The organism is Snodgrassella sp. CFCC 13594 (assembly GCF_001590725.1).
Lineage (GTDB): Bacteria > Pseudomonadota > Gammaproteobacteria > Burkholderiales > Neisseriaceae > Snodgrassella.
Map to the genome: position 1 here is coordinate 1 of NZ_LQXR01000014.1, position 57,671 is coordinate 57,671.

A 57,671-nucleotide genomic window follows, 5' to 3' on the forward strand; every position below is an offset into this window, starting at 1 on the left:
CCTCAGCATTGGCTGCCTGAAAGGGAAAAACATGGAATACGGATTTGTCTGTATGTTTATACACAAAAATAGCTTCACACACCAAAATGGCTGCGCCATAACTCCCAGATGAATCGGCCAATCATGATGCACAACAACAACATAAAACCATAGCGCAGCCAGCTGCTTCCCCCTTTAATTGCCAAACGGGCACCAATCAAACCACCACTAAAATTGGCAATGGCCAGTGGTATGGCCCATTGCCATACCACATAACCATGAGGAATAAAAAAAGTTAAAGCGGCCAAATTGGTGGTGAGGTTAATAATTTTAGACGAGGCAATAGCGGTCACAAAATCAAACGCGTAAAAGCGCACATAGATAAACGCCAACAAACTACCAGTACCAGGCCCAAAAACACCGTCATAAAAACCAATCAATGCCCCAAATAGCAAACCCAGCGCATTTTCCTTCTGAGTGAGCTTTTCCGTGCGTACCACCTGCCCTAGGTCTTTTTTACAAAAGGTATACACCACCATAACCAGCAAAATGATCAAAATAGCCGGTTTCATCCAAGCAGTGGGTATATAAGCCACCAATTTGGCGCCCACATAAGAAAACACAAACGCCAACACGGCAGCTGGCAACAACATTTTCCATGGTACGCGTATCCGACGCACAAATTGGATGGTGGCCATTAAAGTGCCATTCGCCGAGGCAAATTTGTTCACCCCCATGATCTGGGGGACACTGGTGTGGGCCGGCAGCGTATTAAATAACCCGGGTATTTGCAGCAATCCTCCACCACCAACCGCGGCATCCATCAAACCCGCAGCAAAGCCAATGGCCAAAAGCCACCAAATGTGTATGTCCATAAATCAACTATTAACGCATGGCGCGCGTTTTAATGCGTTCCAGCAGCTCCTTTTGATCTCGGGGTAAACCATCTACACAAAACGTCTGATACAACACACTGCGCACGCCGTCTAGTTGATTAAATGTGGTGCCGATTAAACGCCAATCACTTTTTTTGGGCTGAATCCAACGCTTATTAACATCATCGCCATAACCATAGATCTTCACCGTTCGATTGGGACAATACATTGCCTCAGTCGAAATATTGTTAAAACCCTGATCAGACTGTTGGTTCAAAATATAATGCACAGTTTTATCAGTATTGATGTAGATACTATTGACCATGAGTTTGGGCTTGCCTTTGTAGGTGTTGCTGATATACAAATCACGCCACTGCGCATCGGCATCGGGGTAAGCGGGTAATGAAACAGCAACCTCTTCCCACGCTTTATCCTTTTCCGATTCCACATAAAACTTATTGTATTCTGTGTACACATCACTGCGTTTGGCATAAACACCACTGCTGGCACATAAAGCCACAAGTAGCCATCCAATTCGACGCATGAGTCGACTCCTTTTTCTTTTGATTAGGGAACAAACAGGCTGCCTGAAACAGCTTCAGGCAGCCTGCAGGATGCTCAATTGAGTATCAACCGCGAAGGGCAGACAAGACCTCGTCTTTCACCACATCCACAGGCTTCGTACCGTCTACTTTAATATAACGCGGCGCATGAGATCCTGCCTGTTGGCTGTAAAAACCCACCAAAACTTCGGTTTGCTCATGGTATACGGCCAAACGCTTCTTCACCGTTTCTTCTTTATCATCATCTCGTTGCACCAAATCCTCACCAGTGACATCATCTTTACCAGGCACTTTAGGCGGATTGTATTTCAGATGGTAGGTGCGGCCTGAAGGCAAATGAGCCCGACGACCTGACATACGTTCCACAATCACGGCATCCGGCACATCAATTTCCACGACCGCATCCAAATGCACACCAGCAGCCACCATGCTTCAGCCTGCGCCAACGTGCGCGGGAAACCATCGAATAAAAAGCCTCGGGCACAATCTGCCTCAGCAATGCGCTCTTTAACCAAACCAATAATGATGTCATCACGAACCAAGCCACCAGCATCCATAATTTTTTTGGCTTCCAGCCCCAGCGGCGTCCCCGCTTTCACTGCAGCACGAAGCATGTCGCCGGTAGAAATTTGCGGAATGTGGAAGGCTTCGGTGATAAATTGTGCCTGAGTGCCTTTGCCTGCGCCCGGCGCGCCTAATAACAAAATATTCATTTTTACTCTTTCATGATGGCCTAAAATTAACGTTGCTACCCAAATATTCAATGAATGTAAAAGCGGCGATCCCCTGCATGGCTACATCCCGATACATATTGAACTAAAATTACACCGTGTGCGCCTGTAACCCTAACCACCGCCTCATTTTTTCAGCAGCGATCAGCCTTTAAACGCTGCGCGTACTCGCGCCAAGTCAAGCTCAGTGTCCACACCTGCAGCCGGAGCATGGTCAGTTAGATGCACAGCAATGCGCTCGCCCTGCCAAAGTACCCGTAATTGCTCCAATGATTCGGCCGTTTCCAGCGGTGAAATAGGCCATTGCGCATAACGCTGCAAAAAATCTACACGGTAGCCATAAATACCAATGTGGCGATATACAGGCAAATCTTTGGGCAAGACTTCAATACCGGCGCGCATGGTTTCACGCGGCCAGGGAATCGAAGCACGGCTAAAATACAGCGCATATTGCTGGGCATCAAGTACCACTTTGACACAGTTTGGATCCAGGAAATCAGCATAATCATGCAAAGGATGGGCTGCTGTCGCCATAGAAGTTGCACTGCAACATAATTTTGCAGCCACAGCATCAATCAATTCAGGGGCAATCAAAGGTTCATCACCCTGAACATTCACCACATAGTCGGCTTGGCCTAAACCCAATAATTGCGCCGCTTCTGCCAAGCGTGTGGTGCCGCTTTCATGATCACCCCGCGTCATCACCACAGACACACCATGGGCGGCGCAGGCTGCCTGAATAGTCGCATGATCGGTGGCCACCACTACCTGTTTGGCACCGCTCAAACGGGCACGTTCAGCCACCCTTACCACCATTGGTTTGCCGTGAATATCAGCTAAAGCCTTATTGGGCAAGCGACTGGATGACAACCGTGCGGGAATGAGCACCACAAAATCCGCACTCATGCAGCCCACTCTTCTTCGCTCAAAGGGCGTGCTTCATTCTCCAGCATAAAAGGAATACCGTCTTTAATGGGATAAGCCAATCGCGATTGCTTACACCATAGCTCCTGAGTATCCGCGTGGTATTCCAATGCTCCTTTACACACGGGGCACACCAAAATATCAAGGAATGATTTGTCCATATATTCTGCCCTTTAATTAAGTCGATTGTTGCCTGGGATAAGCTGTAAGCCATGCAGCGCCTCAAGTAACAATTCCGTTGACTTATCAGCCAGCGTGATTTGTTTGCGCTGGTTATCTAATTAATTCAATTGCTGATGCATCAGCTGTTTTAAACGTGATAACCAAATTTGACTGAACTGCTTCCGATCAATATTTAGCTAAACGCTCAGACACATGCATGACCACAAACCGATCATTCATACTCTCTTGCCCGCGCTGTTGCCCTCATGCAGGCGCAAAAGAAAGTAACAAAAGAAATTTTCGAGCCCGCACCCAACCACCATTTAAATAATTGAACACGGCAAACACAAACTTCATTGAAATCGGCATTGCTTAACAACACCGCTGCTCAATCTTGTCCAACAAAATAGGCGGTAAGCTTACCATAATTTTCAACACCCACACATGCGGCAAGTCTTGTCCAGCCAGTTTAACTGCATCTTTTTCTGTCACCAGCACCACATCAGCAGCAGGCAAATCGGCTGCCTGAATCTGTGCATGGTCGGGCAATACCTTGGTTTCCCCAAGCGGCCAACCCAAACTGCGTAGCGTGTTAAAAAAACGATCAGGTCGACCAATACCGGCAACCGCAGCCACGGTTTGGCCCTCGCAATCTTTGGGGCATAAAACCCGCTTGGGCGCATTGAGTGCATACACAACCTCTGGCTGAATTTGCGTGGCCGCACAATAAACCGTTTCAGGCAACCTAAATAGCTGTCGGGCGCGAGCCACTGCATCGTCATTACCTTGACTCAGCAACAATGCATCCACGCCAGCCAAACGCACCAACGGTTCACGCAAAGGCCCATTGGGCAAAACATCTATAGCACGACCTACATCGGCTGCAGGAAACACCACCAACTCCATTTCTCGCGCCAGCGCATAGTGCTGCAAACCATCATCACAAATGATCAACTGAATTTCTGGATGGGCTTGCAATAACAACATTCCAGCATCATAGCGCTTGCGCCCCACCGCAACGGGCACACCAGTCTGCCGCCACAACATCAAAGGCTCATCACCCACCTCTTCGGGCCGACTCCCCTCCTTTAGCAGCAAAGTGTCATGGCTTTGCCGCCCATACCCCCGGCTAATAATGCCCACGAGAATGCCGCGTGTGCGCAAGGCTTCTGCTAATGACGCCACCAGCGGCGTCTTCCCCACGCCACCCACATGTAGATTGCCTACCACCACCACGGGACAAGGTAAACGCTGTGTTTTTTGCCAGCCCCATCGATACCAGCCGCGGCGTAAGGCGGAAATGGTCTGGAACAAGCGAGACAATGGCCACAGCCCTATCGTTAGCCACCATTTCGGGTGCTGCCAGTGGGCTTCAATGCAAGTGCGAACAGAAAGCATGGGCATGCATCACTCTAAAAGATACCGATCAGAACTATAGCACGATGCCACATAGGCTGCCTGAATGCCACGATGGCCGTATAATGGCGCATTGATTGCGTATGGGCGTTTTAATGTCTGATTTTTTTGCACCAGAATCACTGTCGGTCTCCGAACTCAATGCCCTGGCGCGCCGCGTTTTGGAAGACAATTTGTTTGGCTTGTGGGTTGCCGGCGAAATCTCCAACCTAACCCGTGCGGCCAGTGGCCATTATTATTTCTCGCTGAAAGACGCAAAAGCACAGGTACGCTGCGTCCTTTTTAAAGGTGTAGCCGCTCACCTAAGCGCGCCTTTAAAAGAAGGCGACCACATTGAAGTATCGGGCAAAATCAGCATTTATGAAGCGCGAGGCGAATTTCAAATCACCGTTACCGCTGTGCGCCTCAAAGGATTGGGGGCCTTATACGAGGCGTATGAGCGTCTCAAACAGCAGCTACAAGCCGAAGGCGTGTTTGCACCGGAATGCAAAAAAAGCCTTCCCGCACACCCCAAAACTGTGGGCGTTATCACCAGTCTGGCCGCAGCAGCCTTGCGTGATGTGGTCAGCACCTTAAAACGCCGACACAGCGGCATCCGTGTCATTGTGTATCCCACCGCCGTGCAAGGTGCTGGCAGCGAACAACAAATAGCCCAAGCCATACGCACCGCCAATGCACGTGCCGAAGCCGATGTATTGATTGTGTGTCGCGGCGGCGGCAGTATCGAAGACTTGTGGTCATATAATGAAGAAGCCGTGGTGCGCGCGGTGGCCGAGAGCACTTTGCCTATAGTCAGCGGCGTGGGCCATGAAACGGATTTCACCCTCACCGATTTTGCGGCGGATGTGCGGGCACCCACGCCCACTGGTGCAGCAGAATTGGTGAGCCCTGACCAAGCGCTCATGCGGCGACAGATGCAGCAGCACCAAGCACGGCTGCAACAACTGATGCAGCAAAAATACTATGATGCCAGCCAAAAGTTGGATTGGCTGGCGCGCCAGCTGCGCCACCCCAAACAAAATTGGCAGGCCCAACAACAGCAATTAAATAGCTTAGCGCAACAGCTTAAAGCAGCCATGCGTCAACAGCATCGATTGGTGGTCCAACAAGTTATTCAGGCAGCCCAAACTGTGATGCGCTACCGTCCCCACTGTTTGCCTTTACAACAAAACCTACACCACCAACAACAGCAATTACAGCAATTGTGGCGACAACATTGGCAACAAGCGCAACACCACTTACATCAGCAAAGCGCACTTCTGGATGCAGTGTCCCCTCAACACATTTTGGCCAGGGGTTATAGTGTGGTCACCGACAGACATGGCCATCTTGTGCGTGATGCCAATGCTTTATCGGCGCAACAAACCATTCACATCCGTTTTGCCCAAGGCGAAGTCAATGCCAAAGTGCAAAAATCAACACATGATGCTGCCCAAGGCGATTTATTCGGCACCATTGGCACATAAATGCACCCACGCGTCACCCTAGTTCTCCAACCCAGACTTGCCCCACAGGCCTTCAGCCCTACAATCGCGCCTTTTTGATTGTCAAACGGCCGACAATGCGCCATAGAAAGGGAAGATAGCGGTGATGAAACAAGCTTCGATGTGGTTAAATTCGTTGATGATTTTGGTTTTGGCTGCCTGTGGCGCTGAGCCTCGGCAACAGGTGGCTACGCCAACAGCATCAACCCCAGCGGATGGCCTGGTCAAGACTGACCACTTGAATATTTACAATTGGTCAAACTACGTGGACGAAAGCACGGTACGCGAATTTGCTGACACACACCACATTAAAGTCAACTATGATTTATACGAAAACAATGAAACGCTAGAAGCCAAAATGCTCACCGGACAATCCGGCTATGATTTGGTGGTACCCGGCATTGCATTCTTGCCCCGTCAAATTCAAGCCGGTGCCTATCAAAAAATACACAAAGACCTGATTCCCAATTACCGCAATATCGATCCCCATTTACTCAAAATGATGCAGACAGCTGATCCTGGAAACGATTATGCGGTACCTTATTTCAGCGGCGTGAATACCTTGGCCATTACCGCCAAAGGCAAAGCTCTATTGGGCAATAAGCTGCCTGAAAATGCCTGGGATTTATTATTCAAACCAGAATACACCCATAAACTCAAATCTTGCGGCATTGTATTATGGGACACGCCCAGTGAAATGTTTCCCATTGTGCTGCATTATTTAGGTAAGGATCCTCAAGGCAACCATCCTGATGATTTAAAAGCGGCTGCTGCGATTTTGCAAAATATCCGCCCCGACATTACCCGTTTCAGCCCATCGGTCATTGATGAATTGGCACGTGGCGACGTTTGTCTGGCCGCGGGTAATGGTGGCGATCTCAACATGGCCAAAATGCGGGCCGAAGAAGTACACAATCACGTGGATGTGGATGTTCTCACCCCCAAAGGCATGGGATTCTGGATCGAATCGTGGCTCATCCCCGCAGATGCCAAAAATGTGCTCAATGCACACCAGTACATCAACTGGACACTGGACCCTAAAATAGCAGCACGCAACGCCAATGCCGTGACTTTTGCACCGGCCAGCCTCTCTGCACGCCAATTTATGGATCCAAAATTGGTGGCCGTCCGCTCTATTTTCCCCACGGAGGAAGACATGAAAAACGGCTTCGTTATGCCACAAATGAGCAATGACGCCAAAAAACGCAGCACCCGCTTATGGCAAAAAATCAAAACTGGCGGCTAAACAATAATGCGTCAATACATCTGCCCACTGTATTAACTGCATTAACGGATTTCAGGCAGCCTGCATGCGCTGACTTGCTCAGCGCTTGTGCCTGTGCTGTAATGCCATTTTGATTGAAGGACTATTCATGATTTCCAACCGCATTGTGTGGGCTTTAGCAGCCACCTCCGCCCTGGCATTAAGCGCCTGCAAACATGAAAACAATGGTTTTCAAAATGGACAGAGCAGCAATCCAGCGACCTCTTCCGCACCAATAAATGCATCTACCGATGGTGGTAGCGCAGCCGGAACCGCCTTTTTGGCGCAAAATAAAAATGCGCCGGGGGTAAAAACCACTGCCTCAGGCCTGCAATACAAAGTCAACAAAGAAGGTGCGGGCAAAAACCCAACCGTCAACGATGTGGTAACGGTAGAATATGAAGGCCGCCTGATTGACGGTTCAGTCTTTGACAGCACAGCACAGCACGGCGGACAACCTGCGACTTTTCCTCTAAATGGGGTGATTCCAGGATGGACCGAAGGCTTGCAGCTGATGAAAGAAGGCGGTGATTATACATTCTACATCCCAGCTAATTTAGCCTATGGCGACAATAGCCCAGCACCCTCTATCCCACCCGGCAGCACCTTGGTATTCGATGTTAAGTTAATCAAAGTGGGCCAATAGTTTCGTCTCTATCACCAAAAGCCAATGCGAAATGCATTGGCTTTTTGTTTTTTGGCTCCCCTACCAACTCGCTCAATGCCACGCAGGCATCATCGTTTGTAAAGTGGGCCAATAAAACAGACAAACAATCGCCGCTAAGGCCAAAACAATACCAGCAGCATTGATGGTGTGAATCTTCTCCTTGAAGACCCATCCACCGATCAATGTACCCAGCACAATCACGCCCAAATTCATACCCGCAAACACCAACGCAGGATTGCTGCTATAAGCTTGATGCGCGCGAATGTAAAATAAGATATTGGCAAAATTCAGGCAACCCAAAAGCAAACCGCTCAAAATACTGGCAGCCGTCCACTTCGTTCGTTTACATAAAAGCCAGGCAAAAATCAACACACCAGCCAACACAAACGACACCAGCAAGGTTGCCCCAAATACCTGCCCGCTTTTGGCCATCTGTTTAAATAAAATATCAATCAACCCATAGCCCAGCCACACCCCTAGCAGCAAAGCCGCCTGAGCCATCATACTGCCTTGGCTTCGGCCTTTCGAGGATTTTCCTTTAGCCATGATTGGCGCGTGATATAGCAAAGCCAGCAAAGCCACAAAAGCCAATACAATGCCCATGACTTTATTGGGTGTTAACGTTTCGTGAAACCACACAAACGCCGCCACAATCGGCAAAAATAACGACAATCGCTGGGCCGCATCAGCCTTCACAATACCCGCAGCGGCCACCGCCTTCCCCATTAACACAAACACACTGGGCAGCAATACCCCCAGTGCGGCAAACAGTGCCACATGCTGCCAATCAGTGGCCACCTGAATGATATTCGGGCGCAAAAAATACCACGCACACACAGCGGCTATCGGATAATTCACCGCAATGGCTTGTGCCAAATCCACATTATTACTGCGTGCCACTTTCAGCAGTACCGACACCGCCACACTACACACCACGCTGATCAATAAAAATAACATAACCACTCTTTAAAAAATAAAAAACTGCCGATTGGCATCCACAGGTTCCACCACCTGTGAATACAGACAAACAAGGCTGCCTGAAATATTCAGGCAGCCATTGCCACAATCACCCAATACACTGAAACCAAGCTGAGCACACTCAAAAATCAAAATCCATTTGCTCAGGCAATACCACCTCGCCATCACCTGTTTGTTGCTGCAACCAAACCAATTGCTGTAATTTTTTGCGCCGCATGACACACAAATGCCACACATGCTGTTTTTGTGTATCCGTCATTTTTAGCCAGTGCAAACGTTCTTCACGACTGCGCAAACAGCCTTTGCAATATCCTTTGCGATTGCTCTCACACACCCCGCGGCACGGGCTGGGAATGGCAAAAAATTCCAACTGTTCCATGGCGCACACCCTGAGTAATGACGATATTGTACGCAAACCCACCCGAATTGGTCAGCATCTCTGCCTTTTTTTCAGGCAACTTAATTGAAAAAAACCATGAGATGCGCATGAGACGGGTAGAAAAATGCTATAATTTATGGTTATTTCTATTTTTGATTCCGACACACCCATGAGCAAACAAATCCGCAACATTGCCATTATCGCCCACGTCGACCATGGTAAAACCACCTTAGTGGACCAATTACTGCGCCAATCTGGCACGTTCCGCGCCAATCAACACGTTGATGAACGCGTTATGGACAGCAATGATTTGGAAAAAGAACGTGGCATTACCATTCTGGCGAAAAACACCGCCATTGAATACGAAGGTTACCACATCAACATCGTCGATACGCCAGGACACGCCGATTTTGGCGGCGAGGTAGAACGCGTATTGGGCATGGTTGATTGTGTATTGCTGCTGGTAGATGCCCAAGAAGGCCCCATGCCACAAACCCGCTTTGTCACCAAGAAAGCCTTGGCTCTGGGTTTGAAACCAATTGTGGTGATCAACAAAATTGATAAGCCCAGTGCCCGTCCAAGCTGGGTGATTGACCAAACTTTTGAACTTTTCGATAAGCTTGGTGCTACCGATGAGCAGTTGGACTTCCCCATTGTTTATGCTTCTGGTTTGTCTGGTTTTGCCAAGCTCAACGAAGAAGACGAGTCTGAGGACATGCGCCCGCTCTTCGACACCATTTTGAAATACACACCCGAGCCTGCTGGCGATGCAGATAAACCCTTACAATTGCAAATCTCTCAGCTGGACTACGACAACTACACCGGTCGCTTGGGTATTGGCCGCATTTTAAATGGCCGCATCAAACCCGGCCAAGTGGTTGCGGTGATGAATGAAAACGAACAAGTTGGCCAAGGTCGTATCAACCAACTATTGGGTTTCAAAGGCTTGGACCGCGTTCCTTTGGATGAAGCAGAAGCTGGTGACATCGTAACCATCTCTGGTTTGGATAACATCGGCATCGGCGTTACCATTGCCGATAAAGATGAGCCTCATGGTCTGCCGATGCTGAGTGTGGATGAACCCACTTTAACCATGGATTTCATGGTCAACTCCAGCCCTTTGGCCGGCACAGAAGGCAAATTTGTGACGAGCCGCCAAATTCGCGAACGCTTGGAAAAAGAATTGCTGACCAATGTGGCTTTGCGCGTTGAAGACACGGCAGATGCAGATGTATTCCGCGTATCTGGTCGTGGTGAATTGCATTTAACCATCCTGATTGAAAACATGCGCCGGGAAGGCTATGAGTTGGCTGTGGGCAAACCTCGTGTGGTTTATCGTGAAATCGATGGTGAAAAATGCGAACCTTATGAAAATCTGAGTGTTGACGTAGATGATAATAGCCAAGGCGCAGTCATGGAAGAGTTGGGCCGCCGCCGTGGTGAATTAACCAATATGGAAAGTGATGGCAATGGCCGCACTCGCTTGGAATACCGAATTCCTGCCCGTGGCTTGATTGGCTTCCAAGGTGAATTTATGACCATGACTCGCGGTCAAGGCCTGATGAGCCATGTATTCGATGCCTATGGCCCCGTTAAGGCTGACATCCCAGGCCGTCGTAATGGCGTTTTGGTATCACAAGAGCAAGGCGATGCTGTGGCTTATGCACTGTGGAATTTGGAAGACCGAGGCCGTATGTTTGTGAGTCCAGGTGAGAAAATCTACGAAGGCATGGTCATTGGTATCCATAGCCGCGATAACGACTTGGTGGTCAATCCGCTCAAAGGCAAAAAATTGACCAATGTACGCGCATCCGGTACGGATGAAGCCGTCCGCCTCACGCCACCAATTAATTTATCCTTGGAAGGGGCGGTTGAGTTTATTGATGATGACGAGTTGGTGGAAATCACGCCCCAATCCTTGCGTATCCGCAAACGCTATCTCACCGAACAAGAACGTCGTAAGCATTTCAAAAAATTGGATTAATACGGTTTTTTCTTTTCAGGCAGCCTTAAGGCTGCCTTTTTTCTGCCTTTTATCAAGAATACAACCATCATGCCTCTTGGCTTTTCCAAAAAACACCCCATGTCTAATTGGCGATTTACCTTAAGGACAACATCATGAGTGCCATTCTCATTACTTTGGCTTTGATTCTGCTGGTTTTGGGCCTCTTGGGTACGATTTTACCCGCGTTGCCTGGTTTGCCATTGATGTTTGCGGGCGCATGGTTATTGGCGTATGTGGGTGATTACCAAGTGATGGGTACCACTACCTTGATTGCATTGGGGCTACTCACCATTATTGGCGTGGCCTTGGATTACATCGCGGGCATGTTGGGTGCAAAATTTTCTGGCGCCAGCAAGCAGGCTTTATGGGGAGCTTTGATTGGGGCTATTGTCGGGGTATTTTTTGGCTTACCAGGCATCTTATTTGGGCCACTAGCAGGTGCCGCAGCGGGTGAATTTATAGCGCGCAGAGATTTGCTAGCAGCAGGCAAAGTTGGCATAGCCACATTCATTGGCTTCATCATTGGTGTCGTGGCCAAAATCGGTTGTGCTTTGGCCATATTACTCACCATCATCGTGATGTATATTGCCAGCTTGTTTTAATTCAACCTAATTGATCTTAAACTGGTCTTCATCAACAATTCAATAGCACTTAAATCTTGGTAGCAATTTAAAATATCCCATCAAAGTGTCAAATAAACGATTAACTAGCTACGATAAAAAAATCAACTGCAATACCTAATTAAAACTTTTGAAGGTATTTTTTTCTTATATGTATAAAATTTTTTAGTAATATTTCTATTTTCATTCCCAATAAATAGTTTATTGACAATTAAATCCATACTTCCATCATTTTCTTGACCATGATCATCTGCTATAAACTCCTTCAAATCATCATCAATTGAAATTAATCCATTTTGATACCTATATTTAAAATAAGATGTTGAAATTAAATTATTTTTCTTAAATTTAAATTTATATTTTTCTTGACCTGTTTCCCCATAAACGCTAAGTATCAGTAAACACCCACCCTTATTCTTCTCTAACTCTATTCCTCCACCCTCCGAACTGATTTTTTTATCTGTTAAATCAAGTTCAAAAACCTTTTCAAAGGAAAAGTTCGTTTTAGCCGATAAGTTACATCCTATTAACAATATAAAAATCGTCGTAATAATTTTTACTTTGGAAATTCGCTTGTTTAATATCATCTTTCACCTTTATATATATGTTACTTTTCTTGTATGGATGGTACTGCCCCACGCCATCTGAGGATAAGATTGACTTCGGCTGTTGACTTCATTTAGATCAATGGATATGTTGTGGCACAGTGAGAAATTAATTTGCGCAATATCTTGAGGATGAAACAAGGTATAGCATGCAATTACGCAGCCACATATCTTTTAAACCAAGGCTATGGTTATGAATCAGCTCTTTTTGCACATTGATGCCGACCAGTTAACACAGTGGCGACGCCATGCACGCAATCACTATTCGGCGCTGTGCCAACCGCGACCGGAAGAAAGCAACAAAGGCAGTTTTGGTACTTTGGGCATCATTGGTGGGGCACCCGGTATGAGTGGTTCCATCATGCTTGCAGGCAGTGCTGCTTTGAAAAGTGGCTGTGGCAAAGTGTGGCTCGGATTTCATCAAGATGGTTTGCCACTCCCCGTATTATCGGAGCAGCCTGAAATCATGCTTGCCACCGATGCTCAATTACGCCAGCGCACAGACGTCACCACATGGGTTATTGGTTGCGGTCTTGGTACCAGCGATGGTGCACAAGCTCGCTTACGCGAGGTATTAGGCAACACCACAGTGCCTTTGCTATTGGATGCCGATGCTTTGAATCTGGTGGCCAAACAGGATGATTTACTACCGGATTCATCCTCATCTTGCTCGACATCCTTAGTCATGACACCGCATCCGGCTGAGGCGGCGCGTCTACTGCACAACCACACGGCCGATGTTCAAGCCAACCGCCACCGTGCTGTTTTGCAACTGGCCAAACGCTACGGTGCTTGGGTTGTTCTCAAAGGGCATCACAGTTTGATCGCGTCTCCCGATGGCCAAGTCGAACAAAACCCTTCTGGCAATGCTGGCTTGGCTACCGCAGGCAGTGGTGATGTACTTTCAGGCATCATTGGTAGCTTATTGGCACAACACATCCCCACTCATCAAGCAGTGGCTGGGGGCGTGTGGTTGCATGGCCTAGCTGCTGAAATTCTTGCCACCAATGGCATTGGTCCAATTGGCTTGTGCGCTGGAGAAATTGTGGATGCCGTGCGTTGGTTACGCAACATGCTGACCGACACATAATTAGCTGCCATAAAAACTGCACTCTATAAATTGGGTTAGAACTTCAACCTTAAGATGCAGTTTCCTGTGCCGGTAACCCCATGGATGATGCCTTTAATATTCAGGCAACCACTTCCACGCATTCAAAACTATGGCTTACTTGCGTGGCCTTACTCAGCATAATCGACGCTGAGCAATACTTTTCTGCAGACAGCTGTACGGCTTTGGCCACCGCGTGTTCATCCAATTGATGACCTAAGACTTTAAAATGTAAATGAATAGCAGTAAAAACCTTAGGAATCGCATCAGCACGAGTCCCTTCAACAGTACAAATACAATCGCGTACATCTTGGCGCTGTTTTTTGGCAATACTCACCACATCAATACTGGAACACCCCGCGGCACCCAACAACAACATCGCCATCGGGCTGATCCCGCGTTTTCCTTCTTCGGGAGATGCTCCGTCCATCACCACGCTGTGCCCCTGCTCGGTGCTACCCACAAAACACAAACCATCCACCCACTGCGCTTGCACTTTCATATTTCCCTTTCTTGCTGCCATTCAGGTTAGCTAAAAAAATGGCACTATTTTACGCTGCAATGGGATCAGTAAATACCAGTATCCCATCTTCATCACTGTATGCATAACTACCAGGCAAAAACGTCACACCTCCGAAAGTGACCGCCACATCCACTTCTCCCTCACTGTTTTTAGCACTTTTTCTGGGATTGGTCCCCAATGCCTTAACACCAAAGTCCATGGCATTTACTGCACTGCTGTCTCGAATCACACCATATACAATGGCGCCAGCCATCCATTTTGCCGTCCCGCTTCAGCAATCATATCGCCAATCAAAGCACTGGCCAGCGAGCCACCCCCATCCACAACCAGTATTTCGCCTGGCGACGGCGTATTTAGCAGAGTTTTGATCAGGCCATTGTCACGAAAACAACGCACAGTACGCACACGACCACAAAAGCGTTGGCGTAAGCCAAAGCATCGAAATTGAATCTCACAAGACGGTGTACCTGGGGCAATATCAATCAAATCGGCGGTGGCAAAATGCGCATCCATAATCCTCTCCTGCATTGATTAAAGGCTTGTTTTATCAAAACTGTAACTAACTTCAGATCACCCCATATTGGGCATCAACCACCACAATGTCAATGTACATCTATTATTTGCCACACACACATCCCTGCCACCATGGCCAATACAAATATCACCGCTTGCCACTGACCAGCCCCCAGTAATACTAAAGCTGGTCCTGGGCAAACGCCCGTCATGCCCCAACCCATGCCGAAAAGAACACTACCCCCCACTAACCACCGATCTATTCCCTTAGCAACAGGGGCATGAAAATGGCGACTCCCCCACGGCTGGTGCCAACGATTACCCCACTGAAAACCCACCAAGCTAACCATGACGGCACCGCCAAGCACCAAAGCCAAGGTTGGATTCCAATGACCAAATACATCCAAAAAACCTTGTACTTTATTAGGGTCCGTCATCCCAGAAATCCATAACCCCAGGCCAAATAACGCACCCAAAAATAGCATCCCAATCCGCATCACTGGCCCCCCAACATCAAACGCAACAATGTCACTGTGGTCATTCCGCTGGAAACAAAAATAAGCACAGCCACCAGCGAACGCTTAGACAATCGCCCCAAGCCACAAACACCATGACCACTGGTACAGCCACCGGCCATGCGTGTCCCCAACCCCACCAAAAAGCCACCTACCAGCAATCCGGGCCAACCCAGCATAGTGGGGCCAACGGCCAACCCCAATATCCATTGACACAACCAACCCGACACCACAATCCCTGCCACAAACCACCGGCGCCAATGATAGGTTCCGTCCCTTGGCTGCCACAAACCAGCAACCATGCCACTGACGCCGAGAATACGTCCATACCCCAACCACATTAGAACCACTGAGGTACCGATCATCATGCCACCACCCCAAGCCCAAAGCCAATCTGACTGCATTAGTCTCTCCTAATATCACAATATCGTGAATATAGGACAAAATCAATCAGAATACAACATGCTCCTAAATACATCACCGTAACAGAATTGTGTGGGTTTCATCAGCGCCAGACCAATAAAGACAAAATGCCTGCCGCAATTAAGGGCCCCACGGGCACCCCTTTGAAAAACGCCACACCCAATATGGTACCCACCAGTAAACCGGGAACCACCGTTGGCTCTGTACTCATCAAATGCACACCGCGTCCACCCAGCCAGGCCACAGCCAAACCCACCAGCAATGCTGCGATCGTTTTCCAGCTCGCCAGCAGCAGGCCAATTTCCTCGGGTTTAATTTTTCCAGTAATCAAAGGGGCTAATACTCCGATGGTCAGCACCACAATCCCGACATGTAGGCCATAACGCGCTAACAGCGGCGCATATTTAATTAACGCCGTTTGTTGCACCAGCAGCAGCACTAAAGAGGCAATGGTAATTGAAGGATTGTGTCCGACAATGCCTAGAAAAACAAACACCAGCAGCAACAAAGCACTGGCATTGGTGGTTAGAAACGACATCAACGTACCTTATGAAAATAAGTAAGGGTCTTTACGCATTAACCCTTTGGTATAAATAAAGATAAACAGGTTTATTTGCTGCAAACAGGCATAACGATATCTTAAGATATTACACACCAGTAAAAGACTTATGTATTTTGTTTTTGTACAGTATTTCAGCATTCCTTCAAACCAAAGCAGCCATCATGACGAATGAATATAAGCAACAATAGCAAACCGGTATGACGCATGCCTCACCAACGACGCTTTAACAGCCATGCTCTTTATAAGGAGCGAGGCTTACTTCAAAAAATGTTTAAAAATTAATCTTTTATAGAAAAATAAAATGCCAATAAAGGCTGCCTGAAACATTCAGGCAGCCTTAGATTATCGCAAAAAGGCCACTATTGCGGATGCGCATCCTGAGTGACAAATTTTGGCTGGGGGGCAATCAAAGGAATCTGCATCAAGCTCGATTGTGCTCGTACATGAGTCAGCATATCCCAGCACAAACGCAATCGCGCCGCCCGCTCCCGCAATTGAATCCGTCGCCCAGTTGTTCCACGCCAACCAATGGCTTCCGCATCATAGGCTACTGCATGTATATGAGCAAACCGCGCCAATGCCAATGCCCGCTGATTATGAAAAGGCTGCGACACCACGCACACACGATGATGGCAAGTCGACCATTGTGCTTGTGCCGCCGCATAGCGGTAAATGCTGTCGAGCGTGCGCAGTCCTGCTGGGTCTTGCCAAATCACGTCACCAGGTACGCCCAAATCCATCAAATCCGCGCGCATCGCTGCCGTTTCACTGGGCATGCTCTTCAATCCATCGCCAGACACCACCACAAATCCTACTTTACCGGCCTTCCATACTGACCAAGCAGCATCAATCCTATGTTGGTAATAGCGATTGATGTCTCCATTAACGGTATATTTAGCAGTTCCCAACAGCAACAGGCCATCACAAGACGGCAAATTTTCGGTTTTTTGAAACGTGTGTTTCCGAGCCTGCCACACTACCCATGCATCCCAGCCCAAAACCAGTACGATCACAATTGCCACCGCCATACTTAACCACATCATAGCCCAGAAACCTTTCCTGGAAACAGCATTTCGCCTGGCCCTATTTGCTTGCTAAAGAAGTACTCTGGGGGTCCGTTCCGACACCCTATTCAAACACAGACGCCTTCACGCCATCGCCAGCAAGTCATCACAGCTGCCAGTGACATTCAGGCAACCGTGATGACGATAAACCATTAAGGCTCTTCAACACTAATATTATCGTGGTCGCGTGCCAAATCTTGCAATGCTTGTAGCGCAGATCCACCGGATGCGTTCGATACTACCGGCGGTTGAACTGTAGCGCTGGCATCTGCATGTTGATCGCCTTCTGTAGCAGAATCATTATCAAACACCAGTGCGCTCAAATCTTGTGTATTGGCGGCAGTACTGTGCAACAAAAATTTGGGTTTGCTGTAATCGAGCGTCATCCATACAACCAAATCCATATTTTTTTGGAAGCCAAACAAATCCCACAACCGCGCCATTGACATACGCTGCTTAATCGCTACGATGCGACCACGCCTATCTTGATATATGTCCACGTGTTCCGTTAATTGCATGGGTTTGGTTTTTTCAACCTGATCGGTATTTCTCATCACCACATCCGGCAATGTCATCAGTCGCTCCAATTGGCTGATAACTTCTAATGCATCCTTGTATTTTTTCTGTTGCACAGGCGCAGATTGGTTCTGTTGCTCAGCGACTTTAAGTTGGTCTGACAAACTCTTCAGCATGGCTGCGGCCATTTTTTGGTTGTCGTCATCGGTAAGCAGCATGCCCACTCGAGAATGCGCACCTGCGCGACGCCCATCTTCGTCCATGGGCAGCCGCTGATAGCGTTGAGGGTCCAAGCTGGCATAGCCATCATCAACGGCTTTAGGCAACGCTGCCCATAATTCTTTCATGGGCAAGTCGCGACGTATGTGCTCAGGCAAGGTCACTTTGACATAACGGTCACCCAACACCGTGCCTTTACCCAAGCCAAGTAAATCCCAATAAGGTGCGATCGCGCCTGGATCCACCACCATAGTGGCTTTTTTGATGTCTAGCTGCATAGGTAGCCGCACCAATGACAAGGCATTCCGAGTTTCATAGCGCAACTCAGGGATGACTTCAATCTGGCCACCAGGTAAGTCCACCGCACCACTAAATGGCGCCGATACCGCGCTGGCAAAGAAGCGCTGCCAACGTAGTTTCGCTGGACTAGATGCATCTTCTTCTGGCGGCTCATCGACATCATCCTCAGTGGCATTTGCCATCGATATGGTTGATTGGTGCATAGTGGACGATTCAGATACAGATACAGATTCATAGGACACCACAGCAGCATCAGAAATAGCGGCCTCATGGGCACCCTGCTTTACTTCATCTACTGCGGATGCCTGCTTCGCCGCAACCTGCCCATCAGATGCCTGCAAGGCACCGTCTAATATTTGCAAGCGGTATTGGCCACTAAAATTATATTGGTTGTCTTGCAGCAGATTACGTTGCATACCATAGCGCACCAATTCATCTGGACGTTTCTGATCCAATTGCGCACAACCGCCCAACACCAAGGCCGCGCAAGCCCCAACACTCAATGGCAACACTAATTTCATGCCTGCTCCCTTTAAAAATCAAATAAAAATAAGTTCTGGCTTGTCAGAGCAAATGGCTATCCATATGACCCAATCTTGACTGATCACACCACGCAGCCAATATAGCCTCATAATCAAACCCAAAACAATGCGCTTCAACCATCACAAGTCATACAATGCTCTTTTAGGTGCTTTATTCATATCTGCTACTGCTGAATGCTGATTCATTTTCGTGGAATCTTCAAATATCTTCAACTCTTTCATAACTGATAAATGGCTTATAGCATGCTCTTGCAAGGTATGGATTTTTCAAAAAGACATCCTCGTTTTGGCAAATGTTCGATGCCACTACATTGCCAACAGGCTCTATACTGCATGAGGTTCAGGGTATACCAAATATGCATGCACCATTTCCTTTCAAACAACATTCATATCTCCACTCAACTCACTGATTTCCTTCCACATACTTTCAGGATTAAATTTTTTCATACTGACAACAGCATGAAAATTTCGATAAATATTTATTTTATTTATATTTTGCTGTTAATTTTTCGAATTTCTTAATGATTTAAAAGGCGCTGATTGCCTATGCCCAATCCATTTAGCAGATAGCAGACTATCGCTGTACCCATTCAGAAAGAATGGCCTGCCTTCGCAGCCTGTCTTATTTTTGTCATCTTCTCTTTTCTCTGTCTGCAAAACCCCCTAAACTGCGATTTTGACGCAACTTTACCTAAATATGAGGAGTATGTATGAACTGGTCTATTGTTTCTAAAACCGCCATGGGTCTCGTGGCTGCCACCTTGGTTGCAGCCTGCCAACCGCACGACCCCGCTGCCAAAGCAGGGAGCGATACCGCTGCTTCAGGCAACGGTGCCGCTAAAACCTACAATGTAGCCATGAATGCCAATTTCCCACCTTTTGAATCCACCAGTACCAATGGCGAAATCGTGGGTTTTGACGTGGATTTGATGAATGCCATTGCCAAACAAGCTGGTATTAAAATCACGTACAAAAATCAGCCTTGGGACGGCATTTTCCAAACGCTCACATCAGGCGATAACGATATCTTGATTTCAGGCATCACCATCACGCCAGAACGCAAAGAAACCATGGCATTTTCCGACCCTTACTTCGAAGTAAAGCAGGTGATTTTGGTACCCAAAGGCCAAGACGTGAAATCCATCAACGACTTGAATAAACTCACCAAAGTTGGGGTCACCACTGGCACCACTGGCGATACAGCTGCACAAAAAATTCTCGGCACCACCAGCCCCAAAATTGCCCGCTTTGAAAGCCTACCTTTGGTAATTAAAGATTTACAAGATGGTGGCGTACAAGCCATGGTCAGCGACAGCGCAGTGGTGGCTAATTTCATCAAGCAAAATGGTGATAAAGGCTTCAGCATGGTAGAAGTACCCGATTTCCCGAAAGAAGAATACGGTATTGCGGTGCGAAAAAATGACACCGACCTATTGAACAAAATTAATGATGGTTTGAAAAAAGTACGCGACAGCGGCGAATACGATCAGATTTACAGCAAGTATTTTGCCAAATAATAGCTAATTTGGTTGGATAGTCCCATAGCAGCCTTTTTTTTAAGCCACCGCACGCAACGTCGTGCGGTTTTTTATTGTGCCTAACCTCAGATTACGCCATATCCGGATACAAAAGTTCAAAATCGCATCAAGCCCATTTTGCAGACACCTCACGCTATTGCGAGCATTGTTTTGATGCCATATCGGCCACAATGCACGCTCATCAACCAAAATAATGCAAACTGACTTCATCTTGGCTATTTAAATCCATAAGACAAATTCATTGCTGATGATAATGCTGCGTAGGAATGGGTGTGATTATGATGAATAGCGCTTCATCCACACCCAATCTTATCGGGCCACCTGATTAATGAAACCGTTTTTAAAACTGAATACCAGTACAAGCCGATTAAATTACCCTATTATTTCAATAATTTATTTCTAAGCAATAGGCTCTCTACCACAATAAAAGCTTCAAGCAACAAGGCTGCCTGAACATTCAGGCAGCCTAATCAAACATGACATAAAGTACTTAGCTATACACTGTGTTTCAATTGCTCCATGACCTGTGGATTTTCCAAAGTCGAAATGTCAGATGTGATTTCCTCACCTTTGGCCAAAGAACGCAACAATCGGCGCATAATTTTACCAGAACGGGTTTTGGGCAGATTTTCACCAAAACGAATGTCATCGGGCTGAGCAATTTTACCAATTTCATGTGCTACCCAGTTTTTCAATTCAGCCGCCATGCGCTTGGCTTCGTCACCATGCGGGCGCTCTCCTTTAAGCACAACGAAAGCCACCACCGCCTCACCTTTAACATCATGTGGTTTACCCACCACCGCGGCTTCTGCTACCAAAGGATTGGCCACCAATGCCGATTCAATTTCCATGGTACCCAATCGGTGCCCAGAAACATTCAATACATCATCGACACGCCCCATAATCCAAATATAACCATTTTCATCGCGATGCGCCGAATCCCCTGCCACATAGTATTTTCCTCCAAAGTCTTCAGGGAAATAAGTGCTTTTAAACCGCTCGTTATCGCCCCACACCGTACGCAACAATGAAGGAAATGGGCGCTTGATGACCAAGAAGCCACCATTGCCTTTTTCCACCGGAGCGCCCGATTCATCAACAATATCTGCGATGATGCCCGGCAAAGGCAAGGTGCACGATCCAGGTTTAATCGCCACTGCACCTGGTAAAGGCGCAATCATATTGGAACCAGTTTCAGTCTGCCACCAAGTATCCACAATCGGACAGCGACTGTTGCCCACGATTTGGTAATACCACATCCACGCTTCTGGATTAATGGGTTCACCCACTGTGCCCAACAAACGCAGGCTAGACAAATCATACTTTTTGGGTAAATCGGCACCCAATTTAATCAACGACCGAATGGCCGTGGGCGCGGTATAGAAAATCGTGACTTTGAATTTTTCGATGTCGTGCCAAAAACGGCCAGCATCCGGATACGTTGGCACCCCTTCAAACACCACTTGGGTGGCGCCCAATGCCAGCGGCCCATAAGCAATATAAGTATGCCCTGTAATCCAACCCACATCAGCGGTGCACCAAAATACATCATTGGGTTTGTAGTCAAACACCCATTTCATCGACACAATAGCACCCAATAAAAAACCACCGGTGCTGTGCTGTACACCTTTGGGTTTACCAGTGGAGCCAGAGGTATACAAAATAAACAATGGGTCTTCTGCTCCCACCCACTCTGGCTCACAGTCACTGGCTTGGTGTTGGACCAAATCATGCCACCAGATGTCACGGTCATCGCTCCAAGCCACATCCGCATCGGTGCGCTGCAATACCACCACTTTTTCCACACTGGTGCAATCACCGCCTGCCAACGCGTCATCAACGGTGGCTTTCAAAGGCACGCGCTTGCCCCCACGCACACTTTCATTGGCAGTAATGATAATTTTCGCCGCTGCATCTTTAACCCGATCTTTAACCGCACCTGCAGAAAACCCACCAAATACCACAGAATGAATGGCACCCAGTCGAGCACACGCTTGCATGGCCACCACAGCATCGGCCACCATCGGCATATAAATCACCACGCGATCGCCCTTTTTTACGCCCAGCGACTTTAAGCCATTGGCCAATTGACACACTCGCTCATACAGCTGGCGATAGGTAATATTTTCACTACTGCCATCATCCTTATCATAGATGATGGCCACTTTGTCCGCTTTGTCAGCCAAATGGCGATCAATACAATTGTAGGAAATATTCAATTTACCATCTTCAAACCATTTGAAAAATGGCGCATTGCTCTCGTCTAAAATCTTTGTGAACGGCTGTTTCCAAGTAATGTTGTCACGGGCCAGCTCAGCCCAAAAACCTTCATAATCGGCATTGGCTTTTTCACACAAGGCATTGTATGCGTCCATACCACTGACATTGGCATGAGCCGTGAATGTTTCACTGGGTTCGAAAACGCGGTTTTCTTTTAATACAGATTCGATGGCAGACATAATTTACTCCTTCTCAATCATACTGAAATGCAATTTGAATACTCTTTTTTCTAGACACTGAGGCTGCCTGAATGATTTCAGGCAGCCTAATGGGTGTTAGTGATCAGCTGCGTCAGACGCACCAATACCGGTCATGGAGCGCACATACTGAGCCTCAAAGCCGGCTTTATCTTTGGCTGCTTGTGCAGACTTATCGGTCACAGAGAAAAACCACGTTGCGATGAAGGCCAACGGAATGGTAAACAATGCAGGGTTACCATAAGGGAAAATAGGGGTTTCATGACCCAATACCGCCACCCATACAGTGGGCCCCAACACAATCAATACAGCTGCACTGAGCAAACCCGTAAACCCGCCTAATACCGCACCGCGCGTGGTCAATCCTTTCCAGAACATGGACAACATCAGAATCGGGAAATTACCAGATGCCGCCAATGCGAAGGCCAGACCCACCATAAAGGCAACGTTCTGTTTCTCAAACGCAATCCCCAAAATAATGGCCAAGACCCCCAATACCAGCGTGGTACCGCGTGATACCAACAGCTCTTGGCGACCGGATGCCTGCCCTTTTTTAATCACAGAAGCATACAAATCATGGCTCACAGCAGAAGCACCTGAGAGCGTCAAACCAGCCACAACAGCCAAAATAGTGGCAAATGCAACCGCTGAGATAAAGCCCAAGAAATAATCCCCACCCACTGCTTCAGACAAATGCACCGCCGCCATATTGGTACCACCAATCATTTCGATGACCGGTTTGCCTTCTTTCAGCACTTCGTGGAAAAACATGGGATTATCTTGGGTAACCAACATAATGGCGCCAAAACCAATAATGAAAGTCAAGATATAAAAATAACCGATAAAACCTGTGGCTACAAAAACCGATTTACGAGCTTGCTTGGCATCAGGCACAGTGAAAAAGCGCATCAGAATATGAGGTAAGCCAGCCGTACCAAACATCAATGCCAAACCCAAAGACAAGGCATCGATTGGGTTCTTCACCAAACCGCCTGGTTCCATAATACCGGTGCCTTTACTGTGCACTTCAGTGGCTTTTTTGAACATTATTTCTGGGCTAAAATTGGCGTATTTCAAGACCATAATAGCCATAAAAGTTGCACCAGCAAGCAGCATCACGGCCTTGATAATTTGCACCCACGTGGTGGCCAACATACCCCCAAACAACACATAGAGCACCATCAATACGCCCACTATGAATACTGCCCAATGGTAATCTAGACCAAACAACAGCTCAATCAACTTGCCCGCGCCCACCACTTGTGCGATCAAATAAATAATGACCACCAATAAAGTACCAGTCGCCGCAAAAACCCGCACCGGCGTTTGCTTGAGCCGATAGGCGGCAACATCAGCAAAAGTAAATTTACCCAAATTGCGCAAACGCTCGGCAATCAGGAATAACACAATCGGCCACCCCACCAAAAAACCCGTGGAGTAAATTAAACCATCAAATCCGGTGGTGTAAACCATGGCCGAAATACCCAAAAATGAAGCCGCAGACATGTAGTCACCGGCAATTGCCAACCCGTTGCGAAAGCCGGAAATGCCGCCGCCCGCGGTGTAAAAATCTTTGGTCGATTTGGTTTTTCTGGCTGCCCAATAAGTGATGTAGAGTGTGGCACCTACAAAAATAAAAAACATCACAATCGCAGGCAAATTAATCGCTTGTTTTTCTACATCGCCGGTCAGTGCATCAGCCCAAGCTGGCACGGCAGCCATGGAGGCTATTATTGGCAATAACAATTTTCTCATTTGATTTCCCCTTTGACTTTTTTCACCACATCTTGCGTCATTTGTTCAAATTCACCATTGGCTTTGTGCACGTAAATGCCGGTGATGGTAAAAGCAAACAGAATCACAAACAGACCCACATAAATGCCCCAAGTGGTTACACTGCCTTCAGACACTGGGATACCAAATGTGTGTGGACTCATTCCAATAAATAGAATAAATACCACATAGACAATGAACATCAGGCTGAGAAGCTCCATCCCAATACGGCTTTTCTGCGGGCCATCCGCTGAAATTCGGGATCAGTTAGTACCCGATGCGCAATCTGTTGATCCATGTCTCTCTCCTTTTTATAGTCTTGGCGCTGATTCGCGTGAGTGCATTTAAAACGAAGCACAACCTGCTGCCCAATTTTTTTTTTTTGATTATGAGTATTTGCTCAACAAATGACGCGCAGCAACATATTATAAAAATCAAATATTTATAATAGAATAAATCAAAATAATCTATTTGGAATCCACATAATTTTCAGGCAACATGCCTTTCCAGACGCGACCAGATAAGGGAGAATGACAGGCATACAAGAAAGCAGCATGACCACATAAAAATAAATAGAATAAGCCAGACAAAGGATAGGGTTCAGTGGATTTAAACCAACTCAAAAGTTTTGTGGCCGTCGCGCACCAAGGCAATTTAACGCAGGCCGCGGAAACCCTGCATTTATCACAGCCAGCAGTATCAGCTCAAATTAAAGCCATTGAAAAAAATTTAGACGTCGTGTTATTTGAGCGTAATGCACAAGGCATGGCCTTGACCAGAAGTGGTGAGGCATTTTTACCTCAGGCTGAAGCCATGCTGCAACACATGCACAAATTGGATCAATTTGCTGCAAGCCTTTCTACCACTTATGTCAGCGAGTTGCAGCTGGGTCTCATCCATCCCATGCCTGGAGAGCATGTGGCCCAACTCACACAAGCCATACTGGCAGCACACCCCACTGTGCAATTACAGTACCGATATGATTTAAGTGGCAACATCATTAATGCAGTGCGCAAAAAAGAGTTACATGGTGGCTTTTTTTTGGGGCACAACCCCTACCGGAATGTGTGCAGTCTATTTTTAGAAAACATTGAATATGTGTTGGTGTGCCCACAGCCATGGTTGCCTGAACTAACAGAAAATTTCCCCAAGAATCTCAACCACAAACCTTGGATTGCCATGTCTGAACTTTCAGGCAGCCACAAACAAATCCGCCAACTGTGGCGAGAACTGCGACTCAATCCCCCACAGTCAGTGGTATGCGATCAACAGCAGGCACTCATTGACTTGGTGGCTGCACATATTGGCCTCTCTCTGGTACCCAGAAATGATGCCGAACTCGCGCTCGCCCAAAACAAAAAAGTGGCCATTTTAAATCAGGCCACGCAATGGATACCTTTAAGTTTTATTTATGCCAAAGAGCATGAATTGGATCCAATGGTGGCCATCGCCAAGCAAGGCATTCAGCATACTTGGCCAAAATCAACGGACGCTGGATAAACCATCTCTAATCACGCACTTTATTCGTCGAAATAGCGCAGAGGCAAGTCAATTGATATTGGCCAATTGCGCCGTGTCTAAAGCGATCATCAACTCTTCATTGGTGGGAATCACCACGGCAATTGGATTATTCCCAGATTCACTGATGATGCCAGGGCGCCCATAGCAAGCCTCCATATTTGCATCGTGATCAACAGTAAAACCAAAGACCTGAAGATACGACAGTGTCTTTTCGCGAATGAGGGTGGAATTTTCGCCAATCCCGCCAGTAAACACCAAGGCATCAATACCACCATTGGCAACCATCATACCGCCCACATACTTGGCTAAGCGGTAGGCGAATACATCCAATGCCAGTTGCGCACCTTTATGGCCAAATTTAGCGGCTTCTTCGAGCATACGGCAATCATTGGAAAGATTAGACAAACCCAGCAAGCCACTCTCTTTATTCAATACTCGAGTAATCTCATCAATACTGAGATTGGCATTCTCATTGAGGAAAGAAAAAATACTGGCATCAATGTCACCGCAACGTGTGCCCATGACCAAACCTTCCAATGGGGTCATGCCCATGCTGGTGTCCACGGATTGCCCATTTTTAACTGCACAAATGGAAGCGCCATTACCCAAATGAGCAATCACCAAGGATAACTGATTGGGATCACGTCCCAAAAATGTGGCCGTTTCTTGGGCCACATAGCGATAACTGGTGCCATGAAAGCCATATTTACGTACCCCGTAGCGGGTATAGAGCGTAGAAGAAATTGCATAGTGATAGGCATGGGGTGGCATGGTTTGGTGGAATGCCGTATCGAAAACAGCCACATGTGGCAAATCTGGAAATGCCGTTTGCGCTGCCTCAATACCCAAAATATGAGCAGGATTGTGCAAAGGCGCCAACACAATACAAGCCTCTACATCGCGTTTTACTTCAGGTGTAATCAACGTGGAACTGGTAAATTTTTCTCCACCATGCACAATCCGATGTCCTACAGCAGCAATTTTCTCATATAAATGCAGCGCCTTGAGTTCATCCATCAATGCGGCCACCGCAGCCACATGGTCTTTCTCCGCTTCTAGCGCTAATTTATGTTTATTGCCATCCATTTTAAAGGTAATAAATGCATCATCATCACGCAGTTTTTCTGCCAAGCAGCTAATTAAAAGTTTTTTGTTGTGCACATCCAAGACAGCAGCTTTTAATGACGAACTGCCGCAGTTTAGTACCAATATCAAATTTTTATCCATGGTTGCCTGCACATTCCTTACGGTTTTAAAGACTATGTCTGAGTGCCATCATAACGCCAAAGCCATGCTTTTTTGCATGACTTAAATCATCGTTTTAATGATCGTATCGAATAATTAACATAAAAATAAATTAATTGGGTACTACCGAGCAAAAAAAGTTCGCGCACCCGTAAACCGCTGCTGAAAATAGGGTTGACTGAGCTTAGCGGTTCGAATCATGCCATTGCTGGAGGGGGCATGAATAAATTCACCTTCGCCAATATACAAGCCCATGTGCGAGTAAGGCTGCCCATTGGTGTTAAAAAAGACCAAATCGCCTACTTTTAAATCTCGCTGCTGAATAGATTGAGATACTGCCGCCATGTCTTTAGCGGTGCGTGGCAACTGCACATTCAATGCCTGCTGATATACATATTGCACCATTCCACTACAATCAAAGCCACTCTGCCTATCTGCACCACCAAAACGATAGGGTGTCCCAATTAAGCTTAATGAGCGCATCATCAACTCCTGCCCACCTATTTGTTGGCTTATATGCACGATGCGCACAGGTTTTAAATGAGCATGTTGCGCTGGGCGCTTAGGTGAGGATATGGTTCCACAAGACGCCAATGCCAACACCATCCCAATCAGTACACAATAGCGCGATCCAGCAAGCCAAATTTTTTTTTGCATCATGGTCACACCTTAATCAGTCTCAAATACGTCAGTCTGAGAAAACTTACACAGTTTATCGCATCCATTGGTCCCGCATAGACGATTTTATCTTATGTTTGTCGTACAATAGAAACAAATAAACACAGTGCCTCATTCATTTTATTCGGTATGCTTGACTTTCATTACGCCAACACATAGAGTATGTGCACTAATTTCAATAAATCCATCATTGCTTGAGCATACCAAGCTTAGGTTGGCAAGCAACACCAAACACACTCATTAGCCTTATTTATAGGAAAAACTCATGCAGGAATTTTCACCCTTAACCATTCGCGGCCGTAAGCTCATTCCCATTGTGCAAGGCGGGATGGGTGTGGGCATTTCCGCTTCTCGATTATCCAGCGCTGTTGCCCGAGAAAACGGAGTGGGTACTATCGCCAGTGTTGATTTGCGTCATCTACACCCAGATTTATTGGCGCAATCTAAAGAAAATCCTACCCAAGAAAAATACGATTCATTAAATCGTATTGCTTTAGACCGTGAAATTAAGACTGCCTTAGCACAATCTGAAGATCGAGGCATGATCGCGGTGAATGTCATGAAAGCAGTAAAGGATCACCCTGCGTTGGTGCGCCAAGCTTGTGAATCAGGCGCTCATGCAGTGGTCATGGGCGCGGGCCTGCCTCTTGACCTACCGGAAATGACCGAAAACTTTCCTGATGTCGCCTTACTGCCCATTTTGTCAGAATCACGCGGTATCAGCATTGTCTTGAAACGTTGGATGAAAAAAAATCGCCTGCCTGATGCCATTGTAATTGAGCATCCAGCGCATGCTGCAGGCCATTTGGGTGCGGCTACTGTTGCTGGCTTAAATGATGAGCGTTTTGAATTTAAAAGGGTTTTAGAAGAAACATTTGAAGTATTCAAAAAATTAGGATTAGAAAGCGAAAAAATTCCATTAGTGATTGCCGGCGGCATGGCCAATTTTCAGAAAATCACGGTTGCTTTAAAAGATTGGGGTGCTTCTGCGGTTCAAATTGGCACTGCTTTTGCAGTCACTCAAGAGGGTGATGCCCATTTGAATTTCAAAAAAACTTTGGCTGGCGCAGAAGGTGAACAAATTGTAGAGTTCATGTCGGTGGCAGGTTTGCCAGCCCGAGGTGTCAAAACCAAATTTTTGGACAGCTACATGAAACGTGAATCGGTATTACAAGCCAATGCCAAAGCCGATCCTCGCCGCTGCACGCAAGGTATCAATTGTTTGTCTGTGTGTGGTTTACGTGACGGGCTTGAAAAAGTGGGACAATTTTGTATTGACTTGAAATTGGCAGCGGCTTGGCGCGGCGAAACAGACAAAGGTTTATTTTTCCGAGGCAAAGACCCTTTGCCTTTTGGCAATGCAATACGCAGCGTGCAAGAAACTGTTCATTATTTATTAACGGGTGAAAACATGCCAGCCCAAAAAACCGCTTAAATATATTGCCTGTTCTTTCTTTGCTCATGAGCCGCCAAATTGGCGGCTCTTTTCATAAACTAACGAGCTAAACAAAGGCAACCATTTCTCACTCAACGCAATGGTGGTAGCATTCACTCACATTGCCCAAACTCATTTATTTTATTGATGCCCCTACCATGAATCCCAACTTAGCTTTATTGCAACCCTATCCTTTTGCCCGATTACGAGCGGCCATGAAAGGCCTTACACCCCCAGAACATGTAACGCCGATTCCCTTACACATAGGTGAGCCCAAGCATGCTACCCCTCAGGTTTTGATTGATGCATTAACGGCTCATTTGGACGGGTTGGCAGTTTACCCTGCCACCACCGGGCTACCTGAATTAAAACAAGCATGTGCCGAGTGGTTGAGTCGCCGTTATGATGGCGTACATGTCGATCCATCTCATGAAATACTGCCGATTTTGGGCAGTCGCGAAGCCTTGTTTTCGTTTGCGCAAGTCGTGATTGATGCCAATCAAGACAACCGCCCGATTGTGGTTAGCCCCAATCCTTTTTATCAGATCTACGAAGGAGCCGCGCTATTAGCCGGTGCCCATGTTGAATTTGCCAATTGTGAAGCCCCTCGTTTTATGCCTCAATGGCGCAACATTGACGAATCCCAATGGCCTCATGTGCAGCTGGTGTTTGTTTGTAGCCCGGGCAACCCCAGTGGTGCAGTGATGAATCTAAATGATTGGGCAGAATTATTTGCGCTGCAAGACCAATATGGCTTTGTGATTGCCTCGGATGAATGCTATTCCGAAATCTACTTTGAGGATGCCGCCAAGCCTTTAGGCGCACTTCAGGCAGCCGCTCAGCTTGGCCGCAATTTTGATGACTTGATGATGTTTACCAGTCTCTCGAAACGCTCCAATGCCCCGGGGTTGCGCTCTGGCTTCGTAGCGGGTGATGCAAAATGGATCGATGCGTTCCTGCTCTACCGTACCTATCACGGCAGCGCCATGAGCGTGCCGGTGCAATACGCCAGCATTGCCGCTTGGCAAGATGAGGCACATGTAATCGAAAACCGACGACAATACCGAGAAAAATTCGATGCAGTATTGCCCATCTTGGCCCAATCATTTGAGGTCACCAAGCCCGATGCTTCATTTTACTTGTGGTTAAAGGTGCCTGGCGGCGATGATTTGGCTTTTACTCAAAAGTTATGGACTGAGGCAGCAGTCGAAGTTTTACCAGGCCGTTTTCTGGCACGCAATACGCCTTTTGGCAACGCTGGCGAAGGCTATGTCCGGATCGCTTTGGTGGCTCCTCTGTCGCAATGTATTGAAGCAGCGCAACGCATGATTGCCTTATACCCCAACGGCTGATTTCTGAACAAACTATCCCTATAAACCCATTCAGGCAGCCTAAAGGCTGCCTGAAGTTCAATGATTTAGTGGGCTTTCGTTGGCTTTACCAACATTGGTACACAAATGGTCGGCCACCACGCACACCTCGGCACCACCTGGGCCGCATCATCCAATCCATATCGGCATCCATCCGTCGCTGCAATTCCCAATTGCGGATTTGTTGCAAGCGCATTTGGTTCAAGTAATTGTCCCAAGCCAGTTTATAACAACTCTGAAACAACGGAGAGCTGACTTTATCGCGATAAGCATTGGCCGCTTTCGCGGTTGCAGGTTGCGTAAAAAAGCCAGCGTCCGTTTGTTGTTGGCGCATCAAGTCAGCTGCTTGAGGATCACATTGCGCCGCCAGATCAAGTGCCAATTGTTGCTGAGCAGCTCGCGCCCTTGCTGCTTGAGCGGCTTTTTGCTCAGGGGTCACACAACCGCTCAAAATTAAAGCGGTCACTACCAATAAGGCTATTTTTGTGTATCGCATCCTATACCTCCTCGATACTAAACACCACTGAGCGCTATTGCTGTGTGCGCATTCGGATGAATTAAAAGCGGATAAGCAAGCTTAAAACGCTTCATCAGCAACGTCAACTCAACACCTTCTACAACCCTCTTCACACTTTTGTGACAAAACAAAATTATCCCAAAGTGACCATGCAAGAAAACCACGCCAAATAATGTGGTCATCAATATTACTCATGCCCAGTCGATTCAGGCAACGTCATCCAAGGCTTTCTTTGCCAATAAGGCCGGTATCCAGAGTGCGAATGCCATGCAATGGGTTCGCTGGACAAGGTAGTTTGCAAAGCACCCATGGCATCGGTGCGCAGCAAAATAACCGCATTGGCATTCAGTACAGTGCGCACTTGAGCATGCGGATGGCCATAGCTATTGGCAAAGCCACTAGAAGCCACGGCCCAAGTGGGTGATACCGCATGAATAAAACGCCCATCATTGGATGTATGGCTACCATGATGGCCTAAAATCAAAACCTGGCTGTATAATTTATCTGCATAATATGCAACCAGTTGGCGCTCACCTTGCTTACCTAAATCGCCTGGAACCAACAGCGCTTTATCACCGGCAATGACCCGCAGCACACAGCTTTGGTCGTTATTACGGGTACTCAGTGGGGGCAAATTCAACCATTCAAACCACACACCATCCCATACCCAAGCTTTCCCAGCACGGCAAGCAACTGTCGGAAACGGGTAAGCTTGTGTTTGTCCAGCCCATATTTGATGCGGGCGCAATTGCTGCAATATCAACTCAGCACCGCCATCATGGTCGGAATCGTGATGAGACAGTACCAACGCATCCAACCGGCGCACCCCGGCTGCCTGAAGGTTAGGTAGCACCTGCATTTGCGCCGCATAAGCTGTTCCTGTATCAAACAGCAAATCATGCTTAGCCGTTTGCACCCCCACTGACAACCCCTGCCCCACATCCCATACCGTCACGACAGCTTGCCCTTGACGAGGCCTTTGTACTGGATAGTCAACAACAGCAGTAATATCAACCACGCCCATAACTTCAGTGGCATACCTTTGGGCATCAACAGCAGCAATACAGCAGGGATAGACAGCAACCACAACATCAAAGGAGCCCGCACTGGTGAAAACATCGGCGCATATTCGGCTGCGCTCTGCAACACAACCAAAGTTTGCTGCGCCAGCCAAGCCACCAACGTCAGCAAAGGAGACCAGGGCAACAACAAGCACAACAAAGCCATAGGCACCAGCACCAAAGTAAACCATGGAATGGCGAGCGCGTTAGCCAATGGACTCACCATCGGTACTGAACCAAAGCCATACGCCAGCAACACCACAGAAACGATACCTGTTGCCCATTGAGCCCGGGAGAACTGGCGCCACTTGGGTAAATGTAATACCCCTTGCATGGACAAGAGCACAGCAGCCACCAATAAAAAAGACAGCCAAAAACCCACCGACAATACGGCTAATGGGTCAAACAACAGCACTGCCGCCATGGCCAGCAGCCATACTTGCCCCATGGTATATCTGTGCTGTCGCCACAATGCCCACACCACCACAGCAATCATCAGCAATGAGCGCTGTGTGGGCACAGCAAATCCTGCCAAGGCGCTATAAATCAGGGCCGCTAACAAAGCACTCGTCTTTGTCCACCAAAGTGGCCGAGCGATGCCCCAAGGCCACCACCGCAACCACCAACGCACCAATCCCGCCATCAGTAGTGCAAACATGCCCACGTGCAACCCAGAGATGCTGATCAGATGGGTAAGACCCAAAGCCCGAAACACCTGCCAATTTTCTGCTGACAATGCCGTTTGTTGACCTACACTCAATGCTTGCAATAAACCGACTCCTTGCGGGTAAGCGGCTGCTTGCTGCTGCCAAGTCTGGCCCAACTGACTACGCAGTTGCTGCCAGCGCAGGTTCAGCGTTGATACCGGTGGCAATGCTTGACGCCCCTGGCGCACAGTGGCGCTACCAGATAAATGATTGGCCAGTGCCCATGCTTCACGGCGATAACCCACAGGATTGACCTCTCCCACCATGGGCCGCACCCGCGCCTGAACTTGCCATCGACTGCCTAAAGGCCAGTTTTGATGTTGATAATCAGAAATGATTAAGCGATGATGAAGTGAGCTGTTTGGGCTGACTGCGGCTGCCTGAAAGCGCACGCGATGGGTGTCACGTTCAGGCTCAGTTAACACGGTTAGAATCAAGGTTTGTGCTGTGGGAGAGTCCATCATAGGCCATTGTTGTTGCAACACTCGTTCTGTGCGCCAAACACCAAAAGCCAATCCCAAACACAAAGCCACCCAACCAAGCCAAAAATATCGGCGCCACATCAGCGCTACCATGCCAATGCACGATGCCAGAACCAACCACAGCGCCAACAGTGGTTGTGGCAACAAAAATGACAGGCACACGCCCATTACCCACCACACCAAGCTAGGCATACGCAATAATGTGTTCATGGGTCACCCCCCCGCACAAGCAAAAAAGCGGTTGATGGACTTTCGGGCAACCCTCAACCAGACTAGGCTAAGGAAGATGCAAAATACTCAAGCGTAACTCATCAAATAAACGGTCTGCATCCACTTCGGTTATCCATCGCGCATTGACGGGTAGATTACTTTTGCCCTGCCAATCCACCACACTGGCACCCAATGTAAGCGACCCTTGTAACTCAACCGCCACAGCGCATGATCGACCATGAAACATATCTGGAAACACGGCACATGCAACCGCGCAGGGGTCATGTAGCGGACCGCCTTCCAAGCCAAATTGCTGAATATCATGGCGCTCATAGCTTTGTAAAATATCGGCCAATCGGCGACCATTTTGGGTGCCAGTTTGGCGCAATCCGTTCATACGCGCAGCGGTGACACATGCCTTATGGCTCACATCCAAGGGCACGATGGTTATCGGCGCACCACACGCCAACACCACCGCTGCCGCATGGGGATCAACATAGAAGTTAAATTCTGCCGCTGGCGTAATATTACCGGCTTCAAAATAACACCCCCCCATCAACACGATTTCTTTGATGCCTTGGACACAATCCGGTGCCAAAGAAACGGCCTGCGCAATATTGGTTAGCGGCCCAATGGCACACAATGTCATGCTTTGTGGCGCCGCTCTGCGCAATATATCCACCAAATAGGCCACTGCATGAATGGGTTGCAACGGTGTCTGCGGTTCATGTCGAACCGCACCATCCAAACCATGCTCCCCATGCACATTGGCCGCAGTCACTAGAGGTCGAATCATAGGCTTGGCCGCACCCGCATAGACTGGAAAAGTAGGCTGCTCAACCCAATCACACAGCATGCGGGCATTGGTAGTCACATCTGCCAAGCCCACATTACCTGCCACTGTCGTGATGGCAACAAAATCAATCAAACCCCGCTTGGCCAAGCCATGCGCCATCAAAATAGCGGCCGCATCATCTTGTCCGGGATCGGTATCAATAATCAATTTAATGGCTTCGGTCATGGCAAACACTCCTTACTAAAGCACGCCAACACAGCAACGGGAGTCATAGCCAATTGGCAGAGCCACATCAAATTGAGCAAAAACAGCAGACATCATGGGGTATTTATTGCACAATCACGCTAATTTGTATATGCATACACCACAACATCAACCCAACCAAAGCCCTTCCTTTGCCTGAATTGATGTCCCCCCAACCCCATTTCGTGAATCCAAGTATGACTGTTCATCGCATATCCACATCCCTACTGTACCCATTATTGAGCGTAGCAGCCGCCACCACCCCGCTGATTGCCCACGCGGAAGAGGCTGCCATGGCCTGCACTACCATTGAAGACAATGCAGCTCGGCTCGCATGCTTCGACAAGGTATATGCGGCGCAATTGCCGCCCAGCTCAGATGTACTGGCTACCACCAATACCCCCAAGCGCCCCATTGATCTAAGTAAATCATGGGATGCCAGTGTGGATCAAGGCACCACAACCGTGGTGCTGGCAAAGCCGACAAACCAAGAAGCCATCATCAATACTGATGCTTATACGCCTTTGAGTACCCTCTACGATTTAGATCAAAACGACTCAAATGGCATCCTCACGGTACGTGCCCACAATCCCATGTATTTATTGCCCGGATGGTTTAACAGCAAACCTAACTATAATCCTGGCACGCCCTCGCAAGATACGGTGCATTACAGCCGAGAAGACCAGAAAAAAATTGAAGCGAAAATGCAAATTTCGTTTAAAACCAAATTGCTGGAAGACCTTTTTCGCACCCGAGCCGATTTGTGGTTTGGTTATACCCAACAATCACACTGGCAAGTTTGGAATGGGCACACCTCTGCACAATTTCGCAATACCGATTACATGCCAGAACTCTTCATTACACAGCCCGTGCACGCCAATTTGCCATGGGGCGGAAAATTACGCATGATCGGCGCAGGTTATTTGCATCAGTCAAACGGTCAATCCGATCCACTGAGTCGCTCTTGGAATCGAATTTATGCCATGGCCGGCGCTGAATGGGGTAATTTAACCGTTATCCCTCGAGTGTGGTGGCGCATACCGGAAAGTAAGAGTGATGACAATAATCCCGACATTAACCGCTACATGGGGTATGGCGACCTGCGTTTACAATACCGATTCAGCGATGCAAAAACTTTGGGCACCACGCTGCGCCTGAATCCGAAAACCGGTAAAGGCAGCATGCAGTTGGATTATAGCTTCCCGCTCGTAGGGAAATTGAAGGGCTATGTTCAAGCCTATGATGGATACGGTGAAAGCCTACTCGACTACAACCACCGCCACAGAAGCATTGGCATTGGGATTTTGATGAATGATTGGGATGGATTTTAAACCCTTCCCGCGTTCTGTACTTTTATATTCAGGCAGCCTAATATCACCGCACTAAGCTGCCTGAATGTATTAAACCACATCGCGCCAATGAGCTGCCACACAATTTTCAGCCTGCCACACACGTGCAAAAGCGGGCGAACTTAACCACGCAAATTCACGTTCCCGCGCCACTTTAATATCGTCTTGCCAGCCCGATTGCGCCTGTGCAGGATGACACATCAATACCGTAATCTCCTGTTCAGGCGCAACGCTCAGCCAATATTGCCAAATTTGCGCCAACTGCTGCTCATCCGCATCAAACCCATAAACGCCGCCAAAAGCACGATTGTGCCGCCAATGCTGCGCGACGAGCTGGCGCGTTAACGCCTGCCCACCCAAAGCGTAAATCAGTTTGGCTTTAAAATCAGTTTGGATGGATTGGGTGCTGCGTATGGCCACTTGTTGCACACCATAGCGTTCAGCCAAAACATGCAGCAATACTCGACGTATTTGTGGGAACTGATGCACATGCTGATGTCCATCGACAAATACCGGAGCCGCACCCATTTTGTGTTCAAACGCATCTAACTGCGTGCTGAGCAATGCTGCCAATAGCGAATATGACCATCGGCGCGCATAGGATTTCACCAGTATCGTTTTTAAGCTACCTTGATGCGCCAGACCGGTTAAATCGAAATGCAGGCCGATGTCAATGTGAAGCCGTTGTAGGGCAATCACCTCATCGCTACTGATTTGGCCCAAACTCATGAAACTGGTGGCCTGAATACGACCTTGCTCAGCTAAGGCCAACACGCCTTGATTCACGGCAGGCGACAAACCCAAATCGTCCACATTAATGATAATGCGTTTACTCATGTTGTTTCTCGCCACCAAAAGCCCAAAATTTACCCAGAACAAAAGTGAGTATGGTTACCAAGAGCGTCACCAGCAACCAAATCCAAACATAATATGAATGCCCAAAAAGCCATAATCCGCCTACAAACAACAATTGATTTAAGGCAAATCCACTGGTCGAGCTGAGAAACCAACGCCACAGGCTGGCCAACCAAGAAGCTGTCTGCATTTGCTGCCGAAAAGTGAGCCAATAATGCCCACTGAAACTCACCCAAAACGCCAATAGGAAAGCCCAAACATTGGCCCAAGCTGGGGCAACATGAACCACTTGTACCCAAAACAGCAAACCCACAAAATGTACTCCGGCTGCCGCAGCGCCCACCAATAAAAACCATGCTGCCTGAATACTCAGGACTGGCTGCTGGGGTCGCGACTGTCCCATATTTCATCCACCACATACAAAGGGCGTTGTTTGACTTCTTCATAAATGCGACCAATATATTCACCGATAACGCCCAGGCAAATCAATTGAACCCCGGCAGAAAACATAATACCTGCCGCCAAGGTAGGCCACCCAGCCAAATCTTTACCAAAAAACACCGTATCCGCTACGATAATCACGCCATAAATCAACGACAGCAGCGACATCAGCAAGCCCATGCGAGAAATCCAACGCAGCGGCTTCTGTGAAAATGAGGTAATGGCCACCAGCGCCAACTCAAATAAGCTGGCATAATTAAATTTGCTCTTCCCCTCAACACGCGCTTCCGCCTGAAACGGCAAATATACAGTTCGAAAACCCACCCAGGCGTAAAGCCTTTCATAAACCGTTGACGTTCAGGCAACTTTAACAAGGCGTTGACGACTTTGCGATTCATCAGACGAAAATCACCCGCATTGGGCTTGATTTCATAGCGTTGAGTATCTTGCATAAATCGGTAAAACCCGCGCTTCAAACCACGCAATAAATGACTTTCATGCGCACGAGTGGCCTGAATCGCAGCCACCATATCAACATCTGTTTGATGGTATAAATCCAGCATCTGCTGTAATACCGCCACCGGATGCTGGCCATCAGCATCCATCATCGCCACTAAGTTACCTTGCGCCTGCGCCAATCCGGCACTCAGTGCCGCTTCTTTACCAAAATTGCGCGAAAACCGCACCAATCGCAGCGCCGTATGTTCAGGCAACCCGCCAGCATGCTTTTGATATACATCCGTCAATGCTTGTCGGTTGCTGCTGCCATCGTCGACCAACAACACTTCACACACACTGGATTGTTTTTGCGTCAGCTCAAACAGCACTGGCAAAAACACATCTACCACCGATGCATCGTTGTACACCGGCAAAATGACGGTTAAGCCCACCGTGTTGGTTTCAATCACATTCCTGTCCTCTAAGCCACAAACATCCTATTTCAGTCATTTTACTGTGCTGCCACTCGAACACAAGCTTTCGGCACATAGGCACGCCAATGCAACAGCAACGGCGTTTTTTCAGGCAGCTTGGGCCAAGCAATGGACCAAACACCTTCATGCACCACCATATTCGAATCTTCCGCCAACCCATCCAAAAGCGGTACACGAGGATGATCGCCATCTGGCCACAGATACATGCTGCCACCTGCCCGTAAACGGGCTTGCGACATCCATGGCGTATACGCTGGATTGCCCGCAATCATCACGGATGGCGCAAACTGAGAATAAGATGCCGCCAAAATGGCTTGCCAATTGGCACCGCTGACGTTATCCAAACGACAAAGGCTCAGCTGCCGCCATTGCGCATCCACATGCTGCGCAATGGCAGATTGAGGCCAATCCATGCGCGACGGTTTGTGTCTAATTTGTGCACCAAATTGTACATACACCGCCATCAAAAGTGTGGCGATGGCCAGCCAAATGAAGCTGCCTTTCACCAAACCAACCGCTTTTCGGGCAAATACCTCATCAGGAATGAGTCGCACCGCGATCAAACCCGACAAACCCCACATGGGCATGCCCCACATGTCACGCAATCCCACACCAAACATGATGCCCAGGAACACCAATAACAACACTGGTGCCAACCCCATAAACAACAAAAAACGCGTATTGTCATCCCACGTTTTGAGTGTGGGTATGCGCAGGCGCGTGCGCGTGCCCACTAAAATCAACAGCAGTGGCAAATGATTGAGCAATTGGGTCAGCAAAAAGCCCAATGCCGCCAAGCGACCACTGTGGCTTTCGGCTTCTTCAGCACGCCCTTCGGCATAGGTAAACGGCAACCAATGGTGTTCAACCAGCCACACCACATTCGGCGAGAACACCACGCTCGCCAACAATAATGCCACCCACGGTTTGGGCGTAAGCCACAAGCGTCGATAAGGCGTGATGAATGAATACAGCACCATGGTGATGAGCAGAATCGCCACTGAGTATTTCACCAACATCCCTGCACCGGCCAGCAACCCAAACAACAACCAGTATCGCCATAAATTTTGCCGTGTGGCCAAATAAAATGCATACACCAGCGCAACCCAAACCGGCATCTGCGCAATATTGTGATTAAACTCTAAGGATGGCCAAGTGTAATAAAACACCCCCATCAACAAGAATGCGCTGACAGCCGCACGCTCGCGACTCATTAAATGGGTGCCGAAACGATAAACCAGCCACAGCGTTAAGGCGATGGTGCATTGGCTCAATAAATAGGGACCAATATGACCGAATACAGTATAGAAACTATAGAGTACCCAAGAAGACAACGGTGGGTGCTTGTAATAACCCCACTGCCATTCACGCCCCCAGTAAATGCCTTCCGGCACATCCAAAGGGTAGCTCGATGACAACATAAATGGCAACACCACCCACAACGCAAAATAAAGCGCCAAACACCACTTCAGTTTGGGTGATAAAAATTGATTGGACATGATTTCCTTCGACACCAACATAGGCGCGTCATTATAACAACAGCACTGACGAATGACTGCTTTCACACTGCAACATTACATCAACACATGGCATTCAGGCAGCCTAAAGGCTGCCTGAATGAATCAACGCGGGATATACAGCAATCTAATGCTCAATTTGCTGCAAAAAACTTTTGGTTAACGCTTCCCGTGGGCGCAAAAATAATTGCTCGGGTTCACCTTCTTCCACCACTTTACCCTCAGCCATCAACACCACATGATCGGCCACATCGCGGGCAAAGTGAATTTCATGAGTCACCACCACCATGGTCCAACCTTCGTCAGCCAAATCCTTAATGATGTGCAAAATGCCTTGCACTAACTCTGGATCGAGCGCCGAAGTAGGCTCATCAAACAACATTAAAGCCGGCTTAATGGCCAGCGCCCGGGCAATCCCCACACGCTGCTGCTGCCCGCCCGAAAGCTGGAATGGATACAAATTCGCTTTATCGGCCAAGCCCACTTTAGCCAGCAATGCCAAGCTTCGGCACGCACCTCCGCCAGCGAGCGTTTTTGTACGGTCAATGGCCCTTCCATCACATTTTGTAAAGCCGTCTTATGTGGAAATAAATTATATTGCTGAAAAACCATACCCGATTGACGACGCAATGCCAACAAATCGGACGCAGGCAACGGTTTGCTGAAATCAATGTGTAATACCGGTTGATCAGTAAAGTCTAAGGTGCCCGCTTCCGGTATTTCCAAGCCATTTAAGCAGCGCAATAAAGTGGTTTTTCCTGAACCTGAAGGCCCCAAAACTACCACCACTTGGCCCTTATCCACACTCAAATCAATACCATGCAAAATGGTATGCTCGCCAAACGTTTTGTGAATATTGCGTGCACGAATCATGCTCTCATCCTGTTATTTAGCCACATAGCGATCCAACCGCTTTTCCAAACGTGCTTGTACCGCAAACAATACCCAACAAAATAGCCAATAGACCAAACCGGCCTCAATAAACACCGGCAAAAAATCATATGCCCGATTGGCCACCTGCTGCGCCTGACGAAATAATTCCGTTACCGTCACCACAGCAGCCAAAGATGTGTCTTTAAACAAACCGATAAACGTATTCGACAAAGGAGGTACTGCCACTCGGCAAGCCTGCGGCATAATGATGCGTCGGAATGCCTGCATATAGGTCATGCCGATGGCAAACCCAGCCTCCCATTGCCCTTTAGGCACAGACAAAATGGCCGCACGAACGGTTTCCGATGCATAAGCACCCACATTCAGAGAAAAGCCGATAATGGCAGTGGGAATCGGGTTAAGCTCAATACCAACGGCAGGCAACCCATAAAACACCACCATCAATTGAACCAGCATGGGCGTTCCGCGGATCACCGAAATGTAAACGCGCACCAAGGCCAATAACATCCGATGGAGTAGCCCACGCACAGGCATTATCCGCAACAAGGCCACGCCAACGGCAATCAGCATCCCCAAAATAAATGAAGCCAGCGCCAAAGGCACCGACACCAAGAAACCAGCCTTGACCATAGGCCAAAACGCGCTGATCACCAGATCAGCGCGTGCCGGCGACATAAAAGGCAGAGCCGCCAATAAGTCAGTCAAACTCATTTAACGCTCACGTCTTCACCAAAGAACTGCTCACCCAGTTTTTTCAGTGTACCGTCTGCGCGTAATTCATCCACGGCCTGGCTGATTTTTTTGAGTGCTGCTTCATTGCCTTTGTTCACAATAAAGCCCGAACCCAATTTTTCATCCGCACCCGAACGCCAAGCCACTTGTAAACCAGAGTTGGGGTTTTTCTTCAAGTAATCCAGAAAGGCCAAAGAATCATTGAGTGTAACGTCAGCACGTTTTTGCTGCACCAGCGTAATGGCTTGGGCCATACCGTCAACGGGTACCACAGTCGCACCTGCCTTAGTGGCCATCTCGCCATAATTGCTGCTCAATGTTTGCGCTGCTTTTAGGCCTTTGATATCGGCGACGGTTTTTACTCGGTTATCACCCACTCGCGTTAATGCCATGGGACCTGAATAACTGTAATCGGAAGATTTATCAAATGTGGCCTGACGCTCCGGCGTGGTCAAAGCGACTTGATTGGCCACCACATCAAAACGGCCACCTTTCAAACCAGCCAGCATGGCATCCCACTGGGTTTCTTCAAATTTCACTTTGATGCCCAGTTTTTGAGCCACGGCACGGGTGACTTCCACGTCATAGCCCGTGAGTTTGCCACTTTCATCATGATACGTAAAAGGGGCATAAGTGCCTTCAGTACCCACCGAAATGGTGCCATGTTGTTCAATGCGTTCTTGCAGGCTGCCTGCAACTGCTGAAGTGGTTGATGCCGCAGAGGATGCTGAGGTTGAGCCTGCTTCTTTACCAGAGCATGCCGCCAACAAAACCGCAGTGGCGGCCAAAGCAAAAAGTTTACGGGTCATATTTTCTTATCCTTATGATGATGCGGTGGTGGCGGAAAAATTCCTCTGCCGCCTTTTGAGGTGGGTTATTGTACGGGTAATCGAGATGGCGACAAAGACGGCTTATTTGTATCGATAGTACCAAAAAGCATAAGCCTCTACACACCACTGAAATGCAGACCAATGCGTTTTCTGCATCCACGTTCAGGCAACCTCAAACCACATGAAACTCAGCTTGAATATGGCCATGCCAATCCAATCGCACTATATCTCCCGCCTGCAAAGGCCCAACACCGGCTGGGGTACCGGTGTAAATCACGTCGCCTGCCTGTAAACCATAAATTGTCGATAAATAAGCAATGATCTGCCCAACAGGAAACATCATGTCCACACTATTGCCTTGTTGGCGAATTTCTCCATTGATGAGCAGGCTAAATTGTTGCTCTTGAATGTCGCCAACCACATCTGGCGCAATAAAATGTGACAGGCAGGCAGCGGTGCGAAAGCCTTAGCCTTGGTCCAAGGCAATCCTTTTTCCTTACACACAGATTGCACATCGCGAGCAGTCAAATCCAAACCAATGGCATAACCGCCAACATAACGCAGGGCGTCTTCAGGGCTCACATGATCAGCATCGGCCTTGATATACACCACCAGTTCACATTCGTGATGCACCGATTCGCTAAATGAAGGCAACACAATGGCCTCACCTGTTTGTGCCAATGCTGAGGTCGGTTTCATAAACACCACCGGTTCTGTTGGCAAGGCATTGTTGAGTTCTTTAATATGCTCGGTATAGTTGCGACCAATACAAAAGATATTGCCCAAAGGCATGGTTTGTCCGTTGACTTGTATGGTTTTCATGATTCACTCTATTTACGGTTGTTTTATACGACACGGTAATACCATGGCGTTTCCATTATTGGGGTGTCAGATAGTAACATCGGCTCGCTTGCAAGCGTAACCACGATTCGCCCACAACACAGATAATCGCAAAAACACCAATTATGATGCCCAAGTGACAACCCGCCTATTTCAGCAGTACGCCTGCCATCGGCCACACTGCACATGCCATTGAATTATGTGCGCAAGCATATATATGCGGCAAAACCCAATGCTCGAAAATACGACAAAGGCTGCCTGAAACCCGATTGCGTGGCCAAATCAACCCATTCAAGTTCAGTCAACACAAAAAATTCATGGGATAGCCGCTGTTTTAATGCCGCTGTAAATTGTTCAGGCAACCCATGTGCCACAGCATACTCCGCCATGGCCGCGCGCTCAGTATCATCGCCTTGCATCAAATCACACAGCAACAATGGCGCACCCATTTTCGTATGCCGAGCAATACTGCACAAAAATGCCTGCTTTTCCCGCACCCCTGAAATGAAGTGCATGACCAACAAACACAGCACCGCATCATAAGGTTCGGACATGGGTAAATCCGCCACCAATCCATGAAAAAAATCCACTTGATGAATGCCTTTTGCCGCACACTTTTGACTGGCCATCGCCAACATATCGGCAGAAGTATCCAGTGCAGTAAAGCGCCAATCGGGTCTTTTCTGGGCCAATGCCAAAATCTCTGCGCCAGTGCCCGCCCCCACCACCAAAACCCGAGCATGCTCGGGCAACCTGGCATGTAAGACAGCAGCACTGACTTCATGTAATACCGTGTAACCCGGTACCAAGGTACTGATGCGAGCATCGTATTCTGTTGCACCTTGCGCCCCAAAGCGATCCATATCCGATTCCATTCTATTCTGCACACCCTCCATTTTTCGCCTCATTTACTGACCAATCATGAAGTTAAACAATGAAGTAAATCAAAACTAAAAGAGCAGTATCAATCTGGCCGAATGGCATCTACCGCTTGCTGCACAGTGTCAACGCCAATCAATTGCAAATTGGCAAAATCAGCCGCATGGCGTGGCAAATTGGCTTTAGGTACAATCGCGTGGGTAAACCCCAATTTCTCAGCTTCACGCAAACGCTCCTGCCCGCGTGGCACTGGGCGGATTTCTCCAGACAAGCCTACTTCGCCAAACACCACGGTTTTGTCTGGCAAAGGCCGATTGCGATAACTCGACAGCATCGCCAACATCACCGCCAAATCAGCAGCAGGCTCGGTGATTTTGACCCCACCCACGGCATTCAGAAAGACATCCTGATCAAAACAGGCCACCCCAGCATGCCGATTGAGTACGGCCAACAACATCGATAACCGATCTTGGGCCAAGCCCACACTCAACCGTTTTGGGGTAAATCCGTGGGCGTCATCAACCAGCGCCTGGATTTCCACCAATAAAGGCCGCGAACCCTCTTGGGTCACCAGCACACACGAACCAGCCACATCCCCTCGATAACTCGATAAAAAAATCGCCGATGGATTGGATACGCCTTTGAGACCCCGCTCGGTCATGGCAAACACACCCAGCTCATTGGCTGCGCCGAAACGATTTTTGATGGCGCGTATCATACGGTAATTGGAGTGGGTATCCCCTTCAAAATACAACACTGTGTCCACCATGTGCTCCAGCACCCGTGGTCCAGCAATGGCACCATCTTTAGTGACATGCCCCACCAAAATCATGCTGATGCCTTGTTGTTTGGCCATGCGCGTGAGCTGCGCGGCACATTCGCGCACTTGCGATACCGATCCAGGCGCAGAGGTAATGCTGTCGGAATACATAGTCTGAATGGAATCAATCACCACCATTTTCGGTTTGTGCTGCAACAACGCAGCACTGATGGCTTCCATGCGAATTTCGGCCAATAAATTAACACCCTCAGCAGCCACATCCAAGCGTTGAGCACGCAAAGCCACTTGCTGGCTGATTCTTCACCCGACACATACAAAATGGGTTCGTGTTGCGCCATCAAAGCGACTGTTTGTAGCAGCAATGTAGATTTACCGATGCCGGGATCTCCGCCCAGTAATATCACCGCTCCATCGACCACTCCCCCACCCAATACCCGATCCAATTCCCCCATGCCGGTGGGCGTGCGCGGTACCTCAACGGCAGTCACATGCGCCAAATTCTGTACCTGTCCCGCTTCTGCGGCCCATGATTGAAAGCGACCACTCGTCGCCACAGGCAATACCACGGTTTCTTCTAATGTATTCCACTCACCGCAATGCGGGCAACGCCCTTGCCACTTGGGTGCGGTGCCACCACAAGCAGTGCATTGATATTGGGTCTTGCTTTTCACCATAATGATTCCTTTTGTGCGCTGATATGGTAGCAAATTTGCGCACATCCAGGCTGCTTGAAACGAGTTTGCCGCCAGAGCATAACGTCACATGATAAAATAGCGCTTTGTTTTTGAGGATGGATTGGGCGATGACATCGGTTTGTGCTGACTCCATAGCAGCACTTTTGCCACAAACACAATGCCGTCAATGCGGTTTTGATGGCTGCACGCCCTATGCCCAAGCATTAAGTGAAGGTTCGGCCGCCATCAATTTGTGTACGCCTGGTGGCGAAGTGGTGATGCAGGATTTGGCGCAACTTCTAAACCGCCCGCCACAAGCCTTGGTCCAAGCCAACAAAGCGATAGCGCCCAAAGCCTTGGCATGGATTGATGAAGCCGAGTGCATTGGCTGCGCTGCCTGCATCAAAGTGTGTCCGGTAGATGCTATTGTGGGTGCTACCAAGCAAATGCACACCGTGTTGGCCGACGAATGCACTGGCTGCGAACTGTGCCTACCACCCTGCCCAGTGGATTGTATCGTCATGTCGCCCGTCACCGATGCGTGGTTACCACGGTCGCGCACTTTGGTTGAAGGTGATCATCATCAGCGTGAAGCAGCTGCGACACAAGCCCGCTTACGTCACCAACACAAACAAAACCGGCTTCGCCGCCAGGCTGAGGCAAAAGCACAGCGCCTAGCTGCCCAAAAAGCGCAGTTAGCGGCGAAAAAAGCAGCAAACGAAATACCCACCATCATATCTGCAAACAAAGTCAACCCTGCCGAGCTGATTGCCCAAGCCATGGCTCGGGCACAAAACTTGCAAGCACAGCGACGCGTACCCGACAATCAAGACGAATTTCAGCAACAACAAATCGCCAAGGCACAAGAACGCGCCACATATCGACGTGCCATGCACGATTTTCAATATGGCAATGCCGATGAAAAAGCCGCCGCACTGACGTATTTGCGCGAATTCAAAGCCAAACAAGCCGAGCAAGAAAACGTGTCCAAACGATCCCGTAAAAACCGCTGAATACCCAGCACCACCAATGGCAAACTTATGGAGCAAATATCGAAAGCGCAAAATTTGCTGTAATTGTTTTTTTCAGGCAGCATGTTTTTTTGTTGCGCACCCACACCAAGAAACAACTGGCTACGCCAAACGGCGTATTTTAAATACAGGAGATTACCCATGAAAAAAACACGATTCATATTATGCACATTCGCTGCGTTTGCGGGCCTTACAGCATGCGCTACTTCAGCACCGACACACGTCAACCCACTTCAAGGCGAGTGGGCCATTACCGCGATGGATGGCACAAAAGTGACTCAGGACAATTACCGCATTGGCTTCGACCCCAACACCCAGCGCTTCCACGCTTATTTTGGCTGCAACCGCATTATGGGCAGCTACCAGCAGCAGCAACAAGCTCTGCAATTTGGCCGCGCCGCCAGCACTTTAATGATGTGCACCAATATTCAAGTTGAAAATACGGGCAAAAATAGCTTGGCCGCGATCCAGACTTGGCGCGTGGTGCCTCATGGCAACGGCCAAAAATTAGAGCTCTTGGATGGTGATCAAAAAGTTCGATTGGAAGCGACTTTCGCTAACCCTTAAACAAACAAGCTCACCGTCCATCTTCAGGCCTTGTCTGCCTACAAGCGCGGTCTGCTTATTTTCAACACACATAGAAGTGGGTATTGCCATGCCAAGAATAGATGGCAATACATTGACTTTGTAAATGCTTGGCTTAATCGGGCATGTTAATTAAAGTCATTTGATGTGTAAAAAACCTAAGGCTGCCTGAAAAAGAAATCAATCGGTTCTTTTTCAGGCAGCCTTAAACACAAATCAACCCAATACACCAGAATGGCTTTAAAGCAATCTGGCATTTAATAAAACAATTACATGACATCTAAAGTGGCAATGCCCAACAACCCCAAACCGGTTTGCAGTGTTTGCCCCGTGAGTTTGGCCAGTTGCAATCGACTGTCGCGAACGGCGCCTTCTGCTTTCAAAATCGGACAACTTTCATAAAAACGGCTAAATAAAGTGGCCAATTGATATAAATAAGCTGCCAAGAAATGGGGGTAGCACTCTGCGCCACGTTATCCAATACATCTTCAAACTGTAAGAGCGCCAACGCCAATTGCTTCTCCGCAGCTTCTGTCAGCACCACTGACGCTTGTTCATCAAAGCAACCTGCTTTTCGCAATACACTGCTTACTCGAGTATAAGCGTATTGTAGGTATGGCGCAGTATTGCCCTCAAATGAAAGCATGCTGTCCCAATCAAACACATAATCACTGCTGCGATTTTTGCTCAAATCGGCATACTTAACCGCACCCAAGCCCACCACGTGGCCAATGTGTTGCGCTTCATCTAAGGCCAAATCAGGATTTTTACTACGCACCAAAGCCGTGGCGCGCTCATCGGCCTCATCCAACAAATCCACCAATTTAACCGTGTCGCCACTGCGCGTTTTAAAAGGCTTGCCATCCTTGCCCATCATCGTACCAAAAGGCACATGTTCGGCACGCACGTTTTCAGGCAGCCATCCTGCCTTGCGCGCCAGTGTAAACAATTCGGCAAAATGCAAACTTTGTCGCGCATCCACGACATACAACAGCCGATTTGCCTGTAACACTTGCACCCGATAGCGTAAGCAAGCCAAATCCGTGCTGGCATACAAAAAGCCGCCGCCTTTTTTCTGCACAATGAATGCCGCGGGTTCACCGTCTTGGTTTTTGAATTCATCCAAGAACGCCACTTTGGCACCTTCACTGTCCACCACCAAACCCTTGTTGATCAACTCATCTACAGTGGGCTGCAACATGGCGTTATAGGCAGATTCACCCATAACATCAGCTTCGGTCAATTTCAAACCCAAACGCTGATATACAGACTGGGCATGCTTTAGCGAAGCGGCCACAAATTGTTTCCACAGCGCCAATACCTGTTCATCACCGCTTTGCAGTTTCACCACATAAGCACGGGCGGTATCGGCAAAAGCGTCATCTTCATCAAAGCGTATTTTGGCGTTACGGTAAAACTGCTCCAAGTCGGCCAATTCCAAATCGGCACGACCCGCCTGCTGTTGTGCCACCAAATAAGCCACCAACATCCCAAATTGCGTGCCCCAATCTCCCACGTGGTTTTGCGCAATCACGCGATGCCCGAGGAACGTCAGCACGCGATTGAGGCTGTCGCCAATAATGCTGGAGCGCAAATGGCCCACATGCATTTCTTTCGCCAAATTGGGCGAGGAGTAATCAATCACCACCGTTTGCGGTTGAGCAGACTGAGTCACACCCAAGTGCGAATCATGCAAGGCTGCCTGAATACCGTGAGCCAAAAATGACGGCTGAATGCGCAAATTCACAAACCCGGGGCCAGCCACTTCTGCCGAAACAATGATTTTGCTGTTGGCCAGAAAATCTGCCACGGTTTGCGCCAACGCGCGCGGGTTTTGCTTGGCTTTTTTCGCGGCCCCCATCACGCCATTGATTTGATAATCGCCAAAATCAGCATTTTTGGCTGCTTGTAAGACGATGGGGTTACCGGCCAGCCCGGCAGCCGCAAAAGCGGACTCAACTTCAGCCGCCACAAAGGAATGTAGTTTCATGGTGATATTAGTCGTAAAAATGGGGCAAATTGTCGCATAAATGCCGCACACATGCACTCATCAACCCATATACATGCCTGAAAACAGCTTTTCATGCACATGCATGACACCCTCAACCAAGACAATAGCTAATGCACATCATGGCTGAAACGCAACACATCGAGCTGATTGAAGAAAACCCAAACCACATACAATTTCGGCATTACATCGGCATCAAAACCAAACCTCGCCACCAACATAAAATGATTAAAATAATCTCATGGATTTACAGGCAGGCACCCTGGTTGCCACTCGGCTCAAACCCTGTTCGCGATAGCATGATTCCAACATATTTCTTCTGCAATCGGGACAATTCGCCAATATCTCGTCTCTCTGCTCGGTACTTTTGGCAGCACTGTGCTGGCACAATTTGCGGAAATAATTCCTTTGTTTCTGAGCTTGATTGCTGGAAAGTGGCTTTCCTGACACATCAACCCATTGCACATTATTAAACGGCTCACTGCTGCGGCATTGCTGCTGCACCATGCGAAGAAATTCATTTTCGCGTTGCCGCTGCTCATCTTTACTGTAGGCAGCGCAACGTGATTTTACTTTGCTCACCTCATTGGCCGACCATTGAGGATTGGTCCACCGATATTCTTCATGCGTGGTGTACCCAAAAGGACAACAAGCACCCAGAACCAACACCACAATCCCACAGCTCATTATTCGACTCAACATCATGCTTTCTCCCAAAATCATTCGCCCATCCCACTCTAGCGTGCATCAGCCATTGAGGCTCTTCAGCTTACGCACGTTCTCAATAATAAACGACTACGCATATTTACTGGCACCAACCCCTGCCCCAGTCGCGCAGATACGCGTATAATAAATCGTTTGTTTAGTCTAAACCGTTGGTTCTCCCACAAGGATAAGCGCGACATGGCCGCCTCGCCTGCCGATGGCAATCAATTTGCCAAAGCCCTGAAAAAATACATGATCACCGGCATTCTGGTATGGCTGCCGGTGATGGTCACCATTTGGGTGATTACCTACATTGTGGGCGCTGCTGACCAATTGGTGAATATTTTACCAGCTCGTTGGCAACCACAAGCCTTATTCGGCTTTAAGATCCCTGGCTTGGGTTTATTGGCTGCCTTGATTGTGGTGTTTTGTACTGGTATTTTGGCCGCCAATGTATTGGGACGAAAACTGATTGCGGGCTGGGATTCGCTAATGGGGCGCATCCCCGTGGTCAAAAGTATTTATTCCAGTGTCAAAAAAGTCAGTGAATCTCTGCTTTCTGACTCGCGCCAGTCTTTTAAAACCCCAGTTTTGGTGCCTTTTCCGCAACCCAATATCTGGACAGTGGGTTTTGTGTCTGGCCACATACCAGAAAGTATTATTGAAGAGCTGGCCCAGACAAATCCCCAAGAAAATACAGCCTATATTTCTGTGTATGTACCCACAACCCCCAACCCCACCGGGGGCTATTACGTAATGGTGCGTACCAGCGATGTGCGACCTTTAGACATGAGCGTGGATGAAGCGTTGAAATACGTGATTTCATTAGGCATGGTGCAACCAGAAGAAATGCCGCACCCCCAGCAGCCGCAGCTGCCTTTGGCCGAACACACACCAGACAAACCTCTTTAACCTTGATACTGGTTTTCAGGCAGCCTGAAAACCGCAGTAACCTATATTTTGGATGATAAAAGGCAACTTATGCGAACCAATTATTGTGGCTTGATTAACGAGCAATACCTTGACCAAACCGTAACCGTAAAAGGTTGGGTACATCGCCGCCGCGACCACGGCGGAGTCATCTTCATCGACTTGCGTGATCGCGAAGGCTTGGTGCAAGTCGTGATTGATCCCGATACGCCAGAAGCCTTTGCCAAAGCGGATTCATCCCGCAATGAATATGTATTGAGCATCACCGGCCGCGTTCGTTCTCGCCCAGATGGCACGAAAAACGATAAAATGATTTCCGGCGGCATTGAAATTTTGGCTAAGGAAATTGATGTTTTAAACGCGGCCGCCACACCACCATTCCAAATCGACGACGAAAATATCTCTGAAAATGTGCGCTTGGCCAACCGTGTTATCGACTTGCGCCGCCCCGCCATGCAGCAAAATCTACGCTTGCGCTATCAGGTTACCATGGCCGTGCGCCGCTACCTAGACGGACAAGGCTTCATCGACATCGAAACGCCGATGCTAACCCGTTCTACCCCTGAAGGCGCGCGTGATTATTTGGTACCCAGCCGCGTATTCCCGGGCGAATTTTTTGCCCTACCCCAATCACCACAGCTATTTAAACAATTGCTGATGGTGGCCGGCTTTGACCGCTACTATCAAATCGTGAAGTGCTTCCGCGACGAAGATTTGCGCGCAGACCGCCAACCCGAATTCACTCAAATCGACTTGGAAACTTCATTTCTCACCGAAGACGAGATCATGGATATTACCGAAGGCATGGCCAAGTCTATTTTCAAAGAATCTTTGGGTGTCGACTTAGGTACATTCCCGCGCATGACCTGGACCGATGCCATGTTCCATTATGGCTCTGACAAACCCGACTTGCGCGTCAGCCTAAAATTCACCGAATTAACTGATTTGATGAAAACCGAGGCATTCAAAGTATTCCGTGGCGCTGCCGATATGCCCAATGGCCGCGTGGTGGCGTTGCGTATCCCCAATGGCGCCAAACTGACGCGTAAGGAAATCGACAGCTACACCGAATTCGTGGGCATTTACGGTGCCAAAGGTTTGGCCTACATCAAAGTAAATGACGTTACCAACATCAGCAATGGCGAAGGCAGCGGCTTGCAATCACCGATTGTCAAATTCCTGTCAAACGAAGCTTTACAAGCCATCATCGACAAAACCGAAGCTCAAAACGGCGACCTCATTTTCTTCGGCGCTGACAAAGCCAAAGTGGTCAATGAAGCCATGGGCGCGTTGCGCATTAAAATTGGTCGCGAGCATGGTGCCGACAATGGCTACTTCACCGATGAATGGCGCCCACTCTGGGTTATTGATTTCCCGATGTTTGAATACGACGAAGACGAAAATCGTTGGAGCGCCATGCACCACCCGTTCACATCACCCAAACCAGGCCATGAAGATTTGATGGAAAGGGATCCTGAGCATTGCTTGGCGCGTGCTTATGACATGGTTTTAAATGGTTGGGAAATTGGTGGCGGCTCTATCCGTATTCACCGCGCCGATGTACAGGAAAAGGTGTTTGCGGCGCTCAAAATCACACCTGAAGAGCAGCAAAACAAATTCGGCTTCCTGCTCAACAACCTGAAATTTGGTGCGCCTCCGCATGGTGGCTTGGCCTTTGGCTTGGACCGATTGGTCACACTTATGGCTGGGGCCGAATCCATTCGTGACGTGATTGCCTTCCCCAAAACCCAGCGTTCTCAAGACTTGCTGGTGGATGCTCCTAACCATGTGGATGAAAAGCAACTGCGCGAATTGGGTTTGCGCTTGCGCCAAAAAACACAAACAGAAGAGCCCAAAGCCTGATTCACTGCGACATCATTGTGCTGCATCCAAGCTGCCTGAATGACATCAGGCAGCTTTTTATTGTCTTGTGTTATGTTGTACCCTATTCACTAATGCCCCATTGAAGAAAGTTTGGTGCCCATGCGTCGAATCCTTTGCACTGGTTTCCTGCTGGTCGGCTTGAGTGCCTGCCAAGAAGAATCCACAGCCCCAAAGCCCAATGCGCTCAGTAAGGAAAGCCCTTCCACTAACCGCCCGCCCGATTCTGTAGTGGCTGCACAAGCAATCGCGCCCATGCCCAAAGATATCTACCAGCGCTTTGTGTGGTATGGCAATAAAACCAAGAAGCAACTCACACACAGCACGCCTCAACAAATACACGCTCTGTATACCCAACTCATTGCCCAGCAAAGTCCATTACTGGAAACGATGATGACGCAGCAGACGGCGTTTCTGGATAATTATTATGCACCGAAATATTGGCAGCAAAAGTGTAATGAATGTATCCGCCCCAGCGCTCTTTTGCTGGCCAAGCAGCAGAAAATGGCTCGCTTTGGCTTAGAGTATTGGGAAATTGGCGAAGGCATTGTGCTGATTCGCCCACAAGCGGATTATTATCTGAAATTATTTGGCGCCGATGCACCGGCAGATATGCAGGCCTATCTAAAGATACGCAGTAAGCAAGATAAAGTCTTGGATCAATCAGATGCGGGGCTGATTATTTCGTTTGCCGAATTGGGCCAACGTATTCACGAGTGGGAACAATTTTTGGACACTTACCCGAAAAGCCCATTGGCCAAAGAAGCAAAAATTCAGTATGCCATGTATCAAAACTGGTTTTTGCTAGGGCTGGACAATACCCCCACTTACCATAGGGAAGCAGAAGGCGAAGGCGCGCAAGTGGAACCTGAAGCAGAAGCGGCATGGACAAAATACCAACAGCGATATCCCAACAGTCTGACGGCCCGGTTGATTCAAAGCACGCTGGCCATCCCCCCGCAGGATTATGATTTAAAGCAACAGCAACTACAAAAACGACAAGAGCAAGCCTTAGGAATTAAACTGAATAACTAACCCATCGGGCTGCCTGATTGGGTTTCAGGCAACCTAGTTGCGCAACAGACCCAGCAGCAAGAAACCCACGTTATGTATCCAATGAAGTCAAAGCACCGGCTTCAAAATAAGTCTGCATAATCGCCATGGCCGCAACTTGATCCAAAGCCTGTTTTTGCTTTTTGCCAAACACTTGAGCCTCGGCCAGTAAACTTTCGGCCACCACCGACGTTAACCGCTCATCCACCCAATATACGGGGAGATGAAAACGACCATGAAGACGCTGCCCGAATTTTCGACACAAGGCCGTTGCTTCATCATCCTGTCCATCCATGTGTCGCGGCAAGCCCACGACCAAAGCCTGCGGCTGCCATTCACGGATTAATGCCGCAATGCGGCCAAAACGCGCGTCATTGGTGGTGGCGCATACGGTTTCCAAGGGATGACCGCTGCCCAATTCGGCTTCACCCACAGCCACGCCAATGCGTGCCGTTCCAAAATCAAAGGCCAATATGGTACCTTGACGAAGCGGCATTAAATCAGGCATGGCCAGCCAACCCACTGAGTTGTGCCATGTCCACATTCAATAATCGCATAGCAGCCTGATAACGATCGGCATAAGGGATATCAAATAAGATATGGGCATCGGCTGGAGTTGTTAACCAAGAATTATCAGCCAGCTCACGTTCCAACTGTCCTGCCGACCAACTGCAGTAACCGATGGTCACCACTGCTTTACGCACGCTATCACCATCGGCCAAACCGGCAATGATGTCACGCGAAGTAGTCATGGCAATGTCGTCAGTCACCAATAAGCTACTGTCCCAAGAGCCCACTGGCGTATGCACCAAGAAGCTCGATCTACTTGTACAGGCCCACCCATCATCACCCATTGATTACAAAAGCGATTGGGTGTAGGTGTTTTTGCCGCATCAAAAAGCAAGTCCATGGTCATCGGTGAGGGTTTGTTGATGACTACACCAACCGCGCCATCAGCATTGTGCTCACACACATACACCACGCTGCCGCCAAAAAATGGGTCAGCTAAACTGGGCATGGCAATCAAAAATTGATTGGCTAAAGAAAAAGGCTGCTGTTTTTCTGGCATGGTCTTCTTTGTATTTAAGGTGGCTATCACGCGCATACTCCTACCGCAATGAATCAGCTGAAATATGGGGATGCAGTTTGAGTTTATCAAGTGAACCCCCTTATAATACTGCATGAACGCAGCCTCTTCAGGCAGCCTATTTTTTTGTCGTTGCTTGAGTATGATCATTGGGCACACGAGCAACTGGTACCCACGAAAGGTTAATTGTGTCTTTAACCAAACCCATAGTTTTGCTGATCCTAGATGGTTTCGGTCACCGTGCCGAGGGTGATGATAATGCTGTTTTGCTAGCCAAAACACCGCATTTAGATGTCTACCGCCAACAATATGCTTACGGCACCATCGACGCTTCAGAACGTATGGTAGGGCTGCCCAGCGGCCAATTTGGCAACTCGGAAGTGGGCCATTTAAATATAGGCGCAGGTCGCGTGGTCCCGCAAGACATTACGCGCATCGATATGGCCATCGAGAAAGGTAGCTTGGCAGACAACGCCGTTCTCCAAACCGCGTGGCAGGTACCCAACAAAACCGTGCATTTGCTGGGGCTATTTTCAGATGGTGGTGTACACAGCCACATTGATCATTTTTTTGCTATTTTGGATGCCGCCATTGCCGCAGGCATGCGCAAAATCGTGGTACATCCTTTTTTAGATGGACGCGATACGCCACCACAAAGTGCTCGCCCTTATTTACAACGTTTGCAGGTCTACATGAACCAGCACTCACATGTTTTGTGCGGCAGCGTGGTGGGGCGTTTTTATGCCATGGATCGCGACAACCGCTGGGATCGGGTTGAAGCAGCTTACAATGCCTTATTTGGTGACGCGCCTTTTCAGGCAGCATCAGTCGAAGCGGCACTGGATGCCGCTTATGCTCGCGGTGAGCACGATGAATTTGTACAAGCCACCATAGTCAATCCTCAAGGCAAGCTGGCTGATGGCGATGCGGTGCTGTTTCTAAATTTCCGCGCCGATCGCGCACGCGAACTCACGCAAGCCCTGACCTTTGACGATTTCACTGGCTTTACACGCAAACACCGTGTTCATCCCGGCTACTTTGCCAGCATCACCAGCTACGGCACCCAATTCACGCATCCTGTTATGTTTCGCAAATCTGCCATTGAAAATGGCTTGGGTGAGTTTTTGTCGAAGCAAGGATTCAGCCAACTGCGTATTGCCGAAACCGAGAAATACCCCCACGTCACCTATTTTTTTAGCGGTGGGCGCGAAGAACCTTATCCTGGTGAAGAGCGCATTCTAATTCCCTCCCCCAAAGTGACAACTTATGATTTGCAGCCAGAAATGAGCGCACAACAAGTGGCAGATCAAATCATCAATAGCATCGCGCACCGCCAGCATGACATGATTATTTGTAATTTTGCCAATGGTGACATGGTTGGCCACACCGGTATTTTGCCCGCAGCCATCAAAGCTGTGGAAACCCTTGACCAATGTGTTGGCGAAGTGGTTCAGGCAGCCTTAGCCGCCGGCGGTGAAGTATTGATCACCGCTGATCATGGCAATTGCGAACGCATGTACGATGCCAAAAGCGGTCAGGCACACACCCAACACACCACCGATCCAGTGCCTTTCTTGTACATTGGCCGACCTGCCCACATTGAAGCCGGTGGTGCCTTAAAAGACATCGCGCCGTCCTTATTGGCCATGTTGGGCATCAATCCGCCAGCAGAAATGACTGGCCACAGCCTGATTCAGTTCAGTTAACGTCATGAAACACTTTATTGGATACGCTCTGGCCATGCTGTTGGGCGGTATGCCACCCATGGTTTGGTCTGCACCCGCGGCATCACCACAAGACTTACAACAAGTGCAAAAAGCGATTTCCGGTACCCAACGGCAAATCCAGCAAACCACAGCCACGCAAAAACAAGTGGACGCTTCACTCACACATACTCAAAACCAGCTGCAACAAGTGCAAAAACAGCTGGCCACCCTCGCCAAGCAGCGTGGCTTGAGCACGGCCAAATTACAACAACTGCAAACTCAGCTTGAGGAATTGAAAACCCGCATTGGCGGTGCCCAAACACAAGTGGCGCGGCTACTCAATGCGCATTACCGCAACCGCCAACCCAATGCCATCAATTTATTATTGAAAAACAACAGCGCACAGCAAAAAGGCCGCTTGTTGCAATACATGCGTTATGTTAATCAGGCCAATGAACAAGTCATCAGCCGATTGCGCACGCAACAACAGGCTCTGGCGCAACAACAGCAAGCCATTGCCCAACAACAAAGACAATTGACTCAGCTGCAAGCCAAACAAAAAAATGTCCTTGCCCAATTGGGCCGCCAACATGCTGCTCAAAAAAACCAAAGTAATCAGCTGGATCAGCAACTGGACCAACAAAATGCCAAGTTAAGCACACTCAAAGCCAACGAGCGCCAACTCAGTAACCTCATCAGTCGCTTGAGTGCACAAGCAGCAGTAAAACGCAAAGCGGCAGCCAATGCCCATCATCAAGCACAGCAAAAACGCCAAGCTCAGCTGGCGGCTTCTACCCAAGCAGCCAAAATACCAGTGGCGCCACCTGGCAAAAAAAACACGCGCAGCACCATCCCCAAATCCACACCCAACGCCGCAAAATCTACCCTTACCGCCGAAGATATGGCCTTGCAAGCACCGCAGATCGCCACAGAAGCGCCAACGGAATTGAATGGATTTGCTCGTATGCAAG

At 48.4% G+C, this 57,671-nt stretch carries 51 protein-coding genes and 8 pseudogenes (1 of these 59 running past the window's edge); 18 read left to right on the top strand and 41 right to left on the bottom strand.

Features of this window, described 5'->3' with window-relative positions:
- Positions 1 to 74: 74 nt before the first annotated feature.
- The 6 genes and pseudogenes from A2F46_RS08585 to lpxK form a co-directional block, all read right to left on the bottom strand.
- On the bottom strand, positions 75 to 854 hold the full coding sequence (locus A2F46_RS08585; RefSeq protein ID WP_066569314.1) for a sulfite exporter TauE/SafE family protein: 780 nt from the start codon (positions 852 to 854) through the stop codon (positions 75 to 77).
- A 10-nt stretch (positions 855 to 864) separates the two neighbouring features.
- Positions 865 to 1,398 carry a CNP1-like family protein gene (locus tag A2F46_RS08590; RefSeq protein WP_066569322.1) on the bottom strand — a complete coding sequence of 178 codons (534 nt, stop codon included), beginning with the start codon at positions 1,396 to 1,398 and terminating at the stop codon, positions 865 to 867.
- An 85-nt stretch (positions 1,399 to 1,483) separates the two neighbouring features.
- A pseudogene (gene adk / locus A2F46_RS08595) lies at positions 1,484 to 2,130 on the bottom strand (adenylate kinase).
- Positions 2,131 to 2,292: 162 nt separating this feature from the next.
- Entirely contained in the window at positions 2,293 to 3,054 is a 762-nt protein-coding gene (gene kdsB, locus A2F46_RS08600) for a 3-deoxy-manno-octulosonate cytidylyltransferase (RefSeq protein WP_066569324.1), read from the bottom strand.
- Positions 3,051 to 3,233, bottom strand: coding sequence for a Trm112 family protein (locus A2F46_RS08605; RefSeq protein WP_066569327.1), 183 nt, complete (start codon positions 3,231 to 3,233; stop codon positions 3,051 to 3,053). Before A2F46_RS08605 ends, kdsB begins: the two co-directional genes overlap by 4 nt.
- Before the next feature lie 373 nt (positions 3,234 to 3,606).
- On the bottom strand, positions 3,607 to 4,632 hold the full coding sequence (lpxK, locus tag A2F46_RS08610; protein ID WP_066569333.1) for a tetraacyldisaccharide 4'-kinase: 1,026 nt from the start codon (positions 4,630 to 4,632) through the stop codon (positions 3,607 to 3,609).
- Between the two features lie 113 nt (positions 4,633 to 4,745).
- Here lpxK and xseA point away from each other — a divergent pair, with 113 nt between their 5' ends.
- The 3 genes and pseudogenes from xseA to A2F46_RS08625 all read left to right on the top strand — a co-directional run.
- Positions 4,746 to 6,116, top strand: coding sequence for an exodeoxyribonuclease VII large subunit (gene xseA / locus A2F46_RS08615; protein ID WP_066569450.1), 1,371 nt, complete (start codon positions 4,746 to 4,748; stop codon positions 6,114 to 6,116).
- Between the two features lie 124 nt (positions 6,117 to 6,240).
- Positions 6,241 to 7,380, top strand: coding sequence for an extracellular solute-binding protein (locus A2F46_RS08620; protein ID WP_066569335.1), 1,140 nt, complete (start codon positions 6,241 to 6,243; stop codon positions 7,378 to 7,380).
- A gap of 286 nt (positions 7,381 to 7,666) precedes the next feature.
- Positions 7,667 to 8,044, top strand: a pseudogene (locus A2F46_RS08625) (FKBP-type peptidyl-prolyl cis-trans isomerase); the annotation flags it as partial.
- Positions 8,045 to 8,116: 72 nt separating this feature from the next.
- On the opposite strand, the gene A2F46_RS08630 reads toward A2F46_RS08625, so the two are convergent.
- Positions 8,117 to 9,022 (bottom strand): DMT family transporter, encoded by a 906-nt coding sequence (locus A2F46_RS08630; protein ID WP_066569337.1) that lies wholly within the window; start codon positions 9,020 to 9,022, stop codon positions 8,117 to 8,119.
- A gap of 142 nt (positions 9,023 to 9,164) precedes the next feature.
- On the bottom strand, positions 9,165 to 9,422 hold the full coding sequence (locus A2F46_RS08635) for a DUF1289 domain-containing protein (protein WP_066569339.1): 258 nt from the start codon (positions 9,420 to 9,422) through the stop codon (positions 9,165 to 9,167).
- A gap of 169 nt (positions 9,423 to 9,591) precedes the next feature.
- Here A2F46_RS08635 and typA point away from each other — a divergent pair, with 169 nt between their 5' ends.
- Complete coding sequence (typA, locus tag A2F46_RS08640) at positions 9,592 to 11,406, top strand: translational GTPase TypA (protein ID WP_066569452.1); 1,815 nt, start codon at positions 9,592 to 9,594, stop codon at positions 11,404 to 11,406.
- 134 nt (positions 11,407 to 11,540) lie between these two features.
- Positions 11,541 to 12,029, top strand: a complete 489-nt coding sequence (locus A2F46_RS08645; RefSeq protein WP_066569341.1) for a DUF456 domain-containing protein — start codon at positions 11,541 to 11,543, stop codon at positions 12,027 to 12,029.
- 122 nt (positions 12,030 to 12,151) lie between these two features.
- Here the strand turns inward: A2F46_RS08645 and A2F46_RS08650 are convergent, their stop codons facing one another.
- Positions 12,152 to 12,634 carry a hypothetical protein gene (locus A2F46_RS08650; protein WP_197457620.1) on the bottom strand — a complete coding sequence of 161 codons (483 nt, stop codon included), beginning with the start codon at positions 12,632 to 12,634 and terminating at the stop codon, positions 12,152 to 12,154.
- 211 nt (positions 12,635 to 12,845) lie between these two features.
- Here A2F46_RS08650 and A2F46_RS08655 point away from each other — a divergent pair, with 211 nt between their 5' ends.
- Positions 12,846 to 13,742: an NAD(P)H-hydrate dehydratase gene (locus A2F46_RS08655; protein WP_156471607.1), complete on the top strand. Its 897-nt coding sequence runs from the start codon at positions 12,846 to 12,848 to the stop codon at positions 13,740 to 13,742.
- A 100-nt stretch (positions 13,743 to 13,842) separates the two neighbouring features.
- Here A2F46_RS08655 and A2F46_RS08660 read toward each other — a convergent pair whose 3' ends face one another.
- From A2F46_RS08660 to A2F46_RS08690, 7 genes and pseudogenes are all read right to left on the bottom strand, one after another.
- Positions 13,843 to 14,262 (bottom strand): OsmC family protein, encoded by a 420-nt coding sequence (locus A2F46_RS08660; RefSeq protein WP_066569348.1) that lies wholly within the window; start codon positions 14,260 to 14,262, stop codon positions 13,843 to 13,845.
- Positions 14,263 to 14,311: 49 nt separating this feature from the next.
- Positions 14,312 to 14,811 (bottom strand): annotated as a pseudogene (rraA, locus tag A2F46_RS08665) (ribonuclease E activity regulator RraA).
- Positions 14,812 to 14,885: 74 nt separating this feature from the next.
- Positions 14,886 to 15,293, bottom strand: a complete 408-nt coding sequence (locus A2F46_RS08670) for a YeeE/YedE family protein (protein WP_066569351.1) — start codon at positions 15,291 to 15,293, stop codon at positions 14,886 to 14,888.
- Positions 15,293 to 15,715, bottom strand: a complete 423-nt coding sequence (locus A2F46_RS08675; protein WP_066569354.1) for a YeeE/YedE family protein — start codon at positions 15,713 to 15,715, stop codon at positions 15,293 to 15,295. Before A2F46_RS08675 ends, A2F46_RS08670 begins: the two co-directional genes overlap by 1 nt.
- Positions 15,716 to 15,816: 101 nt before the next feature.
- Positions 15,817 to 16,272: a DUF441 domain-containing protein gene (locus A2F46_RS08680; protein ID WP_066569356.1), complete on the bottom strand. Its 456-nt coding sequence runs from the start codon at positions 16,270 to 16,272 to the stop codon at positions 15,817 to 15,819.
- 383 nt (positions 16,273 to 16,655) lie between these two features.
- Positions 16,656 to 17,339, bottom strand: a complete 684-nt coding sequence (locus A2F46_RS08685) for a vancomycin high temperature exclusion protein (protein ID WP_082783641.1) — start codon at positions 17,337 to 17,339, stop codon at positions 16,656 to 16,658.
- 173 nt (positions 17,340 to 17,512) lie between these two features.
- Positions 17,513 to 18,916 carry a hypothetical protein gene (locus A2F46_RS08690; protein WP_066569360.1) on the bottom strand — a complete coding sequence of 468 codons (1,404 nt, stop codon included), beginning with the start codon at positions 18,914 to 18,916 and terminating at the stop codon, positions 17,513 to 17,515.
- Between the two features lie 731 nt (positions 18,917 to 19,647).
- Here A2F46_RS08690 and A2F46_RS08695 point away from each other — a divergent pair.
- The gene (locus A2F46_RS08695; protein ID WP_066569366.1) at positions 19,648 to 20,454 is read left to right on the top strand and encodes a basic amino acid ABC transporter substrate-binding protein; all 807 of its coding nucleotides are present in this window, start codon (positions 19,648 to 19,650) and stop codon (positions 20,452 to 20,454) included.
- 515 nt (positions 20,455 to 20,969) lie between these two features.
- Here the strand turns inward: A2F46_RS08695 and acs are convergent.
- The 3 genes and pseudogenes from acs to A2F46_RS08710 form a co-directional block, all read right to left on the bottom strand.
- On the bottom strand, positions 20,970 to 22,934 hold the full coding sequence (gene acs, locus A2F46_RS08700; protein WP_066569368.1) for an acetate--CoA ligase: 1,965 nt from the start codon (positions 22,932 to 22,934) through the stop codon (positions 20,970 to 20,972).
- Positions 22,935 to 23,030: 96 nt separating this feature from the next.
- Positions 23,031 to 24,707 (bottom strand): cation acetate symporter, encoded by a 1,677-nt coding sequence (locus A2F46_RS08705; RefSeq protein WP_066569370.1) that lies wholly within the window; start codon positions 24,705 to 24,707, stop codon positions 23,031 to 23,033.
- Positions 24,704 to 25,023: pseudogene (locus A2F46_RS08710) on the bottom strand (DUF485 domain-containing protein). The gene A2F46_RS08705 and the pseudogene A2F46_RS08710 overlap by 4 nt, the downstream one beginning before the upstream one ends.
- Before the next feature lie 305 nt (positions 25,024 to 25,328).
- On the opposite strand from A2F46_RS08710, the gene A2F46_RS08715 reads away from it, so the two are divergent.
- The gene (locus A2F46_RS08715; protein WP_066569371.1) at positions 25,329 to 26,225 is read left to right on the top strand and encodes a LysR family transcriptional regulator; all 897 of its coding nucleotides are present in this window, start codon (positions 25,329 to 25,331) and stop codon (positions 26,223 to 26,225) included.
- 48 nt (positions 26,226 to 26,273) lie between these two features.
- Here the strand turns inward: A2F46_RS08715 and A2F46_RS08720 are convergent, their stop codons facing one another.
- Together A2F46_RS08720 and A2F46_RS08725 are read right to left on the bottom strand one after the other, a co-directional pair.
- Positions 26,274 to 27,473, bottom strand: a complete 1,200-nt coding sequence (locus A2F46_RS08720) for an acetate kinase (RefSeq protein WP_066569374.1) — start codon at positions 27,471 to 27,473, stop codon at positions 26,274 to 26,276.
- Between the two features lie 141 nt (positions 27,474 to 27,614).
- Positions 27,615 to 28,151: a C40 family peptidase gene (locus tag A2F46_RS08725; RefSeq protein WP_231867758.1), complete on the bottom strand. Its 537-nt coding sequence runs from the start codon at positions 28,149 to 28,151 to the stop codon at positions 27,615 to 27,617.
- Positions 28,152 to 28,434: 283 nt separating this feature from the next.
- On the opposite strand from A2F46_RS08725, the gene A2F46_RS08730 reads away from it, so the two are divergent.
- Entirely contained in the window at positions 28,435 to 29,604 is a 1,170-nt protein-coding gene (locus tag A2F46_RS08730) for a nitronate monooxygenase family protein (RefSeq protein ID WP_066569377.1), read from the top strand.
- A gap of 158 nt (positions 29,605 to 29,762) precedes the next feature.
- Positions 29,763 to 30,956 carry a succinyldiaminopimelate transaminase gene (gene dapC, locus A2F46_RS08735; RefSeq protein WP_066569459.1) on the top strand — a complete coding sequence of 398 codons (1,194 nt, stop codon included), beginning with the start codon at positions 29,763 to 29,765 and terminating at the stop codon, positions 30,954 to 30,956.
- 85 nt (positions 30,957 to 31,041) lie between these two features.
- On the opposite strand, the gene A2F46_RS08740 is transcribed toward dapC, so the two are convergent.
- The 4 genes from A2F46_RS08740 to A2F46_RS08760 all read right to left on the bottom strand — a co-directional run bounded on the left by A2F46_RS08740 (position 31,042) and on the right by A2F46_RS08760 (position 34,972).
- Positions 31,042 to 31,470, bottom strand: a complete 429-nt coding sequence (locus A2F46_RS08740; protein ID WP_066569380.1) for a hypothetical protein — start codon at positions 31,468 to 31,470, stop codon at positions 31,042 to 31,044.
- 208 nt (positions 31,471 to 31,678) lie between these two features.
- Complete coding sequence (locus tag A2F46_RS08750; protein WP_066569385.1) at positions 31,679 to 32,446, bottom strand: ComEC/Rec2 family competence protein; 768 nt, start codon at positions 32,444 to 32,446, stop codon at positions 31,679 to 31,681.
- Positions 32,443 to 33,951, bottom strand: a complete 1,509-nt coding sequence (locus tag A2F46_RS08755; protein WP_066569392.1) for a ComEC/Rec2 family competence protein — start codon at positions 33,949 to 33,951, stop codon at positions 32,443 to 32,445. Before A2F46_RS08755 ends, A2F46_RS08750 begins: the two co-directional genes overlap by 4 nt.
- 67 nt (positions 33,952 to 34,018) lie before the next feature.
- Positions 34,019 to 34,972, bottom strand: a complete 954-nt coding sequence (locus A2F46_RS08760) for a nucleoside hydrolase (protein WP_066569394.1) — start codon at positions 34,970 to 34,972, stop codon at positions 34,019 to 34,021.
- A 215-nt stretch (positions 34,973 to 35,187) separates the two neighbouring features.
- Between A2F46_RS08760 and A2F46_RS08765 the strand changes: the two genes are divergently transcribed.
- Positions 35,188 to 36,321, top strand: coding sequence for a phospholipase A (locus tag A2F46_RS08765; protein WP_066569396.1), 1,134 nt, complete (start codon positions 35,188 to 35,190; stop codon positions 36,319 to 36,321).
- 69 nt (positions 36,322 to 36,390) lie between these two features.
- On the opposite strand, the gene A2F46_RS08770 is transcribed toward A2F46_RS08765, so the two are convergent.
- The 12 genes and pseudogenes from A2F46_RS08770 to radA form a co-directional block, all read right to left on the bottom strand.
- Positions 36,391 to 37,176 carry a ChbG/HpnK family deacetylase gene (locus A2F46_RS08770; protein WP_066569397.1) on the bottom strand — a complete coding sequence of 262 codons (786 nt, stop codon included), beginning with the start codon at positions 37,174 to 37,176 and terminating at the stop codon, positions 36,391 to 36,393.
- Positions 37,169 to 37,597 (bottom strand): GtrA family protein, encoded by a 429-nt coding sequence (locus A2F46_RS08775; protein ID WP_066569398.1) that lies wholly within the window; start codon positions 37,595 to 37,597, stop codon positions 37,169 to 37,171. Before A2F46_RS08775 ends, A2F46_RS08770 begins: the two co-directional genes overlap by 8 nt.
- Entirely contained in the window at positions 37,564 to 37,815 is a 252-nt protein-coding gene (locus tag A2F46_RS12065; protein ID WP_082783643.1) for a hypothetical protein, read from the bottom strand. Before A2F46_RS12065 ends, A2F46_RS08775 begins: the two co-directional genes overlap by 34 nt.
- A complete protein-coding gene (locus A2F46_RS08780; protein ID WP_082783644.1) occupies positions 37,803 to 38,543 on the bottom strand; it encodes a glycosyltransferase family 2 protein in 741 nt (246 codons plus the stop codon). The genes A2F46_RS12065 and A2F46_RS08780 overlap by 13 nt, the downstream gene beginning before the upstream one ends.
- A 41-nt stretch (positions 38,544 to 38,584) precedes the next feature.
- Complete coding sequence (locus tag A2F46_RS08785; RefSeq protein WP_197457621.1) at positions 38,585 to 40,066, bottom strand: glycosyltransferase family 39 protein; 1,482 nt, start codon at positions 40,064 to 40,066, stop codon at positions 38,585 to 38,587.
- 145 nt (positions 40,067 to 40,211) lie between these two features.
- Positions 40,212 to 40,957 (bottom strand): annotated as a pseudogene (locus A2F46_RS08790) (amino acid ABC transporter ATP-binding protein).
- Positions 40,958 to 40,969: 12 nt separating this feature from the next.
- Entirely contained in the window at positions 40,970 to 41,653 is a 684-nt protein-coding gene (locus A2F46_RS08795) for an amino acid ABC transporter permease (protein WP_197457622.1), read from the bottom strand.
- A gap of 32 nt (positions 41,654 to 41,685) precedes the next feature.
- Positions 41,686 to 42,519, bottom strand: a complete 834-nt coding sequence (locus A2F46_RS08800) for an amino acid ABC transporter substrate-binding protein (RefSeq protein WP_066569404.1) — start codon at positions 42,517 to 42,519, stop codon at positions 41,686 to 41,688.
- A 193-nt stretch (positions 42,520 to 42,712) separates the two neighbouring features.
- Positions 42,713 to 42,961 (bottom strand): fumarylacetoacetate hydrolase family protein, encoded by a 249-nt coding sequence (locus A2F46_RS13460; protein WP_369796326.1) that lies wholly within the window; start codon positions 42,959 to 42,961, stop codon positions 42,713 to 42,715.
- Positions 42,880 to 43,362, bottom strand: coding sequence for a fumarylacetoacetate hydrolase family protein (locus A2F46_RS08805; RefSeq protein WP_369796327.1), 483 nt, complete (start codon positions 43,360 to 43,362; stop codon positions 42,880 to 42,882). Before A2F46_RS08805 ends, A2F46_RS13460 begins: the two co-directional genes overlap by 82 nt.
- Before the next feature lie 215 nt (positions 43,363 to 43,577).
- Complete coding sequence (locus tag A2F46_RS08810; protein WP_066569409.1) at positions 43,578 to 44,243, bottom strand: class I SAM-dependent methyltransferase; 666 nt, start codon at positions 44,241 to 44,243, stop codon at positions 43,578 to 43,580.
- A gap of 101 nt (positions 44,244 to 44,344) precedes the next feature.
- Positions 44,345 to 45,714: pseudogene (gene radA, locus A2F46_RS08815) on the bottom strand (DNA repair protein RadA).
- A gap of 128 nt (positions 45,715 to 45,842) precedes the next feature.
- On the opposite strand from radA, the gene A2F46_RS08820 reads away from it, so the two are divergent.
- Positions 45,843 to 46,727: an RnfABCDGE type electron transport complex subunit B gene (locus tag A2F46_RS08820; RefSeq protein ID WP_066569411.1), complete on the top strand. Its 885-nt coding sequence runs from the start codon at positions 45,843 to 45,845 to the stop codon at positions 46,725 to 46,727.
- Positions 46,728 to 46,886: 159 nt separating this feature from the next.
- Positions 46,887 to 47,312 carry an META domain-containing protein gene (locus tag A2F46_RS08825; protein ID WP_066569412.1) on the top strand — a complete coding sequence of 142 codons (426 nt, stop codon included), beginning with the start codon at positions 46,887 to 46,889 and terminating at the stop codon, positions 47,310 to 47,312.
- 287 nt (positions 47,313 to 47,599) lie between these two features.
- On the opposite strand, the pseudogene argS reads toward A2F46_RS08825, so the two are convergent.
- Both argS and A2F46_RS08835 read right to left on the bottom strand, forming a co-directional pair.
- Positions 47,600 to 49,320 (bottom strand): annotated as a pseudogene (gene argS, locus A2F46_RS08830) (arginine--tRNA ligase).
- A 246-nt stretch (positions 49,321 to 49,566) separates the two neighbouring features.
- Positions 49,567 to 50,061, bottom strand: a complete 495-nt coding sequence (locus A2F46_RS08835) for a hypothetical protein (protein ID WP_066569414.1) — start codon at positions 50,059 to 50,061, stop codon at positions 49,567 to 49,569.
- A gap of 180 nt (positions 50,062 to 50,241) precedes the next feature.
- On the opposite strand from A2F46_RS08835, the gene A2F46_RS08840 reads away from it, so the two are divergent.
- From A2F46_RS08840 to A2F46_RS08850, 3 genes are all read left to right on the top strand, one after another.
- Entirely contained in the window at positions 50,242 to 50,955 is a 714-nt protein-coding gene (locus A2F46_RS08840) for a DUF502 domain-containing protein (protein WP_066569423.1), read from the top strand.
- Positions 50,956 to 51,024: 69 nt separating this feature from the next.
- The gene (gene aspS / locus A2F46_RS08845) at positions 51,025 to 52,836 is read left to right on the top strand and encodes an aspartate--tRNA ligase (RefSeq protein ID WP_066569424.1); all 1,812 of its coding nucleotides are present in this window, start codon (positions 51,025 to 51,027) and stop codon (positions 52,834 to 52,836) included.
- A 120-nt stretch (positions 52,837 to 52,956) separates the two neighbouring features.
- Complete coding sequence (locus A2F46_RS08850) at positions 52,957 to 53,889, top strand: hypothetical protein (RefSeq protein ID WP_156471609.1); 933 nt, start codon at positions 52,957 to 52,959, stop codon at positions 53,887 to 53,889.
- 70 nt (positions 53,890 to 53,959) lie between these two features.
- Here the strand turns inward: A2F46_RS08850 and ruvX are convergent, their stop codons facing one another.
- Both ruvX and A2F46_RS08860 read right to left on the bottom strand, forming a co-directional pair.
- On the bottom strand, positions 53,960 to 54,415 hold the full coding sequence (ruvX, locus tag A2F46_RS08855; protein WP_066569434.1) for a Holliday junction resolvase RuvX: 456 nt from the start codon (positions 54,413 to 54,415) through the stop codon (positions 53,960 to 53,962).
- Positions 54,408 to 55,144, bottom strand: a pseudogene (locus A2F46_RS08860) (YqgE/AlgH family protein). The gene ruvX and the pseudogene A2F46_RS08860 overlap by 8 nt, the downstream one beginning before the upstream one ends.
- A 38-nt stretch (positions 55,145 to 55,182) precedes the next feature.
- Between A2F46_RS08860 and gpmI the strand changes: the two are divergent.
- The gene (gpmI, locus tag A2F46_RS08865; protein ID WP_066569463.1) at positions 55,183 to 56,700 is read left to right on the top strand and encodes a 2,3-bisphosphoglycerate-independent phosphoglycerate mutase; all 1,518 of its coding nucleotides are present in this window, start codon (positions 55,183 to 55,185) and stop codon (positions 56,698 to 56,700) included.
- 4 nt (positions 56,701 to 56,704) lie between these two features.
- On the top strand, positions 56,705 to 57,671 hold the 5' portion of the coding sequence (locus tag A2F46_RS08870; RefSeq protein ID WP_082783647.1) for a murein hydrolase activator EnvC. It continues 365 nt past the right edge of the window; 967 of the gene's 1,332 nt are visible here — the first part of the coding sequence; the start codon lies at positions 56,705 to 56,707; the stop codon falls past the right edge of the window.

Excerpts from the sequence above, each read along its gene's own strand:
- A2F46_RS08585 (WP_066569314.1), bottom strand. The coding sequence starts at position 854 with ATGGACATACACATTTGGTGGCTTTTGGCCATTGGCTTTGCTGCGGGT.
- A2F46_RS08590 (WP_066569322.1), bottom strand. The coding sequence starts at position 1,398 with ATGCGTCGAATTGGATGGCTACTTGTGGCTTTATGTGCCAGCAGTGGT.
- kdsB (WP_066569324.1), bottom strand. The coding sequence starts at position 3,054 with ATGAGTGCGGATTTTGTGGTGCTCATTCCCGCACGGTTGTCATCCAGT.
- A2F46_RS08605 (WP_066569327.1), bottom strand. The coding sequence starts at position 3,233 with ATGGACAAATCATTCCTTGATATTTTGGTGTGCCCCGTGTGTAAAGGA.
- lpxK (WP_066569333.1), bottom strand. The coding sequence starts at position 4,632 with ATGCTTTCTGTTCGCACTTGCATTGAAGCCCACTGGCAGCACCCGAAA.
- xseA (WP_066569450.1), top strand. The coding sequence starts at position 4,746 with ATGTCTGATTTTTTTGCACCAGAATCACTGTCGGTCTCCGAACTCAAT.
- A2F46_RS08620 (WP_066569335.1), top strand. The coding sequence starts at position 6,241 with ATGAAACAAGCTTCGATGTGGTTAAATTCGTTGATGATTTTGGTTTTG.
- A2F46_RS08630 (WP_066569337.1), bottom strand. The coding sequence starts at position 9,022 with ATGTTATTTTTATTGATCAGCGTGGTGTGTAGTGTGGCGGTGTCGGTA.
- A2F46_RS08635 (WP_066569339.1), bottom strand. The coding sequence starts at position 9,422 with ATGGAACAGTTGGAATTTTTTGCCATTCCCAGCCCGTGCCGCGGGGTG.
- typA (WP_066569452.1), top strand. The coding sequence starts at position 9,592 with ATGAGCAAACAAATCCGCAACATTGCCATTATCGCCCACGTCGACCAT.
- A2F46_RS08645 (WP_066569341.1), top strand. The coding sequence starts at position 11,541 with ATGAGTGCCATTCTCATTACTTTGGCTTTGATTCTGCTGGTTTTGGGC.
- A2F46_RS08650 (WP_197457620.1), bottom strand. The coding sequence starts at position 12,634 with ATGATATTAAACAAGCGAATTTCCAAAGTAAAAATTATTACGACGATT.
- A2F46_RS08655 (WP_156471607.1), top strand. The coding sequence starts at position 12,846 with ATGAATCAGCTCTTTTTGCACATTGATGCCGACCAGTTAACACAGTGG.
- A2F46_RS08660 (WP_066569348.1), bottom strand. The coding sequence starts at position 14,262 with ATGAAAGTGCAAGCGCAGTGGGTGGATGGTTTGTGTTTTGTGGGTAGC.
- A2F46_RS08670 (WP_066569351.1), bottom strand. The coding sequence starts at position 15,293 with ATGCGGATTGGGATGCTATTTTTGGGTGCGTTATTTGGCCTGGGGTTA.
- A2F46_RS08675 (WP_066569354.1), bottom strand. The coding sequence starts at position 15,715 with ATGCAGTCAGATTGGCTTTGGGCTTGGGGTGGTGGCATGATGATCGGT.
- A2F46_RS08680 (WP_066569356.1), bottom strand. The coding sequence starts at position 16,272 with ATGTCGTTTCTAACCACCAATGCCAGTGCTTTGTTGCTGCTGGTGTTT.
- A2F46_RS08685 (WP_082783641.1), bottom strand. The coding sequence starts at position 17,339 with ATGATGTGGTTAAGTATGGCGGTGGCAATTGTGATCGTACTGGTTTTG.
- A2F46_RS08690 (WP_066569360.1), bottom strand. The coding sequence starts at position 18,916 with ATGAAATTAGTGTTGCCATTGAGTGTTGGGGCTTGCGCGGCCTTGGTG.
- A2F46_RS08695 (WP_066569366.1), top strand. The coding sequence starts at position 19,648 with ATGAACTGGTCTATTGTTTCTAAAACCGCCATGGGTCTCGTGGCTGCC.
- acs (WP_066569368.1), bottom strand. The coding sequence starts at position 22,934 with ATGTCTGCCATCGAATCTGTATTAAAAGAAAACCGCGTTTTCGAACCC.
- A2F46_RS08705 (WP_066569370.1), bottom strand. The coding sequence starts at position 24,707 with ATGAGAAAATTGTTATTGCCAATAATAGCCTCCATGGCTGCCGTGCCA.
- A2F46_RS08720 (WP_066569374.1), bottom strand. The coding sequence starts at position 27,473 with ATGGATAAAAATTTGATATTGGTACTAAACTGCGGCAGTTCGTCATTA.
- A2F46_RS08725 (WP_231867758.1), bottom strand. The coding sequence starts at position 28,151 with ATGATGCAAAAAAAAATTTGGCTTGCTGGATCGCGCTATTGTGTACTG.
- A2F46_RS08730 (WP_066569377.1), top strand. The coding sequence starts at position 28,435 with ATGCAGGAATTTTCACCCTTAACCATTCGCGGCCGTAAGCTCATTCCC.
- dapC (WP_066569459.1), top strand. The coding sequence starts at position 29,763 with ATGAATCCCAACTTAGCTTTATTGCAACCCTATCCTTTTGCCCGATTA.
- A2F46_RS08740 (WP_066569380.1), bottom strand. The coding sequence starts at position 31,470 with ATGCGATACACAAAAATAGCCTTATTGGTAGTGACCGCTTTAATTTTG.
- A2F46_RS08755 (WP_066569392.1), bottom strand. The coding sequence starts at position 33,951 with ATGAACACATTATTGCGTATGCCTAGCTTGGTGTGGTGGGTAATGGGC.
- A2F46_RS08760 (WP_066569394.1), bottom strand. The coding sequence starts at position 34,972 with ATGACCGAAGCCATTAAATTGATTATTGATACCGATCCCGGACAAGAT.
- A2F46_RS08765 (WP_066569396.1), top strand. The coding sequence starts at position 35,188 with ATGACTGTTCATCGCATATCCACATCCCTACTGTACCCATTATTGAGC.
- A2F46_RS08770 (WP_066569397.1), bottom strand. The coding sequence starts at position 37,176 with ATGAGTAAACGCATTATCATTAATGTGGACGATTTGGGTTTGTCGCCT.
- A2F46_RS08775 (WP_066569398.1), bottom strand. The coding sequence starts at position 37,597 with ATGGGACAGTCGCGACCCCAGCAGCCAGTCCTGAGTATTCAGGCAGCA.
- A2F46_RS12065 (WP_082783643.1), bottom strand. The coding sequence starts at position 37,815 with ATGGGCTTGCTGATGTCGCTGCTGTCGTTGATTTATGGCGTGATTATC.
- A2F46_RS08785 (WP_197457621.1), bottom strand. The coding sequence starts at position 40,066 with ATGTCCAATCAATTTTTATCACCCAAACTGAAGTGGTGTTTGGCGCTT.
- A2F46_RS08795 (WP_197457622.1), bottom strand. The coding sequence starts at position 41,653 with ATGTCGCCGGCACGCGCTGATCTGGTGATCAGCGCGTTTTGGCCTATG.
- A2F46_RS08800 (WP_066569404.1), bottom strand. The coding sequence starts at position 42,519 with ATGACCCGTAAACTTTTTGCTTTGGCCGCCACTGCGGTTTTGTTGGCG.
- A2F46_RS08805 (WP_369796327.1), bottom strand. The coding sequence starts at position 43,362 with ATGAAAACCATACAAGTCAACGGACAAACCATGCCTTTGGGCAATATC.
- A2F46_RS08810 (WP_066569409.1), bottom strand. The coding sequence starts at position 44,243 with ATGGATCGCTTTGGGGCGCAAGGTGCAACAGAATACGATGCTCGCATC.
- A2F46_RS08820 (WP_066569411.1), top strand. The coding sequence starts at position 45,843 with ATGACATCGGTTTGTGCTGACTCCATAGCAGCACTTTTGCCACAAACA.
- A2F46_RS08825 (WP_066569412.1), top strand. The coding sequence starts at position 46,887 with ATGAAAAAAACACGATTCATATTATGCACATTCGCTGCGTTTGCGGGC.
- A2F46_RS08835 (WP_066569414.1), bottom strand. The coding sequence starts at position 50,061 with ATGATTTTGGGAGAAAGCATGATGTTGAGTCGAATAATGAGCTGTGGG.
- A2F46_RS08840 (WP_066569423.1), top strand. The coding sequence starts at position 50,242 with ATGGCCGCCTCGCCTGCCGATGGCAATCAATTTGCCAAAGCCCTGAAA.
- aspS (WP_066569424.1), top strand. The coding sequence starts at position 51,025 with ATGCGAACCAATTATTGTGGCTTGATTAACGAGCAATACCTTGACCAA.
- A2F46_RS08850 (WP_156471609.1), top strand. The coding sequence starts at position 52,957 with ATGCGTCGAATCCTTTGCACTGGTTTCCTGCTGGTCGGCTTGAGTGCC.
- ruvX (WP_066569434.1), bottom strand. The coding sequence starts at position 54,415 with ATGCCTGATTTAATGCCGCTTCGTCAAGGTACCATATTGGCCTTTGAT.